General features: G+C 74.2%; 48 protein-coding genes and 1 pseudogene (1 of these 49 running past the window's edge). 16 read left to right on the forward strand and 33 right to left on the reverse strand.

From position 1 onward, the window contains the following. Window positions 1-151, forward strand: a pseudogene (locus IG63_RS22460) (IS481 family transposase); the annotation flags it as partial. Here the strand turns inward: IG63_RS22460 and metF are convergent. After that, window positions 148-1,077 carry a methylenetetrahydrofolate reductase [NAD(P)H] gene (gene metF, locus IG63_RS0100010; protein WP_030482324.1) on the reverse strand — a complete coding sequence of 310 codons (930 nt, stop codon included), beginning with the start codon at window positions 1,075-1,077 and terminating at the stop codon, window positions 148-150. The pseudogene IG63_RS22460 and the gene metF overlap by 4 nt on opposite strands. A gap of 31 nt (window positions 1,078-1,108) precedes the next feature. Between metF and IG63_RS0100015 the strand changes: the two genes are divergently transcribed. Beyond that, window positions 1,109-2,188 (forward strand): polyprenyl synthetase family protein, encoded by a 1,080-nt coding sequence (locus IG63_RS0100015; RefSeq protein ID WP_169741734.1) that lies wholly within the window; start codon window positions 1,109-1,111, stop codon window positions 2,186-2,188. Window positions 2,189-2,213: 25 nt separating this feature from the next. Here the strand turns inward: IG63_RS0100015 and IG63_RS0100020 are convergent, their stop codons facing one another. Then, a complete protein-coding gene (locus tag IG63_RS0100020) occupies window positions 2,214-2,558 on the reverse strand; it encodes an Rv2175c family DNA-binding protein (protein ID WP_030482326.1) in 345 nt (114 codons plus the stop codon). Window positions 2,559-2,710: 152 nt separating this feature from the next. Here IG63_RS0100020 and pknB point away from each other — a divergent pair, with 152 nt between their 5' ends. Together pknB and aroF are read left to right on the forward strand one after the other, a co-directional pair. Beyond that, the gene (gene pknB, locus IG63_RS0100025; RefSeq protein WP_030482327.1) at window positions 2,711-4,765 is read left to right on the forward strand and encodes a Stk1 family PASTA domain-containing Ser/Thr kinase; all 2,055 of its coding nucleotides are present in this window, start codon (window positions 2,711-2,713) and stop codon (window positions 4,763-4,765) included. 101 nt (window positions 4,766-4,866) lie between these two features. Next, complete coding sequence (gene aroF, locus IG63_RS0100030) at window positions 4,867-5,889, forward strand: 3-deoxy-7-phosphoheptulonate synthase (protein ID WP_030482328.1); 1,023 nt, start codon at window positions 4,867-4,869, stop codon at window positions 5,887-5,889. 159 nt (window positions 5,890-6,048) lie between these two features. Here aroF and IG63_RS0100035 read toward each other — a convergent pair whose 3' ends face one another. Beyond that, window positions 6,049-7,050 carry a threonine aldolase family protein gene (locus tag IG63_RS0100035; protein ID WP_030482329.1) on the reverse strand — a complete coding sequence of 334 codons (1,002 nt, stop codon included), beginning with the start codon at window positions 7,048-7,050 and terminating at the stop codon, window positions 6,049-6,051. A 49-nt stretch (window positions 7,051-7,099) separates the two neighbouring features. Next, on the reverse strand, window positions 7,100-8,509 hold the full coding sequence (locus IG63_RS0100040) for an FAD-binding oxidoreductase (RefSeq protein WP_051705981.1): 1,410 nt from the start codon (window positions 8,507-8,509) through the stop codon (window positions 7,100-7,102). 164 nt (window positions 8,510-8,673) lie between these two features. Between IG63_RS0100040 and IG63_RS0100045 the strand changes: the two genes are divergently transcribed. Next, window positions 8,674-11,982: an ATP-binding protein gene (locus tag IG63_RS0100045; RefSeq protein WP_169741735.1), complete on the forward strand. Its 3,309-nt coding sequence runs from the start codon at window positions 8,674-8,676 to the stop codon at window positions 11,980-11,982. 18 nt (window positions 11,983-12,000) lie between these two features. Here IG63_RS0100045 and IG63_RS0100050 read toward each other — a convergent pair whose 3' ends face one another. From IG63_RS0100050 to IG63_RS0100060, 3 genes are all read right to left on the reverse strand, one after another. After that, window positions 12,001-14,055, reverse strand: coding sequence for a S9 family peptidase (locus IG63_RS0100050; protein WP_030482332.1), 2,055 nt, complete (start codon window positions 14,053-14,055; stop codon window positions 12,001-12,003). A 68-nt stretch (window positions 14,056-14,123) separates the two neighbouring features. Further along, on the reverse strand, window positions 14,124-16,487 hold the full coding sequence (gene lon, locus IG63_RS0100055) for an endopeptidase La (RefSeq protein ID WP_051705982.1): 2,364 nt from the start codon (window positions 16,485-16,487) through the stop codon (window positions 14,124-14,126). A gap of 118 nt (window positions 16,488-16,605) precedes the next feature. Then, window positions 16,606-16,959 (reverse strand): MmcQ/YjbR family DNA-binding protein, encoded by a 354-nt coding sequence (locus IG63_RS0100060; protein WP_030482334.1) that lies wholly within the window; start codon window positions 16,957-16,959, stop codon window positions 16,606-16,608. A 158-nt stretch (window positions 16,960-17,117) separates the two neighbouring features. Between IG63_RS0100060 and IG63_RS0100065 the strand changes: the two genes are divergently transcribed. Continuing rightward, on the forward strand, window positions 17,118-17,939 hold the full coding sequence (locus IG63_RS0100065; RefSeq protein ID WP_030482335.1) for an Ig-like domain-containing protein: 822 nt from the start codon (window positions 17,118-17,120) through the stop codon (window positions 17,937-17,939). 6 nt (window positions 17,940-17,945) lie between these two features. Here IG63_RS0100065 and IG63_RS0100070 read toward each other — a convergent pair whose 3' ends face one another. The 9 genes from IG63_RS0100070 to IG63_RS0100110 form a co-directional block, all read right to left on the reverse strand. After that, complete coding sequence (locus IG63_RS0100070) at window positions 17,946-18,332, reverse strand: pyridoxamine 5'-phosphate oxidase family protein (RefSeq protein WP_030482336.1); 387 nt, start codon at window positions 18,330-18,332, stop codon at window positions 17,946-17,948. Next, window positions 18,329-18,991, reverse strand: coding sequence for an SDR family oxidoreductase (locus tag IG63_RS0100075; protein WP_030482337.1), 663 nt, complete (start codon window positions 18,989-18,991; stop codon window positions 18,329-18,331). Before IG63_RS0100075 ends, IG63_RS0100070 begins: the two co-directional genes overlap by 4 nt. 7 nt (window positions 18,992-18,998) lie before the next feature. After that, the gene (locus IG63_RS0100080; protein WP_030482338.1) at window positions 18,999-20,339 is read right to left on the reverse strand and encodes a class II 3-deoxy-7-phosphoheptulonate synthase; all 1,341 of its coding nucleotides are present in this window, start codon (window positions 20,337-20,339) and stop codon (window positions 18,999-19,001) included. Between the two features lie 75 nt (window positions 20,340-20,414). Continuing rightward, window positions 20,415-21,839 (reverse strand): APC family permease, encoded by a 1,425-nt coding sequence (locus IG63_RS0100085; protein WP_030482339.1) that lies wholly within the window; start codon window positions 21,837-21,839, stop codon window positions 20,415-20,417. Between the two features lie 115 nt (window positions 21,840-21,954). Next, window positions 21,955-22,992 carry a 6-phosphofructokinase gene (locus IG63_RS0100090; RefSeq protein WP_030482340.1) on the reverse strand — a complete coding sequence of 346 codons (1,038 nt, stop codon included), beginning with the start codon at window positions 22,990-22,992 and terminating at the stop codon, window positions 21,955-21,957. Window positions 22,993-23,084: 92 nt separating this feature from the next. After that, window positions 23,085-23,696: a DinB family protein gene (locus IG63_RS0100095; protein ID WP_051705983.1), complete on the reverse strand. Its 612-nt coding sequence runs from the start codon at window positions 23,694-23,696 to the stop codon at window positions 23,085-23,087. A 32-nt stretch (window positions 23,697-23,728) separates the two neighbouring features. Continuing rightward, entirely contained in the window at window positions 23,729-24,661 is a 933-nt protein-coding gene (locus IG63_RS0100100; protein WP_051705984.1) for a hypothetical protein, read from the reverse strand. Beyond that, a complete protein-coding gene (locus tag IG63_RS0100105; RefSeq protein ID WP_245604200.1) occupies window positions 24,658-25,074 on the reverse strand; it encodes a CinA family protein in 417 nt (138 codons plus the stop codon). Before IG63_RS0100105 ends, IG63_RS0100100 begins: the two co-directional genes overlap by 4 nt. Beyond that, window positions 25,043-26,119, reverse strand: coding sequence for an EamA family transporter (locus tag IG63_RS0100110; protein WP_084596417.1), 1,077 nt, complete (start codon window positions 26,117-26,119; stop codon window positions 25,043-25,045). Before IG63_RS0100110 ends, IG63_RS0100105 begins: the two co-directional genes overlap by 32 nt. A 78-nt stretch (window positions 26,120-26,197) precedes the next feature. On the opposite strand from IG63_RS0100110, the gene IG63_RS0100115 reads away from it, so the two are divergent. Beyond that, window positions 26,198-26,752 (forward strand): CGNR zinc finger domain-containing protein, encoded by a 555-nt coding sequence (locus tag IG63_RS0100115; RefSeq protein ID WP_030482345.1) that lies wholly within the window; start codon window positions 26,198-26,200, stop codon window positions 26,750-26,752. A gap of 16 nt (window positions 26,753-26,768) precedes the next feature. Here IG63_RS0100115 and pgsA read toward each other — a convergent pair whose 3' ends face one another. The 4 genes from pgsA to IG63_RS0100135 are packed head-to-tail and all read right to left on the reverse strand — an operon-like array spanning window position 26,769 to window position 33,245. Then, complete coding sequence (gene pgsA / locus IG63_RS0100120; protein WP_030482346.1) at window positions 26,769-27,392, reverse strand: CDP-diacylglycerol--glycerol-3-phosphate 3-phosphatidyltransferase; 624 nt, start codon at window positions 27,390-27,392, stop codon at window positions 26,769-26,771. Continuing rightward, a complete protein-coding gene (gene rimO, locus IG63_RS0100125) occupies window positions 27,389-28,828 on the reverse strand; it encodes a 30S ribosomal protein S12 methylthiotransferase RimO (RefSeq protein WP_051705985.1) in 1,440 nt (479 codons plus the stop codon). Before rimO ends, pgsA begins: the two co-directional genes overlap by 4 nt. A gap of 29 nt (window positions 28,829-28,857) precedes the next feature. Then, complete coding sequence (locus tag IG63_RS21170) at window positions 28,858-30,714, reverse strand: helix-turn-helix domain-containing protein (protein ID WP_051705986.1); 1,857 nt, start codon at window positions 30,712-30,714, stop codon at window positions 28,858-28,860. Beyond that, a complete protein-coding gene (locus IG63_RS0100135; RefSeq protein WP_030482349.1) occupies window positions 30,711-33,245 on the reverse strand; it encodes an FtsK/SpoIIIE family DNA translocase in 2,535 nt (844 codons plus the stop codon). The genes IG63_RS21170 and IG63_RS0100135 overlap by 4 nt, the downstream gene beginning before the upstream one ends. Window positions 33,246-33,312: 67 nt before the next feature. Here IG63_RS0100135 and IG63_RS21175 point away from each other — a divergent pair, with 67 nt between their 5' ends. After that, complete coding sequence (locus tag IG63_RS21175) at window positions 33,313-33,777, forward strand: DUF2177 family protein (protein ID WP_169741736.1); 465 nt, start codon at window positions 33,313-33,315, stop codon at window positions 33,775-33,777. Here IG63_RS21175 and IG63_RS0100145 read toward each other — a convergent pair. The 3 genes from IG63_RS0100145 to dapA form a co-directional block, all read right to left on the reverse strand. Further along, window positions 33,774-35,630: an ATP-binding protein gene (locus IG63_RS0100145; RefSeq protein ID WP_084596422.1), complete on the reverse strand. Its 1,857-nt coding sequence runs from the start codon at window positions 35,628-35,630 to the stop codon at window positions 33,774-33,776. The two genes, IG63_RS21175 and IG63_RS0100145, sit on opposite strands and share 4 nt — an antisense overlap. Before the next feature lie 186 nt (window positions 35,631-35,816). Further along, window positions 35,817-37,508 (reverse strand): ribonuclease J, encoded by a 1,692-nt coding sequence (locus tag IG63_RS0100150; RefSeq protein WP_030482352.1) that lies wholly within the window; start codon window positions 37,506-37,508, stop codon window positions 35,817-35,819. Continuing rightward, window positions 37,505-38,398, reverse strand: a complete 894-nt coding sequence (dapA, locus tag IG63_RS0100155) for a 4-hydroxy-tetrahydrodipicolinate synthase (RefSeq protein ID WP_030482353.1) — start codon at window positions 38,396-38,398, stop codon at window positions 37,505-37,507. Before dapA ends, IG63_RS0100150 begins: the two co-directional genes overlap by 4 nt. A 73-nt stretch (window positions 38,399-38,471) precedes the next feature. On the opposite strand from dapA, the gene IG63_RS21925 reads away from it, so the two are divergent. Further along, complete coding sequence (locus IG63_RS21925; RefSeq protein WP_030482354.1) at window positions 38,472-38,876, forward strand: TM2 domain-containing protein; 405 nt, start codon at window positions 38,472-38,474, stop codon at window positions 38,874-38,876. An 18-nt stretch (window positions 38,877-38,894) separates the two neighbouring features. On the opposite strand, the gene IG63_RS0100165 is transcribed toward IG63_RS21925, so the two are convergent. Beyond that, on the reverse strand, window positions 38,895-39,380 hold the full coding sequence (locus IG63_RS0100165; protein WP_245604201.1) for a dihydrofolate reductase: 486 nt from the start codon (window positions 39,378-39,380) through the stop codon (window positions 38,895-38,897). 57 nt (window positions 39,381-39,437) lie between these two features. After that, entirely contained in the window at window positions 39,438-40,253 is an 816-nt protein-coding gene (locus tag IG63_RS0100170) for a thymidylate synthase (protein WP_030482356.1), read from the reverse strand. Window positions 40,254-40,276: 23 nt separating this feature from the next. On the opposite strand from IG63_RS0100170, the gene IG63_RS0100175 reads away from it, so the two are divergent. Continuing rightward, window positions 40,277-40,822, forward strand: coding sequence for a GNAT family N-acetyltransferase (locus IG63_RS0100175; RefSeq protein WP_030482357.1), 546 nt, complete (start codon window positions 40,277-40,279; stop codon window positions 40,820-40,822). Between the two features lie 441 nt (window positions 40,823-41,263). Here IG63_RS0100175 and dapB read toward each other — a convergent pair whose 3' ends face one another. Continuing rightward, a complete protein-coding gene (gene dapB, locus IG63_RS0100180; RefSeq protein ID WP_030482358.1) occupies window positions 41,264-42,004 on the reverse strand; it encodes a 4-hydroxy-tetrahydrodipicolinate reductase in 741 nt (246 codons plus the stop codon). A 165-nt stretch (window positions 42,005-42,169) separates the two neighbouring features. Between dapB and IG63_RS0100185 the strand changes: the two genes are divergently transcribed. The 4 genes from IG63_RS0100185 to IG63_RS0100200 are packed head-to-tail and all read left to right on the forward strand — an operon-like array spanning window position 42,170 to window position 45,628. Continuing rightward, window positions 42,170-43,108 carry an ABC transporter ATP-binding protein gene (locus IG63_RS0100185; protein WP_030482359.1) on the forward strand — a complete coding sequence of 313 codons (939 nt, stop codon included), beginning with the start codon at window positions 42,170-42,172 and terminating at the stop codon, window positions 43,106-43,108. Then, a complete protein-coding gene (locus IG63_RS0100190; RefSeq protein ID WP_157209957.1) occupies window positions 43,105-43,935 on the forward strand; it encodes an ABC transporter permease in 831 nt (276 codons plus the stop codon). The genes IG63_RS0100185 and IG63_RS0100190 overlap by 4 nt, the downstream gene beginning before the upstream one ends. Then, window positions 43,932-45,026, forward strand: a complete 1,095-nt coding sequence (locus IG63_RS0100195; protein WP_051705988.1) for a sensor histidine kinase — start codon at window positions 43,932-43,934, stop codon at window positions 45,024-45,026. Before IG63_RS0100190 ends, IG63_RS0100195 begins: the two co-directional genes overlap by 4 nt. After that, window positions 45,020-45,628 carry a response regulator transcription factor gene (locus tag IG63_RS0100200; protein WP_030482362.1) on the forward strand — a complete coding sequence of 203 codons (609 nt, stop codon included), beginning with the start codon at window positions 45,020-45,022 and terminating at the stop codon, window positions 45,626-45,628. The genes IG63_RS0100195 and IG63_RS0100200 overlap by 7 nt, the downstream gene beginning before the upstream one ends. Window positions 45,629-45,952: 324 nt before the next feature. Here the strand turns inward: IG63_RS0100200 and IG63_RS0100205 are convergent, their stop codons facing one another. The 6 genes from IG63_RS0100205 to IG63_RS0100230 form a co-directional block, all read right to left on the reverse strand. After that, window positions 45,953-47,161: a M16 family metallopeptidase gene (locus IG63_RS0100205; RefSeq protein ID WP_245604203.1), complete on the reverse strand. Its 1,209-nt coding sequence runs from the start codon at window positions 47,159-47,161 to the stop codon at window positions 45,953-45,955. A gap of 62 nt (window positions 47,162-47,223) precedes the next feature. Then, window positions 47,224-49,422: a polyribonucleotide nucleotidyltransferase gene (locus IG63_RS0100210; RefSeq protein ID WP_425411764.1), complete on the reverse strand. Its 2,199-nt coding sequence runs from the start codon at window positions 49,420-49,422 to the stop codon at window positions 47,224-47,226. A gap of 247 nt (window positions 49,423-49,669) precedes the next feature. Beyond that, complete coding sequence (gene rpsO, locus IG63_RS0100215; RefSeq protein WP_036194106.1) at window positions 49,670-49,945, reverse strand: 30S ribosomal protein S15; 276 nt, start codon at window positions 49,943-49,945, stop codon at window positions 49,670-49,672. A gap of 160 nt (window positions 49,946-50,105) precedes the next feature. Then, on the reverse strand, window positions 50,106-50,972 hold the full coding sequence (locus tag IG63_RS0100220; RefSeq protein WP_051705989.1) for a serine/threonine-protein kinase: 867 nt from the start codon (window positions 50,970-50,972) through the stop codon (window positions 50,106-50,108). Continuing rightward, on the reverse strand, window positions 50,969-52,756 hold the full coding sequence (locus IG63_RS0100225) for an ABC transporter ATP-binding protein/permease (RefSeq protein ID WP_051705990.1): 1,788 nt from the start codon (window positions 52,754-52,756) through the stop codon (window positions 50,969-50,971). Before IG63_RS0100225 ends, IG63_RS0100220 begins: the two co-directional genes overlap by 4 nt. Before the next feature lie 74 nt (window positions 52,757-52,830). After that, window positions 52,831-53,001 (reverse strand): hypothetical protein, encoded by a 171-nt coding sequence (locus tag IG63_RS0100230; RefSeq protein ID WP_157209958.1) that lies wholly within the window; start codon window positions 52,999-53,001, stop codon window positions 52,831-52,833. Between the two features lie 134 nt (window positions 53,002-53,135). Between IG63_RS0100230 and IG63_RS0100235 the strand changes: the two genes are divergently transcribed. Together IG63_RS0100235 and IG63_RS0100240 are read left to right on the forward strand one after the other, a co-directional pair. Beyond that, complete coding sequence (locus tag IG63_RS0100235; protein WP_030482369.1) at window positions 53,136-55,316, forward strand: molybdopterin-dependent oxidoreductase; 2,181 nt, start codon at window positions 53,136-53,138, stop codon at window positions 55,314-55,316. Next, window positions 55,313-57,175, forward strand: coding sequence for an alpha-amylase family protein (locus IG63_RS0100240; RefSeq protein WP_051705991.1), 1,863 nt, complete (start codon window positions 55,313-55,315; stop codon window positions 57,173-57,175). The genes IG63_RS0100235 and IG63_RS0100240 overlap by 4 nt, the downstream gene beginning before the upstream one ends. A 105-nt stretch (window positions 57,176-57,280) precedes the next feature. Here IG63_RS0100240 and IG63_RS0100245 read toward each other — a convergent pair whose 3' ends face one another. After that, window positions 57,281-57,671, reverse strand: partial view of a hypothetical protein gene (locus IG63_RS0100245; RefSeq protein ID WP_030482371.1) — the 3' end only. It continues 629 nt past the right edge of the window; 391 of the gene's 1,020 nt are visible here — the last part of the coding sequence; its start codon lies beyond the right edge, outside the window — the gene reads right to left on this strand; the stop codon is at window positions 57,281-57,283.

The following is a 57,671-nucleotide window of genomic DNA, read 5'->3' on the forward strand; positions in this document are numbered from 1 at the left end:
GGCCTACGCCGCGATCTACCTCTCAGACGCCGCACGCGCCGCGACCTACGCCGACTGGCTCCACTTCTACAATCACCACAGACCCCACACCGGCATCGAGGGTCTCGTCCCTGCCGACCGCATTCACAACGTCACGGGGAACTACACCTAGCCGACGGGCAGTGCCAGCGCCGACCAGATCTCGCGCGTGGCCCGGGACCGGTTGAGGGTGTAGAAGTGCAGGCCGGGGCTCCCCTGCTGCAGCAGCTCCTCGCACAGCTCCGTGGCGATCGCGACGCCCTCGGCGCGCACCGCCGCGGGGTCGTCGGCCCGCGACTCCAGCCGGGCCCGGACCTCCTCGGGGATGTCGCGACCCGACAGCTCGACCATGCGCTCCATGGAGCTCAGCCGCAGGATCGGCATGATGCCGGGCACGATCGGGATGGTGACGCCGGCGGCAGCGGCACGCTCCACCAGCCCGAGGTAGTCGGAGGCCCGCAGCACCATCTCGGTCACCGCGAACTCCGCCCCCGCGTCCTGCTTGGCACGCAGCACCGCCACGTCGTCGTCGAGCGTCGCGGCGTCGCGGTGGCCCTCGGGGAAGGCCGCGACGCCGACGCACAGGTCGGGCTGGGCACGGCGTACGAGCGCGACCAGGTCGGAGGCGTGGTCGACGCCCCCGGGGGTCGAGGTGAAGGGGGCGCCGGGACCCTCGGGCGGGTCACCGCGCAGCGCGAGCACGTTGGCGACGCCGGCGGCCCGCAGGTCGGTGACGATCCGCTCGAGCTCGGCGGTGGTGTGGCCGACGCAGGTGAGGTGGGCCATCGGCAGCAGCGAGGTCTCCCGCGCGATCCGCCCCGTGATCGCGAGGGTGCGGTCGCGGGTGGTGCCTCCCGCGCCGTAGGTCACGGAGACGAAGGTGGGCTGGAGCGGCTCCAGCTCGCTGATCGAGCGCCACAGCACCTCCTCGCCCTCGGCGTCCTTGGGCGGGAAGAACTCGAAGGAGAAGGCCTTCTCCCCGTGGTCGCCGGCGCGTCCGAGCAGGTCGCCGATGCGGGTCGGCGGCGCCGCCGGGGCGGACGACTGGGTGCCGGACATGGCCTCGATCGTACGGGGCTAGGCTCGCCCGGTGACGCGTGAGCACACTGGGTGGGACGGCTCCGGGAGCGACCTCGCGGCCGAGCTGCAGGCGGTGCTCACCGACGTGGTCGAGACCCGGCGCACGCTGCTTGCCCCCCTCGGGCCCGACGCCGACCGGCTGCTCGACGCCGCCCAGCAGGCGGTCACCGGCGGCAAGCGCCTGCGGGCGTCCTTCTGCTGGTGGGGGTACGCCGCCCTGGCCCCGGTCGACGACCCGGCCGCGCTGCTGCGGGCCTGCGCCTCGCTGGAGCTGCTGCACGCGAGCGCCCTGGCGCACGACGACCTCATGGACGCCTCCGACACCCGTCGCGGGCAGCCCTCGGCCCACCGCGCCTTCGCCGCGCAGCACCGCGAGCTGGGCTGGGGCGGCGGCGCGGAGGAGTACGGCGCCGCCGGCGCCATCCTGCTCGGCGACCTGCTGCTCAGCTGGTCCGACGAGGTGCTGCGCACCTGCGGCCTGCCGGCGGAGCGCGTCCTGGCCGGGCTGCGGATGCTCGACCTCACCCGCACCGAGGTGGTGGCGGGCCAGTTCCTCGACGTCTCGGTGCAGGCGCGGGGGGCGGCCGACGTCGACGCCGCCATGACGGTGCTGCGCTACAAGTCGGCCAAGTACTCCGTGGAGCGGCCGCTCCACGTGGGCGCGGCGCTCGCCGGTGCCGACGGCGCGGCGCTGGCCGCCCTCTCCCGCTTCGGCCTGCCGCTCGGGGAGGCCTTCCAGCTGCGCGACGACGTGCTGGGCGTCTTCGGCGACCCCGCCCTCACCGGCAAGCCCGCCGGCGACGACCTGGTCGAGGGCAAGCGCACCGTGCTGGTGGCGCTGGCGCTCGACGCGCTGCCGGCGTCCGACGCCGCGCGCCTCGACGCCGCCCTCGGCACCGCCCTGGCCGAGCCCGAGGTCGACGAGCTGCGCGAGCTGATCCGGGCCAGCGGTGCGCTCGCCCAGCTGGAGGCCGTGATCGAGCAGCTCAGCGACACCGCGCTCGAGGCCCTCGCGACCGCCCCCGTGCGCGAGCCCGCCCGCGCCGCCCTCGGCGACCTCGCCGCACGTGCGGTGCGGCGTACGGTCTAGCGCCTGCTGCTGGCGACCGCCGAAGTTACAGCGCGATCGCCTGGGCGCGCCGCTTGACCTCGGAGCCGCGGTCCTCGCGCAGGGCGTCGATGGGTCGGCCGGGCAGGGTGTCGTCGGCGGTGAAGAGCCAGGTGAGGATCTCGGCGTCGCTCCAGCCGCCGTCGCTGAGCACCGTCAGCAGCCCGGGGACGCCCTTGACGACCTCCCCGCCCATCAGCAGCTCGGCCGGGACCCGGGGTCCGACGGCCGCGAGCTGGTGCTCGCGGATCATCGTGCGCACCTTGCCGACGCTGACGCCGAGCTCGCCGGCGACGCCCTTCCAGTCCAGCCACTCGTCGATCAGGTCCTGCAGGTCGTGCTGTGCCTCCATGACCCCATCGTCCCACCGCCACGTCGAGCGCGGCCGGGTGACCCGGGCCACCTCCCCCCCGCGTCCTCGGCCCGCCTCCACCGCTGACCGCCGCGCGGCCCTTAAGGTGCTGGTCAGGCCGGGTCTCCTTCCCCACCGGCGCTGGAGGCACCGTGGAACGCACCGCTCAGTCCCTCACCGGACGCGTGCTCGACGGCCGCTACCGCCTGGAGGAGCAGATCGCCCGGGGCGGCATGGCCACGGTCCACCGCGCCACCGACCTGCGGCTCGACCGCACCGTCGCGGTCAAGGTGATGCACGACGGCCTGGCCCACGACGACGACTTCGTACGCCGCTTCCAGCGCGAGGCGCGGGCCGCCGCCCGGCTCTCGCACCCCGGCGTGGTCGCGGTCTTCGACACCGGCGACGACGACGGCACGCTCTACCTGGTGATGGAGCTGGTGGGCGGGCGCACGCTGCGCCAGCTGATCCGCGAGGAGGCGCCGCTGCGCCCGGTGCGCGCCCTGCGGCTGGTCGAGTCGGTGCTCGAGGCGCTGGCCGCCGCCCACGCGGCCGGCATCGTGCACCGCGACGTCAAGCCGGAGAACGTGCTGGTCACCGAGGAGGGCCGGGTCAAGGTCGCCGACTTCGGGCTCTCCCGGGCGGTCAGCGCCGACACCCAGCACACCGCCACCGGCGAGGTCCTCATCGGCACGGTCTCCTACCTCTCCCCCGAGCTCGTGGTCGACGGCCGCGCCGACGCCCGGGCCGACGTCTACGCGACGGGCGTCGTGCTCTTCGAGCTGCTCACCGCGAGCAAGCCCCACCAGGCCGACAGCCCGATCCAGGTCGCCTACAAGCACGTGCACGAGGACGTGCCGGCCCCGTCGTCGCGGGTCGACGGCGTGCCCGACTACGTCGACGCGCTCGTGGCGAGGGCCACCGCACGCACCACCGAGCTGCGACCCGCCGACGCCCGCGTGCTGCTCCACCAGGTGCGGCAGGTGCGCCTGGCCCTCGAGCAGGGCGTCACCCACGACTCCGAGCTGACCGCCGACCTCACCCCGCTGCTCCTCTCCGCGCGCACGGGCTCCGACCGGGAGCCGACCCCCGACCCCGCGCCCGACGTCACCACCGACGAGCTCCCGGAGATCCTCGAGGCCCGCGAGGTGGTGCAGCAGCACGAGCTCGTGGGGGCCGGCGTCGGCACCGCGTCCGGCCGGTCGCACGAGCCCACGGGCGAGGTCTACGACCAGGAGCGCGACCGCGGGGCCACCGTCGTCGCCGCTCCCCCGGTCCCTCCCCCGGCGACGCGCCCCGGTACGCCCGGACCTGCCCGCCCCCGCCGCTCGCGCCGCGGCCCGGTCGCGCTGCTCCTGGTGCTGCTGCTCGCCGCGGGCGCCGGGGTCGCGGGCTGGTGGTTCGGCGTGGCCCGCTACACCGACACCCCGGCCGTCCTGGGCATGACGCAGGCCGCGGCCGAGCAGCGCCTCGACGCCGCCGGTCTCTCGCTCGACGTGGGCGACCCGGCGTACTCCGAGACCGTCGAGCGGGGGCTGGTGATCTCCTCCGACCCCGCGCCGGGCGACCGCGTGCTCGACGCGGGCACCGTCGACGTGGTGCTCTCGCTCGGGCCCGAGCGCTACGACGTGCCCGACCTCGCCGGCAGCAGCGTCGACGACGCGCAGCAGGCACTGCTCGACACCAACCTCACCTACGGCGGCTCCACCGAGCGCTTCCACGAGGAGGTGCCCGAGGGCGAGGTCATCACCACCGACCCCCGGCCCGGCACCGAGCTCAAGCGCGACGCCGCGGTCGACCTGGTGGTCAGCAGGGGGCCCGAGCCGATCGAGATCCCCGACCTCACCGGCCGCGACGCCGACCGCGCCGCCCAGGCGCTCGGCGAGCGCGGCTTCGAGGTCGACACCTCCGAGGAGCACTCCGACTCGGTGGCCGAGGGGCGCGTGATCAGCCAGAGCCCCGACTCCGGCACCGGCGTCCGCGGCGACACCGTCGAGCTGGTGGTCTCGCTCGGTCCGGTGATGGTCGACGTGCCGCGGGTGATCGGCATGGGCGTCGACGCGGCCGTGGCCGAGCTGGAAGCCGCCGGCTTCCAGGTCGAGCGGCAGCGCTCCAACGTCTACATCGGGGTGCAGTACGTCGTCTCCCAGTCGCCCTCGGGCGGCAGCGCGCGCAAGGGCAGCACCGTCACCATCGGCATCGTCTGAGGCCCGGGAGGGTCCCCGGGCGAGGTCACGATCCGGCCACAGGTAGACGCATCGTGAGACGGTCGTCCGGGATGCGGACGTCACGGTCCTAGCCTCGCTCCATGGTCGTGGTCATGGCCCCGGGCGCCACCGAGGAGCAGATCGCGAGGGTCACCGCCCGCGTCGAGGAGGCGGGCGGGCAGGCCTTCGTGAGCCGTGGCGTCGTCCGCACCATCATCGGGCTGGTCGGCGACCTCGACCGCTTCCAGGGGCTCAACCTGCGCAGCCTCCCCGGGGTGCAGGACGTGCACCGGATCTCCGACCCCTACAAGCTGGTCAGCCGGCAGCACCACCCCGAGCGCAGCACCGTGCACGTCGGGTCCGGGGAGGCCCGGGTGGCGATCGGCCCGGGGAGCTTCACCTTCGTGGCCGGGCCGTGCGCGGTCGAGTCGGCCCAGCAGACCCTCGAGGCCGCCGAGATGGCCAAGGCCGCCGGCGCCGGGCTGCTCCGCGGCGGCGCCTTCAAGCCGCGCACCTCGCCGTACGCCTTCCAGGGACTCGGCCGCCAGGGCCTCGAGATCCTCGCCGACGTGCGCGAGGTCACCGGCCTGCCGGTGGTGACCGAGGTCGTCGACGCCCGCGACGTGGAGGTGGTCTGCGAGCACGCCGACATGCTCCAGGTCGGCGGCCGCGACATGTCCAACTTCGCGCTGCTCCAGACCCTCGGCGAGTGCGGCAAGCCGGTGCTGCTGGAACGGGGCATGACGGCGACGGTCGAGGAGTGGCTGATGGCCGCCGAGTACGTCGCGCAGCGCGGCAACCTCGACATCGTGCTGTGCGAGCGCGGCATCCGGACCTTCGAGACCGCCACCCGCCACACCCTCGACATCTCCGCGGTGCCCGTCGTGCAGGCCGCCAGCCACCTGCCGGTGCTGGTCGACCCCTCGCACGCCGGCGGCCGCCGCGACCTGGTGGTGCCGCTCTCGCGCGCCGCGCTCGGCGTGGGTGCCGACGGCATCGTGGTCGACGTGCACCCCGACCCCGAGCGGGCGCTGTGCGACGGACCGCAGTCGGTCAACGGCACCGAGCTGCGCGACCTCGCCTCCGCCGTACGCCGCCTGGGTGCGGCGCTGGGTCGGCGCTAGCCAGCGACGGCTTTCCGCGGGGAAAGCACCTCGACGCCGGTTTCCGCGCGATCGGTACGTCGCACACCGGCGTGTCGCGTGCCGTTCACGCGGAAAGCTCGTGGGTCGGCGCCGACGAGTGCTTTCCGCGGGGAAAGACCCGGCCGGGAGGCCGCACGCTCAGCGGGAGAGCACGCCGGAGAGCACCTTGGCGGCCTGGTCGACGTCGGAGCGGGAGGCGTCGAGGTGGGTGAGCATGCGGACGCGGGTCGGGCCGACCGCGCCGACCAGCACGCCCTCGGCGCGCGCCGCCTCGACGACCGCGGGGGCGTCGGGGACCTCGACGACCACGATGTTGGTGTCGACGCCGTCGGGGTCGACGCCGCAGGCCTCGGCCAGCAGCCGGGCGTGGGCGTGGTCGTCGGCCATCCGCTCCAGGTGGTGGTCGAGCGCGTACGACGCCGCGGCCGCGAGGACGCCCACCTGGCGCATGCCGCCGCCCATCCGCTTGCGCCGGACCCGTGCCTCGGTGATCAGCTCGGCGCTGCCCAGCACCATGGAGCCGATCGGCGCCCCCAGGCCCTTGGAGAAGCACACCGCCATCGCGTCGGCCACGGCGCCGTAGTCGCGCAGCGGCGTGCCGGTGGCGACGTGCGCGTTCCAGATGCGGGCGCCGTCGACGTGCACGGCGCTGCCGACCTCGTCGGCGAAGCCGCGCAGCTCTTGCAGCGCGGCGAGCGGGACCACGGTGCCGCCGGCGAAGTTGTGGGTGTTCTCCACCGACAGGCAGGCCGTGCGCACGAAGAAGGGCCCCATGTCGGGGGCGTACATCGCGCGGACGACGTCGACGTCGACCTGCCCGCGCTCGTCGGACCAGGTGCGGCTCGTGATCCCGCCGTAGGCGCCGTGCGCGCCGAGCTCGGCGCGCAGGATGTGGGCGCGCGCCTCGCAGAGCACCTCCTGCCCCGGCTCGACGAGCAGCGTCACCGCGAGCACGTTGGCCATCGAGCCGGTCGGGGTGAAGAGCCCGGCCTCGAAGCCGAAGAGGTCGGCCACCCGCTCCTGCAGCCGGGTGACCTCCGGGTCCTCGCCGTAGACGTCGTCGCCGACCTCCGCCTCGGCCATCGCGCGTCGCATGGCGGGGGTCGGGGCCGTGACGGTGTCGCTGCGCAGGTCGATCATGCTCCGACCCTAGGCACCGACCACGCGAGCACCGTCACGACCCCGGGCCTCAGCGCCGCAGCGGCGCCGCGGCCGCGATGACGCCGCGCGGGTCGTAGGCGCGCGAGACGCGGCGCAGCCGGTCGCGGGTGGGGGCGCTCCACGCGCGCTCGGCGGCCTCCCGGGTGCTGGGCGGGGCGAAGTTGGGCAGCCGGCCGCCGGTGTCCCACGACCGCAGCCCCTGGAGCAGTGCCGCGGCGGCACGGTCGACGGCGTCGACCACGGGCGGCACGGCCGGCCCGACCACGAAGAGGGAGTAGGCCGCGTCGCGGTGGTCGACCGCGCTGGGCTCGCGGACCCGCGACACCGCCCCACCGAGCTGGCGGACCTCCACGGCGACCAGCGGGCAGTCCGGCACCTGCGGGCCGGCCAGGCGCAGCAGCTGCTCGACGGCGGCCTCCGGGAAGGCGCGCAGCAGGGCGTGCGCCTCCCGGGAGGGCATCGGGTCCACGGGGTCGGCGTGGATCGCGCCCAGCGCGGCGTACGGCATGACGGCGACGGTGTCGACCAGCGGCGTCGCGGCCGCACGCAACGGGGCGAGCACCTCCGCGCCGCGCGCCGGGTCGCCCACCCAGGCGAAGCGGACCGACACGGTGAGGCGGCCGGCAAGCGGCGGCGGCACCCCGGGGAGGTCGGGCAACCGCATCATTGCCACGGAGGTGGTGGCGCCGGAGGGCAACGACACGCTCCAGCGCGCCCAGGCGCGCAGGACCTCGGGGGCATCGGCGCCGTCGAACCACACCGACCCGGCGTACAGGTCGCGGATCGGGAGCAGGTCGAGCTCGATCGCGGTGACGATGCCGAGCGCGCCCTTGCCGCCGCGCAGGCCCCAGTAGAGGTCCGGGTGCTCGCGCTTCGTCACGCGCCGCAGCTGCCCGTCACCCGTCACGACCTCGAAGGCGCGGACCGTGTCGCTGGCCAGGCCGTGGCTGCGCGCGAGCGGGCCGTGCCCGCCGCCGGTCGTGTAGCCGACGACGCCGACGCCGGGCGCGGAGCCGCTGAGACCGGCCAGACCGTGGGGGGCGCCGGCCTGCAGCACCTCGTCCCAGGTGACGCCGGCCTGGGCGCGCACCCACCGGTCGTCGGCGTGCAGCTGGAGGCTCCGCATCAGCCGCGTCGAGACCAGGATGGTGCCGTCGAGGGCGTGCGTGACGCCGTGGCCCGTGGCCTGCACCGTGACGGCGAGTCGGTGGCGGCGGGCGAAGCGCACGGCGGCCACGACGTCCTCGGCCCGCTCGGCGGCGACGACCGCGAGCGGGCGGGGGGCCACCGCGAGGTTCCAGGGCGCGACGGCGGCGGCGTACTCCTCGCTGCCGGGCAGGTGCACGGTGGGCGTGCTGCGGGCCAGGACGGCGAGCAGCTGCTCGACCTGGGCTCCCGAGGCGGGGCGGGCGGGACGCAGGGCGTGGAACAGGGACATGGCTTCCTCCGTGAGGTGTGGGTCGAGGGGTGGCCCTGGCGGGCCGGTGGGGAGAGACTGTGCGCGGCCGCTTGGCGATCGCCTGGGCGAGCCGGCGGGCAGCTCCCACGACGGACCAAGGACCCGCCAAGGAGTCGCCAAGGCCGGCGCGAGGAGGTGGGGTCGTGGCTCCGACCGTCGCCCCGCTCGCCTTCGGCCTGCTCGGCCCGCTGCAGGTGCGGCGCGCCGGCACCGCGCTCGACCTCGGGGCACCGAAGCAGCGCCTGGTGCTCGCCCGGCTGCTGCTCTCCCACGGCCGGGTCGTGCACGCCGACGCCCTGCTCGACGCCGTGTGGGGCGACGACCCGCCGGCCAGCGCGCTGCCGAGCCTGCAGGTGTACGTCTCCAACCTGCGCCGGGTGCTGCGCGACGGCTCGACCGCCCCGTCGCCGCTGGTCCGCCAGGCGCCGGGCTACCTGCTCGACACGACCGGGCACGAGGTCGACGCCGACCTCTTCCTCGCCGACGTCGCCGCCGCCCAGGCCGCCCAGCGCGACGAGCGCTGGTCGGAGGCGGCGGGCGCGGCCACCGACGCCCTCGCCCGGTGGCGGGGCCCGGTGGTGGCCGACCTCGGCGAGCCGCTGTGGGCCGCGCCCGAGGCGCACGCGTGGGAGGAGCGACGCGCGCTCGCCCACCGCGTCCAGGTCACGGGCCTGCTGGGGGCCGGCGACGTCGAGGACGCCGTGGCGTCCGCGCTCGAGCTGAGGCAGACCCGCCCGCACGACGACGAGGCGGCCCGCCTGCTGGCGCTGGCGCTGCACCGCGCCGGCCGCACCGCCGACGCCCTCGAGCAGCTGCGCCGCCACCTCGACCGGCTCGACGCCGACCTCGGCCTCGAGCCCTCCGCCCAGCTGCGCGACCTGCAGACCTCGCTGCTCCGCGCCGACCCCGGTCCTCCCCCGCAGGGCGGAGTCGTGCCCGCAGGCCCCGGTCCCGCCCCGGAGGCCACGACCCCGGCCACCCTCGGCGACGACACCTTCGTCGGGCGCGAGAGCCAGCTCGGCGTCGCCCGCGAGGCGCTCACCCGGGTCGCCGGCGGCGCGCCCGCCTGGCTGGTGCTCACCGGCCCCGCCGGCATCGGCAAGACCCGGCTGGCCGAGCGGGTGCTGGCGCTCGCCTCCGCCACGGGGGCCGACGTCGTGCGCGCCGGCTGCCCGGAGGACTCGGGCGCGCCCGCCGGGTGGCCGCTGCGGCAGGTCGTCGCGGGGCTGGGGGCCGATCCCGACGAGGTGCTCCGGGTCCCCGAGGGGGCCGACGCCGACACCGCCCGCTACGACGTCCTCGACCGCGTGGGCGCGCTGCTGGCGGCGCACGCGAGACGCCGCGGCCCGCTCGTGCTGCTGGTCGACGACGTGCAGTGGGCCGACGACGGCACGCTGCAGTGCCTGACCCACCTCGCCGCGACGCTCGCCGACGGCGTCCTCGTGGTGCTCACCGTGCGGGACGTCGACGACGCCTCGGAACCGGTCACCCGTGCGGTCGCCGAGGTGCTGCGTCGCGGCCACGCCCGCCACCTCGTGGTGCCTCCGCTGAGCGAGCGCGACGTCGATCGGCTCTGCACCGTCGTGAGCGGGGAGGCGCTGCCGAGCGAGGAGGTGCGCGACCTCGCCGAGCGCACCGGAGGCAACGCCCTCTTCGTCACGGAGTACGCCCGGCTCTCCCCCGCCGAGCGCCTGGAGGGAGGTACGCCGCTGCTGGTGCGCTCGGTGCTCGGGCGTCGCCTGGCGGTGCTCGACGCGGGTGTGCTCCAGGTGCTCCGCGCGGCCGCCGTGGTCGGCGACGACCTCGACCTCGACCTGCTGGCCCGCGTGACGCGGGTCGACCCCGAGGAGCTCGTCGACCTGCTCGACGACGCGGTCGACGAGCGCATCGTGGTGCTGCGGCCCGACGGCACGGGCTACCGCTTCGCCCACGCGCTGCTGCGCGACGAGCTGCTGGCCGGCCTCTCGCCGCTACGTCGTCAGCGACTGCACCTCCGGGTGGCCGAGACCGTCCGCGAGGGGTCCGGGGCCGCTGGCTCCGCCCTCGAGGAGAGCGCGCTGCGCGCCCACCACCTCGCCGCGGCCCGGCCGCTCGGCGACCCCCGCGACCTGCTGGCAGCCGCCCGGGTGGCCGCGACCGGAGCCGAGGGCCAGTGGGCCTGGGAGTCGGCGGCGCACTGGTGGGACCTGGCGCGACAGGCCCACGACACGCTGCCGACCGCCGAGCGGGACCCCGACGAGCGCGACGAGCTGCTCGTCGCCCGGATGCAGGCACTGGTGCGCGCCGGCCAGCAGCAGACGATGCTCCGCACCGTCGAGCAGGAGCTGCTCGACGCCGTGCGGGCGGGCCGGTCGAGCACCGTCGGGCGGCTCGCGGGGTCGCTGGTGCGCTCGGCCGGCACCTGGCCCTGGGTGGCCTACGACCTCGTGGGCGGCCTGCCCGACCGCCTCGCCGCTCTGGAGCCGGCGGTGGTCGGCGACCACGCCGCCCACGCCCGGCTGCTGGGGGCGCTCGCGGCGGGGCGCTGCTACGACCTCGACCCGGAGGTGCCCCGTGACCTCGCCCGGCGCGCGCTCGCCCTGGCCGAGCGCGTCGACGACCCGCAGGTCCTCGCCGACGTCGTCGTCGGCTGCGCCAGCGCGATCGTGGGGGTCGCGGGCCGGGCCGAGGAGTGCGAGGCGCTGCTCGACCGCTTGGACGGCCTCGAGCACGACTCCGCCGACGTCGACCGTGTCATCGCCGCCGGGTCGCGGCAGATGACGAGGTTCCTGCTCGGCGACGTCGCCGGCACCGAGGAGCAGCTGCACCAGGGCGTGCTGGCCTGCGACCTGCTCCGCCTGCCCCTCCTGCGGGTGCAGATGCGCTGGTGCGCGGCCGGGCTGGCCATGTGGAGCGAGGGCCCCCACGGACGGGTCGAGCAGCTGGTCGCGGAGGCGGGTGAGGCCCACCGTCGCCCCGAGCTCTACGTCCCGGGCTTCGCCGAGCTGGCCCGCACCATCCTGCTGTGGCAGCAGGGACGGCTGCTCGAGCAGCCGCTGCTGACCCACCTCGAGCCGACGACCTGGCGGGCCGTGCGGGCCGCCGCCGCCGGCGACGTCGCCGAGGCCGACCGGCTCGTCGCCGCCCGCCTGGCCGAGCCCCGCCGGCTGGTGTGGATCACCCTCGGCCACCTCGTGGCCCTGGCCCACGCGGTCGCCGACGCGGGGCTGACCCACCACGTCCCCGAGCTGCTGGAGCGGCTCGCGCCCTTCTCCGGCACGCTCAGCATCATCGGTCAGGGGGGCGTCACGGGCCCCGTCGACCTGCCGCTGGCGCGGCTCCACCGCCTGCTCGGCGACTCCGCGGCGGCCGAGCGCCTCGCCGACGCGGCACGCGAGCTGTGCCTGCGCAACGGCGGCACCACGTGGGCGGTGCTGTGCGAGCAGCTGCGCGGGCCGAGCACGCCGGGCTGACGACGGGTCGGCGGCTCGTCAGGCGAGCAGCTCCGGGGTCTCCCACTCCTCGCCGAGCACGTGCTGGGCGAGGAAGGCGAGCACGGTCTGGTACCAGACCTTCGCGTGCCCGGGCGTGAGCACCCAGTGGTTCTCGTCGGGGAAGTAGAGCAGCCGGTGGGGCATCGAGCCGTCGGCGGTCTCCGCGCGCTCCGCGAGCTCCGACCACAGCCGGAGCGCCTCGCCGATCGGCACCCGGTAGTCCTTGTCGCCGTGGATCACCAGCATCGGGCTGACGATCTCGTCGACCCACCGGTGCGGGGAGTTGTCGAGCGCCATCTGCTCGGTCATCTCGCGCTTCCAGTACCAGGGAGCGTCGGTCGTCGGACCGAACTGGTCGAGCGCCCAGAGGCTCGCGTGGGTGACCACCGCGTCGAAGCGGTCGGTGTGGCCCGCGACCCAGTTGGCCATGTAGCCCCCGAAGGAGCCGCCCATCGCCGCGGTGCGGGTCTCGTCGACGTCGTCGCGCGCCTCGGCCGCGTCGGTGGCCGCCATCAGGTCGGTGTACGGCGCCGCGCCCCACGCCCCCCAGCCGCGGGCGACGAAGTCCTGGCCGTAGCCGGTCGACAGCGCGGGGTCGGGCAGCAGCACGGCGTAGCCCTGCGCCACGGCCAGCCAGGGGTTCCAGCGCCACGACCACGCGTTCCACGAGCCGAGCGGACCGCCGTGGATCCACAGCAGCAGCGGGGCGGGCGACGTCGCGCTCGCGCCCTCCGGCAGGCAGAGCCAGCTGCGCACGCGGGTGCCGTCGGTGGCGGTCGCCTCGACGTCGACCAGCGTGCCCGGCAGGGCCGGGGGCTCGGCCGGGCCGCGCAGCGGCGTGCTGGCCTGGTCGGGCGTGGTGGCGTCGAGCCGCACCGGCCGCGCCGGCTCGGCGTACGACGTGCGCATCGCGTAGACCGTGCGGCCGTCGGGGCTGACCTGCACGTCGGAGTAGGCGAAGTCGTCGGAGGTCAGCCGGGTGAAGGCACCGGTCGCGACCTCGCACCGGAAGACCGGCGCGCGGCCGTCCTCGTCGGCGGTCACGACGAGGGCGCTGCTGTCGGGCGTCCAGGCGAGGCCGGTGGGCCAGTGGTCCCAGTCGCCGTTGAGGTCGCGCACCCGCTCGGTCTCCAGGTCGAGCACCGCCAGCCGGGTCTCGGGCGCGGTGTCGGGCGTGGAGCGGCTCTCGGTCACCAGCGCGATCGACCGGCCGTCGGGGCTGAAGACCGGCTGGAAGATCTCGTGCTCCTCGTCGTCGACCACGAGCCGCAGCTCGGCGGTCTCGACGTCGACGAGCGCCAGCGCCCACCGCAGCCCGCCCGGCTCCCCGAGGCCCCAGGTGGTCGCCACGGTGCGACCGTCGGGGCTCACCGACTGGGCGCCCTCGAGCAGCGCCTTGCCCGGTCGCGGCGTGAGGTCGCGCAGGGAGAGGCGGTCCCCGGAGGCGCCGTCGTCGCCGAGCACGCCGGCGTACAGGCGCGGCAGGTCGGGGCCGAGGTCGGCGTCCCAGAAGCGCACCGGCGAGGAGTCGTGCAGGATCGCGCTGACCTTGGCCTCCTTGCGGGCCTTGCGCTTGGCCGCCTCGCTCTCCTCGTCGGTGGAGGACGGGAAGGTGTCGGAGGTGACCAGCACGGTGGGGGTCTCGCGGGCCACCTGCACCCCGCCCACGCCACCGGGGCGGCTGCCCACGACGTACGCCTCCCCTCCCGACGCGGGCAGCCGCCACAGCAGCGCCTTCTCGTCGTCGTCGTCCTCGGCGCTCGGGTCGGGCCGCGCGGAGGTGAAGAGCAGGTCGCCGTCGGGCAGGAAGGCGGCGCCCGTCTCGCCCTTGGCGCTGCGAGTCAGTCGCCGCGCCGGTCGCTCCCCCGTCGGGTCGACCTCCCAGAGGGCGGTGACCCAGCGCTGCCGCTTGGGGTCGAGCGTCTGCTGCGCGGTCACCAGCCGGCTCCCGTCGGGCGAGAGCACCAGGCCCGACCCGCGGGGCAGGTCGACGTAGGCGTCGAGGTCGTGGAAGGGCGTGGGCTGGACGGGCGCGGTCTCCGAGTCGGTCACGCCCCTCTGCCTATCACGCGTCGTCCAGCCCTCCTGCGACCCCGGCTCCTGCGCTGGGCCCACCCGTCCTACGCCACCGCCGTGGCGTCGACCGCGGCCGGCTCCAGCGCGAGCGCGAGGATCTCGGCGACGTCGGCGACCGGACGCACGTCGAGCGCCTCCAGCACCTCGGCCGGCACGTCGTCGAGGTCCGGCTCGTTGCGCTGGGGGATGAAGACGGTGGTCATGCCGGCCCGCTGCGCCGCGAGCAGCTTCTGCTTCACCCCGCCGATCGGGAGCACCCGGCCGTTGAGGGTGACCTCGCCGGTCATCGCCACGTCGGAGCGGACGGGCCGCCCGGTCGCGAGCGACGACAGCGCGGTCACCATCGTGACGCCGGCCGACGGTCCGTCCTTGGGCACGGCGCCGGCCGGGACGTGGAGGTGCAGCGCCCGGTCGAGCCGGTCGGCGTCGACGCCGTGCTCCGCGCCGTGGGAGCGCAGGTAGGACAGCGCGATCTGAGCCGACTCCTTCATGACCTCGCCGAGCTGGCCGGTCAGGTGCAGCCCGCGGTCGCCCGCCATGGCCGTGGCCTCGATGAAGAGCACGTCGCCCCCGGTGCCGGTGACGGCGAGCCCGGTGGCCACGCCCGGCACCGCGGTGCGCTCCGGCGACTCCGGGGTGAAGCGCGGCCGGCCCAGCAGGTCGCGCAGACCCGCCGCCGTCACGGCGACCGTCTCGGTGCCGGTGGCCAGGCGCGTCGCGACCTTGCGCAGCACCTTGGCCAGCGCCCGCTCCAGCTGCCGTACGCCGGCCTCGCGGGTGTACTGCGTCGCGACCAGGCGCAGCGCCTCGTCGTCGACGGTCACCTCCTCCGGCGTCAGCGCGGCCCGCTCGAGCTGCCGCGGCAGCAGGTGGGTGCGCGCGATGGCGACCTTGTCGTCCTCGGTGTAGCCGTCGAGGGTGACGACCTCCATCCGGTCCAGCAGCGCGTCGGGGATCGTCTCCGCGACGTTGGCCGTGGCCAGGAAGACCACGTCGGAGAGGTCGAGGTCGACCTCGAGGTAGTGGTCGCGGAAGGTGTGGTTCTGCGCCGGGTCGAGCACCTCGAGCAGCGCCGCCGCCGGGTCGCCCCGGTAGTCGCTGCCGACCTTGTCGACCTCGTCGAGCAGCACGACGGGGTTCATCGAGCCGGCCTCGGAGATGGCGCGCACGATGCGTCCGGGCAGCGCCCCGACGTAGGTCCGCCGGTGGCCGCGGATCTCGGCCTCGTCGCGCACGCCGCCCAGGGCCACGCGGACGAACGTGCGGCCCAGCGCGTGCGCCACCGACTCGCCCAGCGAGGTCTTGCCGACGCCGGGCGGGCCGACCAGCGCGAGCACGGCGCCGGAGCCGCGACCGCCGACGACCTGGAGGCCGCGCTCGGCACGGCGGGCGCGCACGGCGAGGTACTCCACGATCCGGTCCTTCACGTCGTCCAGCCCGTGGTGGTCGGCGTCGAGGATCTCGCGGGCGCCGGCGACATCGGTGCTGTCCTCGGTGCGCACGGACCACGGCAGCTCCAGCACGGTGTCGAGCCAGGTGCGGATCCACCCGGACTCCGGGCTTTGGTCACTGGCCCGCTCGAGCTTGCCGACCTCGCGCAGGGCTGCCTCGCGGACGTGGTCGGGCAGGTCGGCGGACTCCACGCGGGCGCGGTAGTCCTCCGTGCCCTCCGGCTCGTCCTCGCCGAGCTCCTTGCGGATCGCGGCGAGCTGCTCGCGCAGCAGGAACTCGCGCTGCCGCTTGTCCATGCCCTCGCGCACGTCGTTGCTGATCTTCTCGCTGACCTCGAGCTCGGCCAGGTGCTCGCGCGACCATGCGACGACCAGCGCCAGGCGGGCGTCGACGTCGGCGGTCTCCAGCAGCTCGCGCTTCTGCTCGTCGGTGAGGTACGACGCGTAGCCGGCGAGGTCCGCGAGGGCGCCGGGGTCGGTCACCTGCTGGACCTGGTCGACGACCTGCCAGGCGTTGCGGCGCTGCAGGATCGCGACGGTGGTGCGCTTGAACTCCTCGGCCTGCTCGCGCGTGGCGTCGGTGACGGTGCCGAGGCCGACCGGCTCCGCCTCGACCCAGAGGGCGGCGCCGGGGCCGGGCACGCCGTGCCCGATCCGGACGCGCTCGCCGGCGCGGAGCACCGCGGCGCGGGCGCCGCCGGGGAAGCGCCCCACCTGCTCGATGGTCGCGACCACGCCGTGCGTGGCCCAGCGGTCGGGCAGGCGTGGGGCGAGCAGCAGCCGGTCGCCGGCGGAGGCCTGGGCCGCCTCGACGACGGGACGCACGTCGCCGTCCATCTCCAGCGGCACGACCATGCCGGGCAGCACGACGGTGTCGGGCACCGACAGCAGCGGCAGGTGGAGGGGCTCGTGGTGGGCCTCGTGGTGGGCCTGGTCGTGGTGCTCGTGCTCGGTCATGATGTCCTCGATCCTTGAGTCTGATCGGCTCAACTCCGGATCACCGACGGCTGTTCCACGGCGGCGTCCGCCGAGGGCGAACGCGGCCCCGACGCGGTCGCGCGGGCCGGCCGCGAGGTCAGGTCGGCAGCCGGTCGGCGCGGGCCGCCACCAGCTCCTCGGGCGCGCTCAGCCGCCAGGCCTCGAAGACCAGCTCGGCCAGCTCGTCGCGCTCGACGCCCTCCAGGTGCACCACCACCCAGCCGAAGCGGCCGGCGGTGAACTGCACCTCGAAGACCTCGGGCCGCTCCGCGACCAGCGCCAGCTGCTCGGCCCGCAGCTGCTTGAGGCCCACCGTGGCGGTCGCGGGCCACAGAAAGCCGAAGCCGCGCCCCGCGACCGCGAAGCCCGACCAGGCCTCGTGCCTGTCGTCCTGGGTCACCTGCTCGAGCTGGTGCACCAGGTCGAGGCAGTCGGAGAGGGAGCACGGCACGCGCGCGAGCGTAGCCAGCCACGCCGACGACCGACACGCCGTACGACCGCTTCGGCGATCCGCCGGACACCGGGCCGGGCCGCGCCGCATACTTCCCCCGTGCCCGGGCCCCGGGTCCCCGGTCTCTCGGTCACCACGTCTCCTCGGGATGTCACTCCATGCGCCAGCACCTGCGTCGCCTCGTCCCCCTCACCGCCGGCCTCGTCGCCGCCTCGCTGCTCGCCGCCTCGCCGGCGGTCGCCGCGCCGTACGACCCGGAGGCGGAGTGCGTGACGCCCACCGTGCCGACCCGTGCGCCCGAGGGCAACCAGCCGCCCGCGCTGGGCGCCGACACCGTGACGGTCCGCGGCGGCACGATCGTCGACCTGCCGGTGCTCGCCAACGACACCGACCCGGACGACGACCCGCTCGCGGTGCTGAGCACGGGCGGCGCCTCCCGGGGCTTCACCTGCGTGCTCGACACGGGCTCGGTCCGCTACGTCGCGGACCCCACCCGCTTCGACCGCCGGGCCACCATCGACTACAGCGCCACCGACGGCGAGCGACTGCGCTCCGGGCAGGTCGCCGTGCGGGTCCTGGGCACCAAGGCCGTCAAGCCGGTCCTGCGGCTGAAGCTGCGCACCGACAAGGCCGGCAAGGTGACCCGACGGGCCGCGCTGCGCTTCACCAACCCCAACGACGTGCGGGTCACCGTCTGGGGCCTCAACGCCGAGGGCGACACCATCCGGATGCGGCGCACCATGAACCCCGGCGGCTCCTTCGTGTGGCGCACGGGCGCCCCCCGCGTGCAGTACCTCGCGCTCATCAAGCCGCGGTCCGAGGACCCCTACTTCGTCAACTACGGGATCCTGAACAACCGGACCGGTCGCCACCCCGCGACCTACATCGGCACGTCCTTCAGCGTGTTCGGCACGAGCTTCGACGAGAGCGAGCGTCGCGCGCCGGCCTCGCTGCTCGACGTCGTCCGCGCGCAGCGCTGAGGGGCGCTAGACGTTGCCGATGACCTCGGCGAGCGTGATCCGCAGGGCCACGCGCGCGGGGTTCTCGCGCGGCTGCCGGTAGCGGGCGGCGTAGCGGCGCTCAGCCTCCGCGACGGACGCGAGATCCTCCAGCACCTCGGCCGTGCCGTGCAGTGTCGACCAGCGGCGCCCGTCGACCTGGCTCACGGCGATGCGCGGGTCGCGGCGCAGGTTGGCGACCTTCTGCGAGGTCCCGGAGGTGATGGCCCAGGCCTGCCCGCGCTCGGGGTCGACCGCCACGCCCATCGGCACCACGTGGGGCGTGCCGTCGGCGCCGAGCGTCACCACGCTGCAGAGATGGCGCTCGCGCCAGAAGTCGAGGTGCTCGCCGGCGAGCTCGCGGTGGCGGCTCATCCGGAGTAGGGCACCTCGCTGCGCCATGACGCGTCGTCCTGGTCGAGCGCGGCGCGGATCGCCCGCGCCACCGCGCCGTGGGAGAAGGGGCCCTCCTCGGCCAGCGTGCCGCGCACCGTGACCGACACGGCCCGGATCCCGGAGGGCTGCAGCGTGGCGTCGAGGCTGTGCACCAGGTTGCGCACCGCGGCCTTCTGGACGCCGAGCGAGGCCGCCTCGTGCCACGGCCGGTCGGCCGCCATGCTGCCGGTTACCGAGACCCGGGCGCCGCTCGCCATCGCCGGCCGGGCGGCCTGGACGACGCTCAGCAGGGCGCCGACCCCGAGCGCGACGTCCTCGGCGAGTCCGGCCGGGGTGAGCGTCAGCGGGTCCGCCTGCCGCCAGGCGCTGGGGTTGAAGTGCACCAGGGCGACCTCGCCGACCCGACCCACCAGCTCGGCCACGACCGCGCGCACCGCGGGGTCGTCGGTCAGGTCGACGACCGCCGACTCGCAGGCGACGCCCGCCGCCCCGGCGTACGCCGCCAGCTCGTCGAGCACGTCCTGGTCGATGCCGAGCAGCACGAGCGGGTGGCCCTCGTCGGCGAGCAGCCGCGCGAGGTGGCCGCTGACGCCGGGCCCGGCCCCCGCGACCAGCGCGGCACCTGCCACCAGCGTCATCGGGGGCTCACGCCTTGCGGAGCATCTCGGCGACGAGGAACGCCAGCTCGAGGCTCTGCACGCGGTTGAGCCGCGGGTCGCAGACCGACTCGTAGCGCCCGGCCAGGTCGGCCTCGCTGAGCTCCTCGCCGCCACCCACGCACTCGGTGACGTCGTCGCCGGTGAGCTCGACGTGCAGCCCGCCGGGCCAGGTGCCGACGGCGCGGTGGACGTCGAAGAAGCCCTGCACCTCCTCGATGACGTCGTCGAAGCGACGCGTCTTGTAGCCCGAGGACGCCTCGAAGGTGTTGCCGTGCATCGGGTCGCAGACCCACGCGGCCTCGATGCCGGCGGCGTGCACCTTCTCCAGCAGCGGCGGCAGGTGGTCGCGGATCTTGCCCGCGCCCATCCGGGTGATGAAGGTCAGCCGGCCCTGCTCGTTGGTCGGGTTGAGCTTGGCGGCCAGCGCGATCGCGTCGTCGGAGGTCGTGGTGGGGCCGAGCTTGACGCCGATGGGGTTGGCGATCCGGCTCATCAGCTCCACGTGGGCGCCGGCGAGCTGGCGGGTGCGCTCCCCGATCCACACGAAGTGGCTGGAGACGTCGTAGGGCAGCTGGGTGCGGCTGTCGGTGCGGGTCAGCGCGTGCTCGTACTCCAGCACCAGCGCCTCGTGGCTGGAGTGGAAGTCGACCCGGCGCAGCTCGTCGACGTCGACGCCGATGGCCTCCATGAAGGACATCGCCTTGTCGATCTCGGCGGCCAGCTGCTCGTAGCGGCGACCGACCTCGGAGCCGAGCACGAAGTCGGTGTTCCAGGTGTGGACCTGACGCAGGTCGGCGTAGCCGCCGGTCACGAACGCGCGGACCAGGTTGAGGGTCGCCGCGGAGGCGTTGTAGACGTCGACGAGCCGCTGCGGGTCGGGCACGCGCGACTCGGGCGTGAAGTCGAAGCCGTTGACGGCGTCGCCACGGTAGGCCGGGAGGGTCACGCCGTCGCGGGTCTCGAAGTCGCTCGAGCGCGGCTTGGCGTACTGGCCGGCGAGCCGGCCGAGCTTGACCACCGGGACCGAGGCGGCGTAGGTCAGCACGACGGCCATCTGGAGCAGCACCCGCAGCTTGTTGCGGGTGTTGTCGGCCGTCACGCCGGCGAAGGTCTCGGCGCAGTCGCCGCCCTGCAGCAGGAAGGCCTCGCCCCGGGCGACGGCGGCGAGCTTGGTCTTCAGCTCGTCGCACTCACCGGCGAAGACCAGCGGCGGCATCTGGCGCAGCCGGGCCACGGCGGCGTCGACGGCGGCGCGGTCGGGGTAGGCGGGCTGCTGGGCCGGCCCCAGGGCGTGGAGCTCGGACAGGGAGGGGACTGCTGCGGACACCCACCCATGGTAGGTGCGCCGGTGGACGCCGCCCGAATCGAGCACCGCCGGTGGACGGCGTACGCCGGGGGTGGGCTACTCCGCGAGGTTCTCCGGGTCGCGGAAGCGCCCGCCCTCGGGCTTGTGGATCACCATCGTGATGCCCCAGAGCACGATCCCGATCAGCATCAGCACCGCGGCGATCTGGTAGACGATCGCGCCGCGGTCGACCCAGGGGCCGAGCAGGAAGGCGCAGAGCACCGCCGCGACGGCCGGGGTGTAGCCCGGCGAGCGGAAGCCGCCGCGGCCCGGGTCGCGGCGCAGCACCAGGCAGGCGACGTTGACGATGAGGAAGACGGTCAGCAGCAGCAGCGACGTGACGCTGGCCAGGTTGAGCACGACCTCGCTCTCGGCGCGCGAGGCGACGTAGATGATCAGGCCCAGGGCCAGGGCGGTGGAGAAGGCGATGCCGACGTACGGCGCCCGCGTGGTGCGCGAGACCTTGCCCAGCGCCCGCGGCAGCACGTCCTGGTTGGCCAGGCCGTAGAGCAGCCGGCTGGCCATCAGCATGTTGATCAGCGCGGTGTTGGCGACGGCGAAGACGGCCAGGAAGGGGAACACGCGGTCGATCGGGAAGTCGGGCGCCCCGACCTTGACGACCTCGAGCAGCGCGCGGCCCTCGGAAGCGTTGGCGATCTGGTCGTCGGTGAGCACGGCAACGACCGAGACCGCCACGAGCATGTAGATGATCACCGCGATGCCGAGGCCGGTCAGCAGCGTGCGCGGGAAGATCCGCTCGGGGTCCTGGGTCTCCTCGACCATGTTGACCGAGTCCTCGAAGCCGACCATGGCGAAGAAGGCGATCGAGGTCGCGGCGGTCACGGCCAGGAAGAGGCCCTTGTCGCCGGAGTCGACGAAGGTCGTCACACGGCCGAAGTCGGCGTTGCCCTGCGACATGGCGAAGAAGCCGACGCCGATGACGATCGCCAGGGCCGTCACCTCGACGAGGGTCAGGATGACGTTGAACTTCACCGACTCGCCCACGCCCCGCAGGTTGATCAGCGCGAGCAGCACCATGAAGCCCAGCGCGATCGCGGTGATGGTGCCGGTGCTCGGCTCGGCGTCGAGCCAGCCGTTGGCGGTGAGGCCGCCCGCGAGGTTCTGCGCCAGCACGTTGGACGACGTCGCGGCGCTCGTGATGCCCGAGCAGATGACGCCGAAGGCGACCAGGAAGGTCACGAAGTGGATGCCGAAGGCCTTGTGCGTGTAGAGCGCGGCGCCCGCGGCCCGGGGGTACTTGCAGACCAGCTCCAGGTAGGACAGCGCCGTCAGCGTGGCCACCACGAAGGCCACCAGGAAGGGCAGCCAGGCGATGCCGCCGACGATGCCGGTGAGCTGGCCCGTGACGGCGTAGACGCCCGCGCCGAGGATGTCGCCGACGATGAAGAGCAGCAGGAGCTTGGGCCCCATGACCCTCTTGAGCTCGATCTGCTCGGTGCTGGTGTCGGTCGAGCTGGACATGGCGGCCTCCCGGGATCACCGAACCCTGAGGGTTCCCTGAGCACATCGTGGACCCTGCCCCGCCCACCCGCCAGCATTTCGCGCCGATCGCGGACGGCGCGGCGCACGGGACGCCCTAGCCGAAGAAGACCTCGGCCTCGGCGTACTGGGCGGGATTGACGAGCTTGAGCTCGCCGGTGCCCTCGATCAGCGGCACCCGCACGATGTCGGTGCCGCGCAGCGCCATCATCGTGCCGAAGTCGCCGTCGTGCACCGCGTCGATCGCGTGGAGCCCGAAGCGGGTGGCCAGCCAGCGGTCGAACGCCGTGGGGGTGCCGCCGCGCTGCACGTGCCCGAGCACCACCGCGCGCGCCTCCTTGCCGGTGCGGTCCTCGATCTCGCGGGCCAGCCGGTCGCCGATGCCGCCGAGACGCACGTGGCCGAAGGCGTCCTTCTCGCCCGAGACGAGCGTCATGCCGTCCTCGCCCTCGGTCTCGCGGGGCACCGCACCCTCGGAGACCACGATGATCGGGGCGTACTGCTTCTCGAAGCGCGCCTCGACGTGGGCGCAGACCTGCTCGATGTCGAAGGGCTGCTCGGGGATGAGCACGACGTTGGCGCCGCCGGCCATGCCGGCGTGGAGCGCGATCCAGCCGGCGTGGCGGCCCATCACCTCGACCACCAGCACCCGGTGGTGCGACTCGGCCGTGGTGTGGAGCCGGTCGATGGCCTCCATCGCGATGTTGACCGCGGTGTCGAAGCCGAAGGTGAAGTCGGTGGCGTTGAGGTCGTTGTCGATCGTCTTCGGCACCCCGACCACGTTGACGCCCAGGTCACCGAGCTTGGTCGCGACCCCGAGGGTGTCCTCGCCCCCGATCGCCACGAGCGCGTCGACGCCGAGGTCGGCGAGGTTGGCCTTGATCCGCTCCACGCCCCCCTCGACCTTGAAGGGGTTGGTGCGCGAGGAGCCGAGCACCGTGCCGCCGCGCGGGAGGATGCCGCGGACCTGCGGGACGCCGAGCTCGGTGGTCACGCCCTCGAGCGGACCCTTCCAGCCGTCGCGGAAGCCGACGAAGTCGTAGCCGTACTCCCCCACGCCCTTGCGGACCACGGCCCGGATCACGGCGTTGAGGCCGGGGCAGTCCCCGCCTCCGGTCAGCACTCCGACGCGCATCTGGGCTCCCTCGTCTCGACGGCTCAAACGGCTTGGATCGTTCCACATCGGCGGGGGCGGGTCGAGGGCACCCGCCGGGCGGCTCCGGCTGCTCAGCCGTCGCGGAAGCGGTCGGCCTCCTGCTGCACCCTGGCGACGTACGCCGCCCAGCCCGCGGCGTCGCGCTGGTCGTGGTCGCGACCGCCGCGTCCGTCGATCGTCTCGCGCACGACGTCGGCGTGACCGGCGTGGTGGGCGGTCTCGTCGAGGTGGTGCACCAGGAGCCACCCCAGCGTGGTCTCGCGGCGCTCCTCCGGCCACCACGGCACCTGCGCGGGTGCGTCGAGCCCCAGCTCGCGCACGCTCGCGTCAGAGTGCGCCCACACCCGGCGGTAGAGGTCGACCAGCTCCTCGCGCGACTCCTCCGCCGTGGCCCACATGTCGTCGCCGGCCTCGTAGACCGCGTCGTCGTCCCAGGCGGGCGGGTCGGGGAAGGGCCGGCCGACGCACGCCCCCAGGTAGCCCATCTCCACCCCGGCGGTGTGCTTGAGCAGGCCGAGCAGGCTGGTGCCCGTGGGCGTCAGCGGCCGGCGGACGTCGTGCTCCGAGAGCCCGTCGAGGGTGCTGAGCAGGTGCTCGCGCTCGCGCTGGAGGTAGCGCAGCAGCAGCTCGGCGAGGTCGGGGGCGCGCGGGTCGAGGGCCGGACGGGCGTCGGACTCGGTCATGCCGGCGAACCTACGACGACCCACCGACGGTGTCAGCCCTGCAGCCGGGCCACCTCGGCCGCGGCGCGCTCGCGCTCGGCGCGGGCCTCGGCCACCACCTCGTCGGCGTCGGCCAGCGCGGCCTCGGTCTCCTCGCGCTCGTCGTCGACCTCGTCGACGCTCGTCTCGATCTCGGCCAGCCGGCGTCGCAGCTCCTCGGCGTCGCCCTGCAGCTGCAGCCGGCGGGCGTCGAGGTCCTGCAGTGCCGCGCGCACCTCCTCGCGCTCGCGCTCGGCCTGGTCGAGCTGCTCCTGGGCCTGCTCGAGCACCTCCTCGGCCTCGGCCAGCCGCACGCCGTCGTCGCTGACCAGGTGCAGCTCCGGGCGCCCGGCCTCCGCGTCGTCGGACGCCTCCGGGTCGCCGACCGGCGTGGCGTGACGGTCGAGCGCGTCGGACAGCGCCACGACCGACCCCACGTCGAGCTCCGACATGCCGGTGGAGGTGAAGGCCGTGACCACCCGCCCGGTGCGCACCACCTGGGCCGCGACGGGGTCGAGCATCGCCGCCGTCAGGACGCCCTCGACCTGGTCGACGACCGGCTCCGAGAGCCGGGTGCCGGCCTCGCCCGCCCGCCGCCGGGCCGTCGTGGCCAGCGCGGTGGTGAGCTGCCGGCGCTGCCGGGTGAGCGCGCGCAGCTCCTCGCCGTCGAGCGCCTCGGCCGCGGCGCGCAGCGACTCCGCCAGACCCAGCACCTGGTCGATCTGCTCCGCCTCGCGGCGCACGAGCAGGTTGACCGCCCAGGCGGCGACCGACGGCTTGCGCAGCTTGGCGACCACCTGCCCCGCCGGCTTGCCGTGCTCCGCCGCGACCGCGCGGGAGAGCGCCGTACGCCGGGCGACGAAGTCGTCGACCCCGCCGGCGTAGAGCTCGTCGGCGGCCGCAGCAAGGGCCGCGTCGACGTCGGCGCCGTCCTCGTCGTCGCTCACCGCTCACCACCCTCCTGCCGCAGCGCCTGGGCGAGCAGGTGCACGGCGGCGCGGCAGGTGGCGGCGCGCACCTGCGCCCGGTCGCCGTCGAGGTGGAGCAGGTGTGCGCTCGCGCCGTCCGGTCCGGCCACGCCCACGAAGACGGTGCCGACGGGTCGCCCCTCCTGCTCGGTGGGACCGGCCACCCCCGTCGTGGCGAGCGACCAGTCGGAGCCGAGCAGGTCACGCACGCCCGAGGCCAGCTGCTCGGCACAGGCCGCGGAGACGACCTGCTCGGCGGTCACCCCGAGCACCTGGCGCTTGACCTCGGTGGCGTAGGCGACCACGCCGCCCAGGAAGACCTCCGAGCTGCCGGGCGGGCCGCTCAGCTGCGCGGCGAGCTCACCGCCCGTCAGCGACTCCGCACAGCTCACCGTCAGACGGCGTGCCCGGAGCACCTCCCCCAGGTCCGCGGTGGGATACGTCGGCGGCTGCATGGGTCTCACCGTAGGACGTGCGGTCGCGGCGCACCTGCTCCAGGCGCACCACCACCACGCCGGCGAGGACCAGCACCCCGCCCGCGAGCTGCACCACGGTGGGCAGCTCCGCGAGCAGCACCCAGGCGAAGAGCACCGCGAAGAGCACCTCGCCGAGGCCGAGGAACGACGCGACCGTCGGGCCGAGCAGGCGCGCGGCCACGATGCCCGCGACGTACGCCGTGGCGGCCGCCACGACCGCCAGCTCGAGCACCGCGACCCACCACGGCAGCGTCGTGCCGCCCAGCTGCACGGGCGTGGTGGTGAAGGTCATCGGCAGCACCCCGACCAGCCCGAGCACCGCGAAGAGCACCGAGGCCACCACCAGGCCGAGACCGGCCAGCGCGAGCGGCGGCAGCGACTCCTCGTGGTCGGGGCTGGAGAGCAGGAAGAAGGAGGCCAGACCGACCGCGGCCAGGAGTCCCCAGGCCACGCCGACCAGGCTCAGCTCGGCGCCGCGGCCGAGGACGGCGGGCAGGTCGAGCACCAGCGCGAGCCCGCCCAGCGCGAGCACCACCCCGACCAGGATGGCCCGGCTGGGGAGCCGGCGCTGCACCACGCTCAGCCACACCACGACGAGCACGAGGCCGAGGTACTCCAGCAGCAGCGCGACGCCGACCGGGAGGGTCTGCACGGCCAGGAAGAAGGCGAGCTGCGGGAGCGCGACGGCCATGGCGCCGTAGACCACGACCTGGCGCCAGCCGGTGCGCAGCAGGCTCCAGCGCCCGCGCATCGCCAGCACGGTGGGCGCGAGGAGCAGCAGCGCGGCCCCGAGGATGCGCACGAAGACCGCGCTCCCCGGCGTCCAGCCCGCGTCGAGCAGGACCTTGGCGAAGGCGCCGGAGGAGCCGAAGGCCGCAGCGGCGACCAGCGCGGCGACCAGGCCACCGGTGGCGCCGCGGGCGCGACGAGCGGGAACCTGGGAGGACAGCGTGGTGGACATCGGGCACCGCCCTTCGCGGTCAGGATCGTCTTGCGCGGACACCGGTTACGATAGAAGAGAGCGACGACAGGAGTCAACGTGACTTTCGGTCATGACACGCAGCTGGCGCTGCGCAGCGCCGCCGGCCTGGTCAACACCCTCGACGACGACGGCGTGGAGGGCGGCGACTCGCTGCGCACCCGCGCCGACCTGGCGCGCTTCCTCGACGACTTCGGCTGGTACGGCGTCCGCCTGGGCGACGACGCCGAGCTCGAGGCGGTGCGGGCGCTGCGGCCGCGGCTGCGGCGCTGGTGGGACCTCGAGGAGGGGCCGCTGGTCGAGGCCCTCAACGCCACGCTCGCCGAGTCCGGCGCCCTCCCCCAGCTCGTCGACCACGACGGCCTCGGCTGGCACATCCACGCCGTGCCCCAGGACGCGCCGCTGGACGCGCGGATGCTGGTGGAGGCGGCGATGGCCTTCACCGACGTGCTGCGGGCGGGCGAGCTCGAGCGACTCAAGGCCTGCGCGGCCGACGACTGCGACAACGTCGTCGTCGACCTCTCCCGCAACCGCTCCCGCCGCTTCTGCGAGGGCGGCTGCGGCAACCGGGAGAACGTGCGCGCCTACCGCGACCGGCAGCGCGAGTCCGACTGACCTCGGCGTGGCGCCGTCAGCCGCCGACGGCGGAGGAGCGGCTGCGGCGGTGCTGCACGACGTCGCGGGCGAACTCCAGCCCCGAGGTGAGCGTGAGGACCACGGCGCCGGCCAGGGCGATCGCCGAGGCCCACCAGAGCACCACCAGCCACGACCACGAGGTGTCGGCGTACAGGCCGAACGGCGCCACGAAGCCGCCGAGCGCGAGCGCCTGCAGGGTCGTCTTGACCTTGCCGCTCTGCTTGGCCGGCATCACGACGTCCTTGGCGATGGAGAGCCGGGCGAAGGTCACCGACCACTCGCGGGTCAGCACCACGACCGCGATCGTCCACCACAGCCAAGCGGGCAGGAAGTCGGCCACGATGGCGAGCGCGATGAAGGCCATGCCCGTGATCGCCTTGTCGGCGATGGGGTCGGCGATCTTGCCGAAGTCGGTGACCAGGCCGTGCTTGCGGGCCAGGTCGCCGTCGATCTTGTCGGTGATCATCGCCCCGGCGAAGAGCGCGAAGGCGATCCAGCGCCAGGTCGTGTCGCCGCCGCCGTCGTGGAGCATCGCCCAGGCGAAGATCGGCACCATCACGATGCGCAGGGTGGTCAGGGCGTTGGGCACGTTCCAGTTGCTGACCTGTCGCTCGCTCACGCTGCCCCACCTCCCGTCGCGCCGGCCGCGGTGAGGGCCTGCGCCACCAGGTCGACGCCGTCGGTGTCGACGACCCTCGCCCGGATCATGTCACCGACCGCCGTGCCCGGCGCGGCGCCGCGCAGCGCCGTGGTGCCGTCGACCTCCGGTCCCTGGTGCTCGGCGCGACCCTCGACCTCGCCGTCGTCGACCCGCTCGACCAGCACCAGGACCTCCTCGCCGACCCGCTCCCGGGCCCGCTGGTCGGTCAGCTGCTCGACCAGGTCGTTGACGTGCGCGACGCGCGCGGCGACCTCGTCGTCGTCGTGCTTGTCCTCGAAGCGCTCGGCCTCGGTGCCGTCCTCGTCGGAGTAGCCGAAGATCCCGATCGCGTCGAGGCGGGCCTGGCTCAGGAAGTCGCAGAGCACCTCCAGGTCGGCCTCGGTCTCCCCGGGGAAGCCGACGATGAAGTTGGAGCGCGCCCCGGCCAGGGGGGCGATCGCGCGCGCCTGCTCGAGCAGGCCCAGGAACTGCTCGGCGTCGCCGAAGCGGCGCATCCGTCGCAGCACCGGCCCCGAGGCGTGCTGGAAGGAGAGGTCGAAGTACGCCGCCACCCCCGGCGTGGCCGCGATCGTGCGCACCAGGCCCGGGCGCATCTCGGCGGGCTGGAGGTACGACGCGCGCACGCGCTCGATGCCGGGCACCGCCGCCAGCTCGGGCAGCAGCGACTCCAGCAGCCGCAGGTCGCCGAGGTCCTTGCCGTACGACGTGGAGTTCTCGCTGACGCAGAAGAGCTCGCTGACGCCCTGCTCGGCCAGCCACCGCGCCTCGGCCAGCACGTCGGTGGGCCGGCGGGAGACGAAGGACCCGCGGAAGCTCGGGATGGCGCAGAAGGTGCACCGGCGGTCGCACCCGGAGGCCAGCTTCAGCGAGGCCCACGGGGCGTCGTCGAGCCGGCGCCGCACGGCGCCGTCCTGCCCGGGCTGGTAGGCCTCGGCCGAGGACCGCTCGACCGGGCTGATGGGGAGCAGCCGGCGCCGGTCGGACGGCGTGTGGGCCACGTGGGCCTCGCCGTCGAGGATGCCGCGCAGCTTGGTGGAGATGTCGGTGTAGTCGTCGAAGCCGAGCACCGCGTCGGCCTCGGGCAGCGAGTCGGCCAGCTCGGTGCCGTAGCGCTCGGCCAGGCAGCCGACCGCGACCACGGCCCGGGTGGTGCCGTCGTCCTTGAGGTCGGCGGCGGCGAGCAGCGTGTCGACGGAGTCCTTCTTGGCCTGCTCGACGAAGCCGCAGGTGTTGACGACGACCGCCTCGGCCGCCGACGGGTCCTCGACGAGGGTGAAGCCCCCGGCCTCGAGCCGGCCGGCGAGCTCCTCGGCGTCGACGTCGTTCCGCGCGCAGCCCAGCCGGACCAGCGCGACGGTCGTGGGGGCAGGGGAAGGTGCAGGAGGAGTCGTCATAGCCGTGGTCGAGTATGACCGACCGGGCGCTACTCCCCGAAACGGCGGTTGTCGGCCTCGCTCGTCTCGCCCACGGTGCCCCGGTCCTTGCCGAGGTAGCCGACCCGGACGGCGCTGCCGTTGCTCGCGGTCACGTCGAAGGGCGCGGTGCCGATGATCTGCTGCGACTGGCCGTCGGCCAGCCGCCCAACCCACAGGATCCGGCCGGTGCCGTCGCGCACCACGACCTGGGAGCCGGCGCCCTCGGCGGTGAAGCGGATGGCGGCCAGCGCGCTCTCGACCTGCTCCGGCTCCTCGCCCGCCAGTCCGGCGGTGTCGACCACGTCGGGAGCGGGGCTCACCAGCTCCTGCGGGTCGTCGGAGAAGACCCGGGCGGTGCCCCAGATCGCGACGAGCACCAGCACGGCGGCCGCGAGCGCGCTCCAGCGCGGACCGCTGGTGGCCGTGCGGACGCCACCGCCGATGCCGCTGGCCAGCTCGGCCTCGAAGACCTGGCGGGCCTCGATCTCGGTGCCGGCGTAGTGCTCGTCGTAGAGCCGCACCAGCTCCTCGGCGTCGAGGCCGAAGACCCTCGCCAGGGTGCGGAGGTGGCCGCGGGCGTAGAAGTCGCCGCCACAGGCGGCGAAGTCGTCGACCTCGAGGCACTCCAACACGTGCGGCCGGATCCGGGTGCGCTCACTGAGGGTGTCGATCGAGAGCCGGGCGCGCTGCCGGGCGGCCGCCACCAGGGGTCCGATCACGGGGTCGAGCACCGGCGAGGGCGCCGGCCCGGTGAGGTCGTAGGACGCCGCGGCCGGGAGCGGCTCGACGGGCTGGTCGAGGCGCGCGGTGACCACACCCGCCTCGCTGCGCTGCGCGGGGATCGCCGGGGCGTCGGGCAGGCGGCGCACGGACTCGCGCACCACCTCGGCACGGGCCGCGCCACGCACCTCGCGCTCCGGCTCCAGGCCCGGCTCGTCGGCGGTGTGGTCGGCGATGTCATCGGCGATGTCATCGGCGGTGTCATCGGCGGCCGGGGGGGTGACCTGGTCGGCCTGGTCGGGTGAGCGCTGCTCGGGCAGCTCCTCGGGCGCCGTGACGACGATCTCGCCCGGCAGCGCGACGGTGATCATCTGCTCCCCGGCGTCGTCGTGCGAACTAGTCGCCGCCGCCGGCCCCGGACCTGGCGCCGGCTCCTCCACCGGCACCCGGGCGGTCTCCTCGTCCCGCTCGGCGACCACGTCCTGCTCCGACCGCGCCGACTCCTCCGAGGGCTCGAGCGGAACCTCGCGGGTCAGCACCACGACGGCGGCCTGGCCGGCGGCCAGGGAGTCGAGGTCCTCGACCAGGTTGCCGCTCAGCCCGTCGACCTCGACGCGGGTGCCGAGCCCGAGGGGCACCTCGAAGGTCGTGGCCCGGGCGGGAGCGGCCGGACCTGCGTGGTCGGAGGGGTCGACCACCTCGTCCGTCGTCTCCGTCGGGTCCGGGACGTCCGTGGCCGCGACGTGCACCACCAGGGCGCCGTCGCGCAGCGCGCCACCGCGGCCGCGGACCTCGACGCGGTCGACGTCGGACCAGCGCACACCGGTCCAGGTGAGGCCGCGCCGCACCCGCACCGCGTGGTCGTCGGCGACCAGCAGGGGGGCACGCGAGTCGCGCAGGGCGAGCAGCATGGCCAGGCCCACGCTGGCCGGGACGACGACCCACAGCCAGTCGAGCCACGAGCCGGAGTCGAGGGCGCGGGAGAACCACAGCACCGTGAGCACCGCGGACCCCAGGGCCACCACCGCCGGCACCCGGACGTCGTGACGCACCGCGATGCCCACCGGTCCGGCGACACCGGTGGGCTGGTCGTCCGTCACGTGGTCGACCTGCTCGTGCAGGTCCGCCGACTCGCCGATGCTCATGCTTCTCCCTGGATGGTGGCGATGACCTCGTCGAGGTCGTCGGGCTTGATCAGCACGTCGCGCGCCTTCGAGCCCTCGCTCGGCCCCACGACGCCGCGGCTCTCGAGGATGTCCATCAGGCGACCCGCCTTGGCGAAGCCGACCCGGAGCTTGCGCTGCAGCATCGAGGTGGAGCCGAACTGGGTGGAGACGACGAGCTCGATCGCCTGCACCACCAGCTCCATGTCGTCGCCGATGTCGTCGTCGAGGTCGCGCTTGGACGCCGCGGGGGCGGTCACGTCGTCGCGGTAGGCGGGCTCGAGCTGGGTCTTGCAGGAGGCCACCACCTGGGCGATCTCGGCCTCGGTGACCCACGAGCCCTGCACGCGGACGGGCTTGCTGGCACCCATCGGGAGGAAGAGGCCGTCGCCCTGGCCGACGAGCTTCTCCGCGCCCGGCTGGTCGAGGATGACGCGGCTGTCGGCCAGCGAGCTGGTGGCGAAGGCCAGCCGCGAGGGCACGTTGGCCTTGATCAGGCCGGTCACGACGTCGACCGAGGGCCGCTGCGTGGCCAGGATGAGGTGGATGCCCGCCGCGCGTGCCAGCTGGGTGATGCGCACGATGGCGTCCTCGACGTCGCGGGGCGCGACCATCATCAGGTCGGCGAGCTCGTCGACCACCACGCACAGGTAGGGGTACGGCGCGAGCACCCGCTCGCTGCCGGCCGGCACCTGCACCTTGCCGGCCCGCACCGCCTTGTTGAAGTCGTCGACGTGGCGGAAGCCGAAGTTGGCCAGGTCGTCGTAGCGCAGGTCCATCTCGCGCACGACCCACTGCAGCGCCTCGGCCGCCTTCTTGGGGTTGGTGATGATCGGCGTGATCAGGTGCGGGATGCCCTCGTAGGCGTTGAGCTCGACCCGCTTGGGGTCGACCATGATCATCCGCACCTCGTCGGGCGTGCTGCGCATCAGCAGCGAGGTAATCATCGAGTTGATGAAGCTCGACTTGCCGGATCCGGTGGCCCCCGCGACCAGCAGGTGCGGCATCTTGGCGAGGTTGGCGACCACGAAGCCGCCCTCGACGTCCTTGCCCAGGCCCGCGACCATCGGGTGGTGGTCGTTGCGGGCGACCGCGCTGCGCAGCACGTCGCCGAGGGAGACGATCTCCTTGTCGAGGTTGGGGATCTCGACGCCCACCGCCGACTTGCCCGGGATCGGGCTCAGGATCCGCACGTCGGCCGACGCCACGGCGTAGGCGATGTTCTTCTGGATGTTGGTGATCTTCTCGACCTTCACCCCGGGGCCGAGCTCGACCTCGTAGCGGGTCACCGTGGGGCCGCGGGTGTAGCCCGTGACCTGGGCGTCGATCGTGAACTCCTCGAGCACCTGGGTCAGCCGGTCGACCACCGCGTCGGAGGCCTTCGACCGCGCCTTGTGCACCGACCCGGGCTTGAGCACCTCGCTGTCGGGCAGCGAGTAGGCGACGTCGCCGGAGAGGGAGAGCTGCTCGACGCGTGCCGGCAGCGGGGTGTGCGGCGGCGGCTGCAGCTCCTCTTTCGCCTCCGGGGCCTCTCGCTCCGGCTCGTCGTCGGTGAGGGCGAGGTCGACCTCCGGGTCCGGCTCCGGCATGGGCTTGCGGCGGCGCTTCTTGACCTCGCGGTCCTCCAGCACCGGGGAGTCGTACGGCGGGTCGCCCATGTCGGGGTCGACGTCGAGGTCGAGCCGGCGACCGCGGGCGCCGGTGCGCCCGTCACCCTCCTCGTGCGGCGGGACGCCGGTGAGCCGCTCGCCCAGCTCGCGCAGCCGCACCGGCACCTGGTGCACCGGGGTGGCGGTGATGACGAGCAGGCCGAAGGCCGCGAGCAGCACGAGCAGCGGGGCCACGACGTAGACCGACTGCAGCAGGTCGGTGAGCAGCTTGGCGACCACGAAGCCGATCGCGCCGCCCGCCTGCTGGAGCGGCTCGCTGTCGCCCGCGCGCGGGGCGGGTGAGCCGTTGGCCAGGTGGACCAGTCCGAGCACGCCGAAGAGCAGCGCCAGCCAGCCGATCACCTGGCGCCCCGCCGGGCCGTTGCGCTCGGGGTCGCGCAGGTTGCGCCACGCCACGACGCACAGCAGCACAGGTACGAGCCAGGCGATCAGCCCGACCGATCCGGCGACGACCGCACGGGTCACCTCGCCGATCGCGCCGGGCAGCTGCCACCAGACCGCGGCGGCGACGACGACCGCGAGGCCGATCAGGAGCAGCCCGGCGCCGTCGCGCCGCTGCTCGGGCTCGAGCTCCGAGGCGGTGTGGCCCACGCGGCGCACGGCACCGCCGACGCTGTGGGCGAGGGCCAGCCAGCCCGCCAGCAGCGCGCGGCCGAGGGCCAGGAAGAGCCGCGCGACCGGACCGGTGCCGTTGCGCACGGCACGCGGCGGTGGCCGCCTCGCGGTGGTCTTCTTCTTCGCTCCCGTCGGTTGGCGTCGCGTGCTCGTGCTCTTCTTCGCGCCGGAGCGCGAGGTCGAGCTCTTGCTGCGCGACGCCGCCGGGGAAGACGTACGGGTCGCCATGCTCGCGAATCTACCGGCGCGCCACTCCCGTCACAGGAACCACACGCCGTCGGGGTACTCCCCGGTCATGACGCCGCCGGACGCCGCCCCCTCCCCCTGGCCGAGCTCGTACGCCGTGACGCTCGCCGTGTTCGTGCTGGTCGACGGGCTGTGGATCGCCCTGGTGGCCACCCGCCTCTACGAGGCCGAGATGCCGCAGCTGGTGCGGGACCAGCCGCAGTGGGTGCCCGCGGTCGTCTTCTACCTGCTCTTCGTCGCCGCGCTGGTGCACCTGGCCGTGCGCCCGGGGGTGGCCCGGCGGTCGGTGCGGCACGGCGCCACGCAGGGTGCGGTGCTCGGCCTGACGGCGTACGCCACCTACGCGCTGACCAACCTGGCGGTGATCGACGGCTTCGCCACCGCGGCGGCGCTCGCCGACCTCGCGTGGGGCGGCGTGCTGGGCGCGAGCGTGGCGGCCCTGGCCACGGCGGTGCTCAGCGCGCGTGCCCGGCGGCAGGTCGGGCCCCGGAGGCACCGCGACGCGCGGAACTAGCTGCCGGCGCCCTGCACCACGTGCTCGCCGGCGTCACCGGTGTGGGCGACCTCGCTGTCCTCACCCAGGCGCGGGAGGCGCAGCCGGAAGACGCTGCCCCGGCCCAGCTCGGAGGAGACCAGGATCTCGCCGCGGTGCATCTGCGCGATGCGCCGCGAGATCGCCAGGCCGAGCCCGGTGCCAGGGATCGAGAGCGCCTCGGGGTTGCTGGAGCGGTGGAAGGCGGAGAAGAGCTGCACCTGGTCGGCCGCGGAGATGCCCAGGCCGGTGTCGGAGACCTCGACGGTGGCCCGGTGCTCGTCCTGCAGCACCCGGACCTTCACCCAGCCGCCGCGCGGCGTGTACTTCACGGCGTTGCCCACGAGGTTGTCCACGACCTTGCCGAGCTCGTCGGGGTCGGCCGTGACCATCACGGGGGCGTCGTCGTCGCCGAGCTCGAGGCTGACGGCGACGTCGCCCTGCTCGGCCGACATCGCAATCAGGTCGATGCTCTGCTCGGCGAGCATCCGCAGGTCGACGGGGATCCGCACGGACTCGCGACGGTCCTGCAGCTGCGAGTAGTTGAGCAGGTTCTGCACCAGGCGGTTGAGCCGGTCGGCGTTGCGGCTGATCGCGTCGACGGAGGCGATGCCGGTGTCGAGGTCCTCGAGCAGCTCGATGTGGCCGATGATCGAGGTCAGCGGCGTCTTCAGCTCGTGCGAGATGGTGGCGATCAGCTCGCCCTTGTAGCGGTCGAGCTCCTGCAGCTCGCCCACCAGCTGGCGCTCGCGGTCGTAGAGCCGGGCGTTGAGCACGACGCGGCCGAGCGTGCGGCCGACCTCCATCACGGCTGTCTGCTCGTCCTGGGTCCACGGCTGCTCGACGTCGCGGGCGAGCAGCACGTAGCCGAGCACCTCGCGGCCCACGCCGATGGGGGTGAGCAGGAGCGCCGCGTCGCGGTGCGACTCGACGAGCTCGCGCAGGTCGGCGGACTGCTCGGGGGTGAGTCCGGTGTCGAGGTCGAGCACGGTCGGGGTCGCGACGACCACCGGGCGGCCCAGCCGGGCGGCGCGGACGGCGAGCAGGCCGAGCACCTGGATGATGTGGGTGACCTGCTCGGTGTCGTCGACGGGCCAGGCCGCGGTGCCGTCGACCTGCGCCATGTCACCGCTGGGGAAGCAGCGCACCCAGACGTGCTCGGTGCGCAGGCCCCTGCCCACCGCCTGGGCGGCCTCGCGCAGGGAGACGTCGAGCGAGGAGAGCTGACCGGCGGAGGAGACCGAGCGCAGCATCTCGCCCATCCGCACCTGGTCGCCGAGCCGCTCGCGCTGCTGGGCGTTGTACATCGCCAGGCCCGCCTGGACGACGAACATCTCGAGCAGCTCGCGCTCCTCGCGGTTGGGGATCCGGTTGCCGGGGGGCAGGTCGACCGACATGTTGCCGAGCAGCTGGCCGGTGGCGGAGTAGAGCGGTGCGTAGAGCGCGTCGAGGGGGTGCCAGGCGTCAGGCCCCTGGTCGGGCTCGAACTCGGGCACCCAGGCCGACTCCTCGAGCGCGTCGGGCATCCGGTCGTGGGGCACGAAGCGCAGCACGCCCCACTCGTCGGCCTGGGCGAACTCGTTGAAGATCGAGGCGACCGGTGTGCGGCGCCCGATGATCTGCTCGCGGACCTCCTCCGACCCGGCGACGGTCGTCATCACGAAGACCTCGCCCTCGAGCCGGGCGATCGCCGCGATGCCGTAGCCGAGCACCTCCACCACGCCGCGCGCGATCTCGTCGAGGACCTCGGAGAGGTCGGTCGAGGAGTTGACCCGCAGCATCAGCTCGTACAGCCGTCGGATCCCCTCGGCACGAGGAGACTCGGTCAGTTGCATGGGCACGGCTTCCGGCTGGTCTGGGGAGGTCGGCCGCACGCGTCACCGGACGACGCGGACACCCGGCGCGCCCGCATGCCGAGTGTAGGTCGAGATGTCTGATTCGTACCGAGGTTTGGTGCGTTCCGGCCCCGGCGCGTCACCAGGTCTAGGCCAGCACGCGGACGGGTCATCGCTCGGTGGTTCCTAGGCCTCGAGGACGACGGGGATGATCATCGGGCGGCGGCGGTGGGTGCCGCTGACCCACCGGCCGATGATGCGTCGGATCGTCTGCTGCAGCTGGTAGCTGTCGTCGACGCCCTCGCGCACGGCCTTGTCGATGGCGTCGACGATCGGCTGCCGGATGGCGTCGAAGGTGGTGTCGTCCTCGGCGAAGCCGCGGGCGTGGATCTCGGGGCCGCTGACGACCTTGCCGGTCTGGGAGTCGACCACCACGATCACCGAGATGAAGCCCTCCTCGCCGAGGATGCGGCGGTCCTTCAGCGAGCTCTCGGTCAGGTCGCCGACGGAGCTCCCGTCGACGAAGACGTAGCCGCAGTCGACCTTGCCGGTGATCCGGGCGCGCCCGTCGACCAGGTCGACGACCACGCCGTCCTCCGCGACGACGACGCGGTCGGCCGGGACGCCGGTCTCCCGGGCGAGCGCGGCGTTGGCCAGCATGTGCCGGATCTCGCCGTGCACCGGCATCACGTTGCGCGGACGCACGATGTTGTAGCAGTAGAGCAGCTCGCCGGCGCTGGCGTGGCCGCTGACGTGCACCAGGGCGTTGCCCTTGTGGACGACCCGGGCGCCGAGGCGCGAGAGCCCGTTGATCACCCGGTAGACGGCGTTCTCGTTGCCGGGGATCAGCGAGGAGGCCAGCACCACGGTGTCCTCGGGCTCGATGTGCACGAAGCTGTGGTTGCGCTGGGCGATGCGCGACAGCGCCGAGAGCGGCTCGCCCTGCGAGCCCGTGGAGATCAGCACCACCCGGTCGGGGGGCATGTCGGCGAGCGCCTTGGCGTCGACCAGCAGGTCCCGCGGGACGTCGAGGTAGCCGAGCTCGCGCGCGATCGTCATGTTGCGGACCATCGAGCGGCCGACGTAGGCGACCTTGCGGCCGTGGGCCGCGGCGGCGTCCATGACCTGCTGCACGCGGTGCACGTGGGAGGCGAAGCAGGCCACGATGATGCGGCCCTCGCTGGAGCGGAAGACGCCCTCGAGGACGGGGGTGATCTCCTTCTCCGAGGTCGTGAAGCCGGGCACCTCGGCGTTGGTGGAGTCGGTGAGGAAGAGGTCGACCCCCTCCTCGCCCAGCCGCGCGAAGGCGCGCAGGTCGGTGATCCGCCCGTCGAGGGGCAGCTGGTCCATCTTGAAGTCGCCCGTGTGCAGCACGTTGCCCGCGGGGGTGCGGATCATGACCGCGAGCGCGTCGGGGATGGAGTGGTTGACCGCCACGAACTCCAGGTCGAAGGGGCCGAAGGAGACCCGGTCGCCCTCGGCCACGACCGCCTTCACGGTGTTCTTGAGCCGGTGCTCGCGCAGCTTGGAGCCGACCAGCGCGAGGGTCAGGTTGGAGCCCACCAGCGGGATGTCCTGGCGCTCGCGGAGCAGGTAGGGCACCGCGCCGACGTGGTCCTCGTGTCCGTGGGTGAGCACGAGCGCGTCGATGTCGTCGAGCCGGTCACGGATGGAGTCGAAGTCGGGCAGGATCAGGTCGACGCCGGGGTGGTTCTCCTCGGGGAAGAGGACGCCGCAGTCGACGACCAGCAGCCGCCCGGCGTGCTCGAAGACCGTCATGTTGCGGCCGACCTCGCCCAGGCCGCCCAGCGCGGTCACGCGCAGGCCGCCCTTCGGCAGGGCCGGGGGCGGGGACAGCTCGGGGTGGGGGTGGCTCACAGCAGGCCTGCCTTCTCGAGCGCGGCACGCAGGGCCGCCAGCTCGGTGTCGTCGAGGGGCACGAGCGGGCCGCGCACCGTGCGGTGGGTCAGCACGCCCAGCAGCTCCATCGCGGCCTTGGCGGTGGTGGCGCCGTAGTTGGGCACCCCCATCACGGCCTCGACCACCGGCAGCAGCCCGGTGAAGGTCTCCAGCGCGCCCGCGTGGTCGCCGGCGTCGAACTGCTCGACCACCCGGCGGATGCGCTCACCGGCGGCGTGGGCCGCGACCGAGACGATGCCGCAGCCGCCGTGGGCGAGGTAGCCGAGCAGCAGCCCGTCGTCGCCGGAGTAGACGGAGTAGCCCAGCTGCCGCAGCGCGACGGTGGCGAGCGGGTCGCCGGTGGCGTGCTTGACCGACGTGACGGTCTCCAGGCGCGCGGCGGCCTCGTAGGTCTCGGCCGGGATCGCCTGGCCGGTGCGTCCCGGCACGTCGTAGAGCATCACCGGGAGGTCGGTGGCGCGCGCGACCTCGGTGAAGTGGTGCAGCAGCCCCGCCGCGCCCGGCTTGCTGTAGTACGGCGCCACCAGGAGCACGGCGTCGACGCCGATCTTCTCGGCCTGCACGGCGAGCTCGACGGAGTGCGAGGTGGAGTTGGTGCCGACGCCGGCGACCACGGTGCCCCGGTCGCCCACCGCGTCCTTGACCGCGCGCAGGATCTCGCCGTCCTCGGCCACGGTGGTGGTCGGGGACTCCCCCGTGGTGCCGCTGACCACCACGCCGTCGTTGCCGTGGTCGAGCAGGTACGACGCGACCCGGCCGACGCCGTCGGGGTCGACGCGGCCGTCGGGGTCGAACGGCGTGACCATCGCGGTCAGCACCCGGCCGTGGGGGGCGGCTGGCAGGCTCATGGGAGCCAGGCTAGTACGCCGCGTGCCGCGGGCCGCGACCCCGAGTGGGTGACGGCGTACTACGGTCGGCGCCATGACCCAGAGCCCCAGCCCCGCCGGATGGCGCAGCCCGGCCGACGGCAGCTACATGCTGGCCCACGTGGGGCAGGAGTACGGGCCGTACGGCTACGTGCAGCTGCAGCAGATGGCGCTCGCGGGCCAGCTCCGCGGCGACGCCCAGCTGCGCGACATCGCCGGCGGCGGCTGGTTCGCCGCCAAGCAGCTGCCCGGCCTCTTCTCCGACCGCGACTGGCTCGTCGCCGTGCTGCTCTCGGCCTTCCTCGGCCAGCTCGGGGTCGACCGCTTCTACCTCGGCCAGATCGGTCTCGGCGTGCTGAAGCTGATCACGCTCGGGGGCTGCGGCATCTGGTGGCTCATCGACCTGGTGCTCATCGCCCTGCGCAAGGTGCCCGACGTGGATGGCCGGCAGCTGGCGTAGCCGCCCGGGCCGGCGGGCTCAGCGCCGGCTGAGCCAGCGCACCGTCCAGGTGGGGTCGTCGTCGGGGTGGACCTCGCGGCGTAGCTCCACCCAGTCGGCCTCGTCGAAGTCGGGGTAGAAGGTGTCGCCCTCGGGCTCCAGGTCGACCTCGCTGAGCACCTGCTCGGTGGCCAGGTCGAGCGCCTCGGCGTACAGCCTGGCGCCGCCGCCGATGTTGACCAGCTCGGCGTCGAGCTCGGACCCCAGCCGGACCGCCTCGGGCACCGAGCGGGCGACGAGCACCCCCTCGTGCGACCAGTCGGGGTCGCTGGTGACCACGATGCTCTGGCGGTCGGGCAGCGGCCGGCCGATGCTCTCGAAGGTGCTGCGGCCCATCACCAGCGGGTGGCCCACCGTGACGCGCTTGAAGTGCGCCCAGTCGGCGGGGAGGCTCCAGGGGATGCTGCCGTCGCGGCCGATGACGCCGTTGCGGGCGCGGGCGGCCACCATGACGATGCGGGACACGGGAGGGCTCCTCGAGGGACGGCGGGGTCGGACGGGTCTGCCGGGGGTCGGCCGGGATCAGACGGCGATCGGGGCCTTGATGCCCGGATGGGGGTCGTACCCCTCCACGCGCACGTCATCGAGGTCGAAGCCGTCGATCTCGCGCACCGAGGGATCGAGCCACAGCCGCGGCAGCGGCCGCGGCTCCCGCGTGAGCTGCAGCTCGGCCTGCTCGAGGTGGTTGAGGTAGAGGTGCGCGTCGCCCAGCGTGTGCACGAAGTCGCCGACCCCGAGGTCGGTCACCTGCGCGACCATGTGCGTCAGCAGGGCGTACGACGCGATGTTGAAGGGCACGCCGAGGAAGACGTCGGCCGAGCGCTGGTAGAGCTGGCAGGAGAGTCGGCCGCGCTCCTCCCCCGCCGCGGGCGGGGCGACGTAGAACTGGAACATCGTGTGGCACGGCGCCAGGGCCATGTCGGGGACGTCGGCGACGTTCCACGCCGAGACGACGTGGCGCCGGGAGTCGGGGTCGCGGCGGATCTGCTCGACCACCTGCGCCACCTGGTCGACGTGGCGGCCGTCGGGGGTGGGCCAGGAGCGCCACTGGTAGCCGTAGACCGGCCCGAGGTCGCCCTGCTCGTCGGCCCACTCGTCCCAGATCGTGATGCCGCGGTCCTGGAGCCACGTGACGTTGGTGTCGCCGCGCAGGAACCACAGCAGCTCGCCGAAGACCGAGCGCGTGTGCACCTTCTTGGTCGTCACCAGCGGGAAGCCCTCGCGCAGGTCGAAGCGCATCTGGTGGCCGAAGACGCTCCGGGTGCCGGTGCCGGTGCGGTCGGACTTCTCGGACCCCTCGTCGAGGACACGGCGGAGGAGGTCGAGGTAGGCCTGCATGGTCCTCAACCTACAATTTGGGCGTGCCTGCTGCCGACGTGTCCGCGCGCGTCGCCTGGGACGCCGACGCCCCCGCCATCGCCGAGGTGCAGGTGCGCGCCTGGCGGGCGTCGTACGCCGGCCTGCTCCCCGCCGAGGTGCTCGACGGGCTCGATGCCGCGCAGCTCGCCGAGGGCTGGGAGGCGTCGATGCGGCGTCCGAAGGACGCCCGGCAGCGGGTGCTGGTCGGCCTGGAGCGCGCGACGGTCACCGGCTTCGTCGTGACCGCGCCCGCCACCGACCCCGACTGCGACCCGATCGCGACCGGCGAGCTCAGCGACCTCACCGTCGACCCGGAGCGGCGCGGCGACGGCCACGGCTCGCGGCTGCTGCAGGCTGCCGTCGACACGCTCGTCGCCGACCGCTTCACCCGGGCCGTCACGTGGCTGCCGGCCGCGGGCGACGACCTGCGCGCCTTCCTGGAGTCGACCGGCTGGGCGCCCGACGGCGCCCACCGCACGCTGGACCTGACCGGCGACGGCACCACCACGGTCAAGCAGGTGCGCCTGCACACCGCGCTCGTCGACTGACCACCGCCGACGGGAGGCCGCCGGCGACGCCGGGGTCCGGGGCCACCCGAGAGGGGCACCGGACCTCCGGCGTGCGCAGGCTCACCTCGTGACGCCGGGCGTGGACCGACCGCCGTCGACGCACCCCCGAGTGCTTGCCCGACCCGTGGCAGGAGGACGGACCGAGGGGTCCGTGTGCCCAGCACGGACCCCTCGGCCCTGGGAACCTGATCGACCTGGGGGAAGGCGATCAGGACACGACGACCGACGTGGGAACTGCCGGGCCGTCGTGGGGTACGAAGGATCGGGAAGACCGGGGTAGCGGTGGAGATGAACCGTTCGTCCCACTTGTGGGGGGACGTCATCATCATGCCCCGCTCAAAGCCGCGGAACCACATGTTTACGGATGCACGATCCTGCGCTGCACGATCGTGCAGACCTGGCACTGCTGCAAGCGCTCCCTCAGGAGTCGAGGAACGCCTCGAGCCCGACGGTCAGTCCCGGGTGCCCGCCGATCGCGCGGAGCCCCAGCAGCACCCCTGGGGTGAAGGAGACCCGGTCGAGGGAGTCGTGCCGGATGGTGAGCGTCTCCCCCACGCCGCCGAGCACGACCTCCTGGTGGGCGACCAGGCCGCGGACCCGCAGGGCGTGCACGCGGACGCCGTCGACGTCGGCGCCCCGGGCGCCCTCGAGCGCGGTGCTCGTGGCGTCGGGCTGCGGCGGCAGGCCGGCCTCACGGCGCGCGGCCGCGACGAGCTGCGCCGTACGCCGCGCGGTCCCAGAGGGCGCGTCGGCCTTGTCGGGGTGGTGCAGCTCGACCACCTCGACCGACTCGTAGTAGCGCGCGGCCTCGGCGGCGAAGCGCATCATCAGCACCGCGCCCACGGAGAAGTTGGGGGCGACGAGCACGCCGGTGCCCGGGGCGTCGGCCAGCCAGCCGCGCAGCGTCTCCAGCCGCTCGTCGTCGAAGCCGGTGGTGCCGACGACCGCGTCGACGCCGTGCTCGACGCACCAGCGCAGGTTGTCCATCACCACGTCGGGGTGGGTGAAGTCGACGACGGCCTCGGCGGTCTCCAGCAGGGCGAGGTCGTCACCGGCGTCGACCTCCGCCACGAGCTCCATGTCGTCGGCCTCGCGCATGGCGGCACACACCTCGCGCCCGACCTTGCCCCTGGCTCCCAGCACTCCCACCCGCAGCGTCATGCCGGTCAGGCTAGTGCGGCTCCTCGACGGCGCCGACCCGCCCCGCGGACCCGCCGATCCGCCCGGGATGCGGCAGCGGCGACGGGCCGGGGATGACAGCTGTCACGGGCAGGTCGTGACAGGGGCCGCATCCGTCGCACGCCGTGCCACGGCAGCGTGGGGACCATGCACCGGACCGACGCCCCCGCCATCCGCCTGCGCGACGTCACGCGCACCTTCCCCTCCGCCGACGGCACCGTCCGTGCCGTCGACGGCATCGACCTGACCGTCGGCGGGGGCGAGGTCGTCGCCCTGCTCGGCCCCAACGGCGCCGGCAAGACCACGACGCTCGACATGGTGCTCGGGCTGGTCGCGCCGTCCAGCGGCTCGGTCATGGTGTACGGCGCCCCACCCCGCGAGGCCGTCGCCGCCGGACGGGTCTCGGCGGTGCTCCAGACCGGCGGCCTGCTGCGCGACCTGCGCGTCGGGGAGACGGTGGAGCTGATCGCGTCGATGTACGCCGCGCCCGCTCCCGTCGCGCAGGTGATGGCACGGGCCGGGCTCGAGGGCATCGCCGGGCGGCTGGTCTCGCGCTGCAGCGGCGGCGAGCAGCAGCGGCTCCGCTTCGCCCTGGCCCTGCTGCCCGACCCCGACCTGCTGGTGCTGGACGAGCCGACCGCGGGCATGGACGTGACCGCCCGCCGCGACTTCTGGGCGACCATGCACGCCGAGGCCGAGGCCGGGCGCACCGTCGTCTTCGCCACGCACTACCTCGAGGAGGCCGACGCCTTCGCCGACCGCATCGTCCTGGTGGCCGGCGGCCGCGTCGTCGCCGACGGCCCCACGGCGCAGATCCGGGCGCACGCCACCGGCCGCGTCGTCCACGCCGACCTCGACCCCGCCACCGCCGCGGCGACCGCCGCGAGGCTGCGGGCGCTGCCCGGCGTCACGCAGGTCGACCTCGACGGCTCCCGCGTCAGCGTGCGTGCCGCGGACTCCGACGCCGTCGCCCTGGCCCTGCTGACCGGGCTCGGCGGCCGTGGCCTCGAGGTCGTCACGGGCTCCCTCGAGGACGCCTTCGTCCACCTCACCGAGCAGCAGCCCGTCCTGGAGGAGACCCGATGAGCACCGCCCCGACCACGAGCACCGCCACCACCGCCCCGACCACGGTGGGAGCCCGCACCGGCGGGCTGGTCAACACCACGCTGCTGCGGCTGGAGCTGCGCCGCGTGCTGCGCGACCGCGCCACGATCTTCTTCACCACGGCGCTGCCGGGCTTCTTCTACCTGATCTTCGGCGCCAGCCAGGACTACTCCGACGAGCCGCTGGGCAACGGCAACGTCGCGATGATGATCATGGTCTCGATGGCGGCGTACGGCGCGGTCACGGCGACCGTCTCCATCGGCGGCGCCGCCGCGCTGGAGCGGATGCAGGGCTGGGGGCGACAGCTGGGACTGACGCCGCTACGCGACGCGACGTACGTCGTGACCAAGGCGCTGGTCGCCGTGATCGTCGCCGCGATGCCGATCGCCCTGGTCTTCGCCCTCGGAGCCGTCTCCGGCGCGCGTGCCGACGCGCTGGCCTGGGTGCTCTCGGCGCTGGTGGTCCTCGTCGGGGCCGCGGTCTTCGCGCTCTACGGCCTGTGCTTCGGGCTGGCGTTCCGCTCCGAGGCGGCGCTCAGCGCGGCGAGCGGGAGCATCGTGGTGCTCGGCTTCCTGGGCAACATCTTCGTGCCGCTCTCGGGACTGCTGCTCGACGTCGCGCGCTTCACGCCGCTCTACGGCTACGTCACGCTGGCCCGCCACCCGGTCACCGAGGGCCTCGTGGTCACCGGCAGCGACGGGACGCGCACGGAGTCGATCTGGATCGCCGTCGCTAACGTGGGCGGGTGGACGCTGCTGCTGGCCGTGCTGGCGACGCTGCTGGTGCGCCGCGGCCGCTCGCGCCAGTGACCACCGACGGCCCCGCGGACCCGCTCGCCCCGCGCGACCCCTGGGAGCGCTTCGGCTGGTTGATGTGGTCGGGCTGGCTGGTCTTCCTCGCCTTCCCGCTGGTGGCGTCGCTCGCCTCCGACGAGACCACCACCCGGCTGCTCGGCCCGGTCGTGGTGGTGGCCTTCGCCGCCGTGTACGTCGTCGAGGTGCTGCGGCTCACCCGCGGGCGCCAGGCCGACCTGCCGGTGCCCGAGCCGGTGCTGGCCCTGGTGCTCCTGGTGGCGCTGGCCCTGGCGGCGGTGCCGCTGATCGGGGCGGGCGCGCTGTCCTTCACCCCCTTCGTGCAGTCCTTCGCCGTCTTCGGGCTGCCGCGGCCCGCCTGGTGGCTCTTCGCCGTCGGCGGCCTGGTCGCGGTGTCGACGGGCACGTGGCTGCTGCTCGGGCCCGACGAGCTGACGCTGGTCTTCATCCTGGTCGGCGTCACGGCGGCCGCGGCGGCGGGGCGCCTGCTCGGCGAGCACAGCGAGGCCTACGGCACCGCGGTGCGTGGACGCGACGTCGCCGAGGAGCGCGAGCGGGTCGCCCGCGACGTGCACGACGTGCTCGGCCACAGCCTCACGGTCCTCTCCATCAAGGCCGAGCTGGCGCAGCGGCTCCTCGACGCCGACCCCGAGCGTGCGCGGGCCGAGCTGGCCGACATCGCCCGACTCTCCCGCGAGGCGCTGGGCGAGGTCCGCGCCACGGTCGGCGGCCTGCGCGCCGCCCGGCTCGCCGACGAGCTCACCGGCGCCGGCCGGGCGCTGGCCGACCGCGGCATCGACGCCGACCTGCCCGACGACGTCCGCGTCGCCGACCCGCGCTACCGACCCGTGATGGGGTGGGTGCTGCGCGAGGCGGTGACCAACGTGGTGCGCCACAGCGGCGCGCGGCGCTGCGTCGTACGGCTGGAGGAGCGGTCGCTGGTGGTGGAGGACGACGGGCGCGGTCTCGCCGGGTCCCGCGAGGGACACGGGCTGCGCGGGCTGCGCGAGCGGGTGGAGCAGAGCGGCGGCCGCTTCGCGGTCGGCGGCGGCGAGCGCGGCGGCGTACGGCTGGAGGTGCGGTGGTGATCCGGCTGCTGCTGGCCGACGACCAGGTGCTGGTGCGCGACGCGCTGGCCGCGCTGCTCGACCTCGAGAGCGACCTCAGCGTGGTCGCGACGGTGGGCCGCGGCGACGAGGTGGTCGGCGCCGCCCGCGCGCACGCGCCCGACGTCTGCCTGCTCGACCTCGAGATGCCCGGCCTCGACGGCGTCGAGGCGACCAGCGCCGTCCGCGCCGCGCTGCCCGGCACACGCGTGCTGATCGTGACGACCTTCGGCCGCCCCGGCTACCTGCGGCGGGCCCTCGACGCCGGCGCCGCGGGCTTCGTGGTCAAGGACATCCCGGCGGCCGAGCTCGTGGAGGCGGTACGCCGCGTGCACGCCGGCCTGCGCGTCGTCGACCCGACCCTGGCGACGGAGTCGCTGCTCGGCGGCACCAGCCCGCTGACCGAGCGCGAGACCGAGGTGCTGCGCCGGGCGCTCGAGGGCGCCCCGGTCGCCCGCATCGCGGCGTCCCTCCACCTCTCCCCCGGCACCGTGCGCAACCACCTCTCCTCGGCCATCGGCAAGACCGGCACCACCACCCGGGTCGAGGCCGCCCGCACCGCCCAGGACCGCGGCTGGCTCTGACCCCCGCCGACCCGTCACTCCCCGACCGCCCACACGTGACTGGCTAACCGCCGACACGTCACTCCCTGACCGCCCACACGTCACTCCCGGACCGTCGTCGACGTCAAACCCGGCTGCCACGCCGCGGCTCGCACCCGGCCGTCAGGCAGTGACCTCTCGGCGGTCAGCCAGTGACCTCTCGGCGGTCAGCCAGTGACCTCTCGATGGTCAGCCAGTGACCTCTCGATGGTCAGCCAGTGACCTCTCGGCGGTCAGGCAGTGACCCCTCCGCGGTCAGGCAGTGACCCCTCCGCGGTCAGGCAGTGACCTCTCGGCGGAAGGGGGTCAGGGGGTGGCGGGGCCGACGAGGGCGAGGGTGGGGGTGCGGGTGTAGAGCTCGCGGGCCAGGTCGTGCACCTGGCCAGGGGTGACGGCGTCGATGCGGCCGAGCACCTCGTCGATGGAGAGCAGCCGCGGCTGGAAGAGCATCGCCTCGCCGAGGCGGGTCATCCGGGCACCGGTGTCCTCGAGGCTGAGCACGAGCCCGCCCCGCGACTGGCCCTTGCCGCGCGACACCTCCTCCTCCGCGAGACCGTCGGCGGCCACCAGCGCGAGCTGCTCACGCACGACGCGGAGCAGCTCGTCGGCCTTGCCGGGCAGGCAGCCGGCGGAGACGCCGACCATGCCGGCGTCGGAGTAGCCGAGGCCGAAGGAGTAGACGGAGTAGGCCAGGCCACGGCGCTCGCGCACCTCCTGGAAGAGGCGCGACGACGGTCCGCCACCGAGGGCGTTGTTGAGCACCGAGAGCAGGTGGCGCCGCGGGTCGGAGCGGGTCAGGCCTCGCATGCCGAGCACGACGCTGACCTGCTCGAAGGGACGGGCCACGCGCGCCTCGCCGCCCCGCACGGGGCGGGGACGCTCGGCCAGCCGCGGTCCGGCGGGCTCGACGTCGCGGTCGAGGAAGCCCCGGCCGGCGAAGGCCTTCGTCGCGCGCTCGACGACCTCGTCGTGGTCGACGGAGCCGGCGACGGCGAGCACCATGCGCTCGGCGGTGTAGCGGCCGCGGTAGTAGCGATTGATCTGGGTGCGGGTCAGCGCGGTGATCGACTCGGCGGTGCCGGCGATCGGGCGGGCCAGCGGGGTGCCGGCCCAGGCGGTCGCCGCGAAGAGGTTGTGCACGACGTCGTCGGGGTCGTCGTCGTGCATCGCGATCTCGTCGAGGATGACCTCGCGCTCGGCCTCGACGTCGTCGGCGGTGACCAGCGAGCTGGTCATCATGTCGCCGAGCACGTCGAGGGCCATCGGGAGGTCCTCGTCGAGGACCCGCGCGTGGTAGCAGGTGTACTCGCGCGCGGTGTAGGCGTTGAACTCCCCGCCGACCTCGTCGAAGGCCGCCGAGACGTCCATCGCCGAGCGGGTCGGCGTGCCCTTGAAGAGCAGGTGCTCCAGGAAGTGCGACGCCCCGCCGAGGCCGGGGGTCTCGTCGCGCGAGCCGACCTGGCAGAAGACCCCGACCGCCGCGGAGCGTACGCCGGGGACCTGCTCGGTGACCACGGTGAGGCCACCTCGCAGGACCGTACGGCGCACGCCCGCGGGCAGTGCGTCAGGTGCGGAGGTCACTCCGCGGGGGCCTCCGCGGCCTCGTCGGACTGCTCCGACTCCTCGACGACGGGGACCAGCGAGAGCTTGCCGCGGTCGTCGATCTCGCCGATCTGGACCTGCAGCTTCTGGCCGACCGAGACGACGTCCTCGACGTTCTCGACCCGGCGACCGCCGGCGAGGGAGCGCAGCTTGCTGATGTGCAGCAGGCCGTCCTTGCCGGGCATCAGCGAGACGAAGGCGCCGAAGTTGGTCGTCTTGACCACGGTGCCGAGGTAGCGCTCGCCGACCTCGGGCATCGTCGGGTTGGCGATCGCGTTGACCGCGGCGCGCGCGGCCTCGGCGGCCTCCCCGTTGGTCGCACCGATGTAGACGGTGCCGTCGTCCTCGATCGACAGCGAGGCGCCGGTGTCGTCCTGGATCTGGTTGATGACCTTGCCCTTGGGGCCGATGACCTCGCCGATCTTGTCGACGGGCACCTTGACGGTGATGATGCGCGGCGCGTGCACCGACATCTCCTCGGGGGCGTCGATGGCCTCGGCCATCACCTCGAGGATCGCCAGACGCGCGTCGCGGGCCTGGGTCAGGGCCGCGGCGAGCACCTCGGCGGGGATGCCGTCGAGCTTGGTGTCGAGCTGCAGCGCGGTGACGAACTCCTTGGTGCCGGCGACCTTGAAGTCCATGTCGCCGAAGGCGTCCTCGGCGCCGAGGATGTCGGTCAGCGCGACGTACTCGGTCTTGCCGTCGACCTCGCCGGAGATGAGGCCCATCGCGATGCCCGCGACGGAGGCCTTGAGCGGCACGCCGGCCTGGAGCAGCGAGAGCGTCGAGGCGCAGACCGAGCCCATCGAGGTGGAGCCGTTGGAGCCCATCGCCTCGGAGAGCTGGCGGATCGCGTAGGGGAACTCCTCGCGGCTGGGCAGCACCGGCAGGATCGCGCGGCGCGCGAGCGCGCCGTGGCCGACCTCGCGGCGCTTGGGCGAGCCCACGCGGCCGGTCTCGCCCGTGGAGAAGGGCGGGAAGACGTACTTGTGCATGTAGCGGCGGTGCTTCTCCGGCGACAGCGTGTCGAGCTGCTGCTCCAGCTTGAGCATGTTGAGGGTGGTGACGCCCAGGATCTGGGTCTCGCCACGCTCGAAGAGCGCCGAGCCGTGCACCCGCGGGATGACCTCGACCTCGGCGGAGAGGCTGCGGATGTCGGTCAGGCCGCGGCCGTCGATGCGGACCTTGTCGCGCAGCACGCGCTCGCGCACGAGCGACTTGTTGAGCGCACGGAACGCCGCGCCGATCTCCTTCTCGCGACCCTCGAAGTCACCGGCGATCTTCTCGAGCAGGCTCGCCTTGATGTCGTCGAGACGCTCCTCGCGTTCCTGCTTGCCACCGATGGTGAGGGCGGCCGCGGTGTCCTCGCGGACGGCGCTCTCGACGGCGGCGTACACGTCGTCCTCGAAGTCGAGGAAGATCGGGAACTCCTGGACCGGCTTCGCGGCCTGGGCGGCGAGCTCGGCCTGGGCCTCGCACAGCTGCTTGATGAAGGGCTTGGCGGCGTCGAGGCCGCCGGCGACGACCTCCTCGGTCGGGGCCTGCTTGCCCGAGCGCACCAGGTCGTAGGTGGTCTCGGTGGCCTCGGCCTCGACCATCATGATCGCGACGTCGCCGGTCTCGGTGACCCGGCCCGCGACGACCATGTCGAAGACGGCGTCCTCGAGCTGGCTGTGCGAGGGGAAGGCGACCCACTGGTCGTCGATCAGCGCCACGCGCACGCCACCGACCGGGCCGGAGAAGGGCAGGCCGGAGAGCTGGGTGGACGCCGAGGCGGCGTTGATGGCCAGCACGTCGTAGGGCTGGTCGGGGTCGAGCGCCAGCACGGTGATGACGACCTGGACCTCGTTGCGCAGGCCCTTCTTGAAGGTCGGGCGCAGCGGGCGGTCGATCAGGCGGCAGGTGAGGATGGCGTCCTCACCGGGGCGACCCTCGCTGCGGAAGAACGAGCCGGGGATCTGGCCCACGGCGTACATCCGCTCCTCCACGTCGATGGTGAGCGGGAAGAAGTCGAAGTGGTCCTTGGGCTGCTTGCCGGCGGTGGTCGCCGAGAGCAGCATCGTCTCGTCGTCGAGGTACGCCGTCACGGCGCCGGCAGCCTGCCGGGCCAGGAGGCCGGTCTCGAACTTCACGGTGCGCTGACCGAAGGAGCCGTTGTCGATCACGGTCTCCACGGCGAGCACGTCAGGGGTTTCGGACAAGGTGTCGTCTCTCTCTCGAGGCGAAACGAACCGCGAGCCTCACGCCACGTCCGGTCTTCGATCGAGGCACACCGGCGACGAGCCGCGAAGGGGCGTCGACGGGGGGCCACTACCGGAGACCGGGCCCGCGGGCCGCGGTTCGCTCCTGAGTGTTCGGATGTGTTCAGTTGTGGCTATTCAAGCGCAACGGCCCACCCGCGAGGCGGATGGGCCGTCGGTGTCAGCGTCGGAGGCCGAGTCGCGACACGATCGAGCGGTAGCGCTCGATCTCGGTCTTCTCCAGGTAGTTCAGGAGACGACGGCGCTGGCCGACCAGGAGCAGCAGGCCACGACGGCTGTGGTGGTCGTGCTTGTGCTGCTTGAGGTGCTCGGTGAGGTGGGAGATGCGGTGGCTGAGCAGCGCGACCTGCACCTCGGGGGAACCGGTGTCGCCCTCGGTGGTGGCGTACTCGGCGATGATCTTCTTCTTGGTCTCGGCGTCGGTACCGATGGACACGCTGGACTGCCTCTCTGTGTCGTTGCGCGGCGCGCCGGGGCCTGTTCACCCGGGCACTCTGGATCCGCGGCCGTTCGTACGGCGGTGCTGTGGCGCGCCCGCGGCAGTGGACAGCCGGCACGACAGCCTCGTCAGGTTAGCAGCGCGGCGCGACGGCCCCCTAATCGTGCGCGTACGGCGCCAGCCCGGCGCGCACGTCGACCAGCCGCGGGCGCTCGGCGGGGTCGGGCGCCAGGCACGCGAGCAGCAGCCCGGCGACGTCGGCGGGGACGACGTCGGGCAGCCGGGGCGGCCGCGGGGCGCGGCGGTGCAGCACCGGGATGCGGGGCCGGGAGTCCCAGGTGGCCTCGTCGCCGAAGGGCAGCTCCCCGGTCAGCGCGTCGAAGAGCGTGACGCCGAGACCCCAGACGTCGGTGGCGGTGCCGAGCCCGGCGCCCCGGGCCTGCTCGGGCGCCAGGTAGCCCCGGGTGCCGGCGCCGCGGCGCCCCGCCCCCGGTCGGCCGACCAGGCTCAGGTCGATGAGCGTGACCCGGCCGTGGTCGACGACCACGTTGGCGGGCTTGAGGTCCAGGTGCAGCCAGTCGTGGCGGTGCAGGTAGCCGAGCACCGAGCACAGCTGCAGCGCCAGCCCCGCCGCGTCGGGCAGGGCGAGCGGCTCGTCCTCGACGAGGGCGGCCAGGGTGGCTCCCGGCAGCACCTCGAGGACCACGGCGGGCGGGTCGTCGTACGCCTCGTAGGCCCGGACCAGGTGGGGGTGGGCGAGCGTGGTGAGCACGTGGCCCTCGCGCAGGGTCGCCTCGACGACGCGCTGCTCGTGACGGCGGTCGGGCCGCAGCACCTTGACCACGCAGCGGCAGTCGCGCTCGTGGGAGTAGACGTCGTAGGTGTCCATGCGGCGTCCGTGGGCCAGCAGCCCGACCACCTCGTAGCCCGGGAGCACCTCCTGGCCCGGCTGCACCACGTCGGCGAGCAGGGCCGGGTCGGTCTCGCCGCTGTCGGGTCGGGGGCCGCGCACGAGGCCGATCATGCGGGCACCCCGGTGGAGACCGCCAGCCGCGCCGTCGGCGGTGGCTCGGCGTCCGCCGCGACGAGGGTGGAGAGGTCGACCACGCGGTCGACGTACGGCAGCACGCGCGGGTCGTGGGTGAGCACCAGCAGCGTGCGGGCGCGGTCGCCGGTCAGCGGCTCGAGCAGCGCCGCGGCCGCGGCGTCGTCGAGCCCGGTGGTGGGCTCGTCGAGCACCAGCAGCGGGGTGTCGCGCAGCAGCGCGCGGGCCACGCACAGCCGCTGCCGCTGCCCTCCGGAGAGCAGCCGGCCGCGCTGGCCGATCCGGGAGTCCAGGCCCTGGGGCAGGGCCTCGACGAAGTCCGTCGCCCCCGCGCGCCGCAGGGCGTCGTGCAGCTGGCCCTCGTCGGCGTCGGGCCGGGCGAGCAGCAGGTTGTCGCGCACCGAGGCGTCCAGCAGCAGCGCCTCCTGCAGCACGATCGAGACCGTGCTCCGCACCGACTCCAGCGTGTGGTCGGCGAGGTCGTGGCCCGCCAGGCGCACCGTGCCGGTGCTGGGCTCGAGGTGCCGGGTCAGCAGGTAGGCGAGCGTCGACTTCCCGATGCCCGAGGGCCCCACCACCGCGACCCGCTCCCCCGCGGCGACGTCGAGGTCGAGGTCGCGCAGGACGGCGGGCCCGTCGGGGTACGCCGCCGTGACCCCGCGCAGCGAGACCGCCGCCGGGCCGGCGGGCGCCGGCAGCGCCGTGGCTCCCGGGCGGTCCCGGGGCGGCTGCTCGTCGAGGAGCTCGACGACGCGCTCGATGCCGGCGGTGGCCGAGAAGAGGTCGGGCAGCAGCTCGCCCACCTCGCGGGCGGGCCGGTAGCACTGCACCAGCAGGGTCATGAAGGCCAGCAGGCCACCGAGGGTCAGCCGGTCGGTGGCGATCGTCCAGACGCCCAGGCTGACCACGAGCAGCACGCCGACCAGCTCGACGAGGTCGATGATCGGCACGAAGACCGCGCGCACGCGGCTGGAGGCCAGCGAGGCGTCCATCATCGCCCGGTTCTGGTCGTGGTAGCGCCGGTGGGCCTGCCGCTCGGCGCCGGCCGTCTGCACGAGGGCGGCGCTGCCGAGGGTCTCCTCGCTCACCGAGCCGAGCGCGCCACGGCGGCGGCTGCTCTCGCGCGAGAGGTCGCGGACGAAGCGCGCGAAGGCCGCGGACACCCACCAGAAGCCGGGCACCACCACGAGCGCGGCGAGCGCGAGCTCCCAGGAGAGGTAGAAGAGGGCGCCGACGTAGAAGACCAGCCGCACCACGGCCGAGAAGCCGTCGGTGAGCTGGGCGACCATGAAGCGCTCGACCTGCGAGATGTCGCTGGAGAGGCGCTGCAGCACGTCGCCGAGGCGGCGCTGGGCGAGCACGGGCAGGGGCAGCGAGAGCGCGTGCCGGAAGGCCTTGCCGCGCAGGCGCAGCAGGAAGGACTGGGTGATCCAGGTGCCGAGGTAGTCGTCGGCGCCGGAGACGACGGCCGAGAGCAGGTTGAGGCCGACGTACAGCGCGACGATGCCGAGCAGCGGACCGTAGTCGGCGGGCACCAGCACCTCGTCGACCAGCCGCTGGAAGAGCAGGATCTCCACCACGGAGATCGCGGGGAGCGCGGCCAGCAGGACCATGCTCAGCAGGATCCAGCCGCGGAAGGGGCGCAGGTCGGGCCAGAAGCGGCGTACCACCTCGTGCAGCCGCAGTGGGGGCGCCTCGTCGACCACGGGCGCCTCGTCGGCACGGGGCCGCAGCAGGGCGACGGCACGCTGCCACATCTTCATCGGGTCTCCTTCGACGTGCCACGGCGGACGGGTGGCCCCAGGGGGCCGGGCCGCCCGTCCGCCGTGTCGGTGCCTCAGCTCGAGCGGCTGCTGCGGCTGCTGCGGCGGTTGCGGCGACGACGACGGCGGGCCCGGAGGCGACGCCGACGCCGGCGCCGGCGGCGGCGGTCGTCGGAGCTGTCGGTGCCGGCTCGCCGGGCCACCCGGGCCGGGGCGAGGGAGGCGAGGATCGTGGAGCGTGCCATGACGTCCACTCCTTTCCTGGGGGGTGAGGTGGTGCTTCCTGACACCGAGGACTCTGGGGCCGCAGCGTGAGGTGGGCGTGAGGTCCGTGTGAGAGGGCTCTCACGCTTCCGTCACGTCGTGGAAGGATCGGCGCGTGGCGACCGCAGCTCCCTCCGAACCGCTCACCGTCCTCGGCGTCTGCAACCTCTGCGAGGCGATCTGCGGGCTCCGGCTCACGGTGACCCCCGGCCCGGACGGCCCGCAGGTGACGGGCGTGCGCGGCAACCCCGACGACCCGCTCTCGCGCGGTCACGTCTGCCCCAAGGGCGTCGCCCTGCCCGACGTGCAGGCCGACCCCGAGCGGCTGCGTCGTCCGGTGCGCCGCGTCGGCCGCGGCGCCGACGCACGGTGGGAGGAGATCACCTGGGACGAGGCGCTCGACCTCGCGGCCGAGGCACTGGCGGGCACCATCCGCGAGCACGGGCGCGACGCCGTCGGCGTCTACCTCGGCAACCCCAACGTCCACTCGCTGGGCTCGATGACCCACGGCCTGCGCCTGGTGCGCACGCTGCGCACCGTCAACACCTACAGCGCCACCTCCGTCGACCAGCTGCCCGCCCAGCTCGTCGCCTGGCAGCTCTACGGCCACCAGCTGCTGATCCCGGTGCCCGACCTCGACCGCACCCGGCTCCTGCTCGTCGTCGGGGCCAACCCGATGGCCTCCAACGGCTCGCTGATGACCGCCCCCGACTTCCCCGGGCGGCTGCGCGAGCTGCAGGCGCGCGGCGGACGCATGGTGGTGCTCGATCCCCGGCGCACCGAGACCGCGCGGGTCGCCGACGAGCACCACTTCGTGCGTCCGGGCACCGACGCCGTGGTGCTCCTCGCCATGGTCCGCACCCTGCTCGACGAGGGCCTCGCGCGCCCGGCAGCGTACGTCGACGGGGTCGAGGAGGTGCGCGCGGCCGTCGCGGCGTACACCCCGGAGCTGGCGGAGCGGCACTCCGGCGTGCCGGCCGACGTCGTACGGCGCCTCGCGCGCGAGCTGGCCGCCACCGACGGGGCCGCGGTCTACGGCCGGATCGGCGTCTCGACCCAGGGCTTCGGCACGGTGTGCCAGTGGGCCATCCAGTGCCTCAACGCACTCACCGGCAACCTCGACCGCGAGGGCGGGACGATGCTGCCGGAGCCGGCGGCCGACATCGTGGGCCAGGGCTTCGTGGGGCGCGGTCACCTGGGGGCGTGGCGCAGCCGGGTGCGCGGGCTGCCGGAGTTCGGTGGCGAGCTGCCCGTCAGCGCGCTGCGGGAGGAGATCGAGACCCCCGGCGAGGGGCGGGTGCGCACGCTGCTGACGGTGGCCGGGAACCCGGTGCTCTCCACCCCGGACGGCGCCGGCCTGGCGCGGGCACTGGAGGACCTCGACTTCATGGTGGCCGTCGACCCCTACCTCAACGAGACCACCCGGCACGCCGACGTGGTGCTGCCCCCGACCACCGCGCTCGAGCGCGACCACTACGACCTGGTCTTCCACGGCCTGGCGGTGCGCAACACCGCCCGCTTCACGCCGGCGGTGCTGCCCAAGCCCGAGGGTGCCCGGCACGACTGGGAGATCTTCCGCGACCTCACGCTGCGCACCGTCGACCGGCTCCCCCGGGTCGGGCGCGGGCTCAAGGGGCGCCTCGGCTGGCTGGTCGACGTGGCCGCGCTCTCGACCGAGCCCCGCCACCTCGTCGCGCTGCTGCTACGGCGCACCGGTCGCACCACGATGCGGGCGCTGCTCCGCTCCCCCGAGGGCGTCGACCTCGGCCCGCTGCGGCCGACGCTGCCGAGTCGGCTGCAGACCCGCGACAAGCGGGTGCACCTCGCCTCGCCCGTCGCGATCGGCGACCTGGGTCGGCTGCAGGACCACCTCGCCGCGGCGGCCCCGGCCGACGGCGAGCTGCTGCTGATCGGACGCCGCCACCGCTCCGACAACAACTCCTGGATGCACGGCTCCGCGCGGCTCACCCGCGGCCGGCCACGCCACCACCTGCTGGTCCACCCCGACGACCTCGCCGCGCGCGGGCTCGCCGACGGTGACCGCGCCTCGGTCACCTCCCGGGTCGGCAGCGTCACCACCGAGGTGCGCGCGACCGACGAGGTGATGCCGGGCGTGGTCTCGCTCCCCCACGGCTACGGCCACCGCCACCACGGCAGCCCGCAGGCCCGCGCCTCGGCGGTCGAGGGGGTCTCGGTCAACGACCTCACCGACCCCGAGCTGCTCGACGTCTCCGGCAACGCCGCCCTCTCCGGCGTGCCCGTGCTGGTCGGGCCTGCCTCCCCGGAGGCCTCGTGAGCGACCACCTCCAGCACCTGCCCCCGGGCCTGCCCGAGCACCGTCGGCGCCTCTTCGCCGCGCGCCTCGAGCGCTGGCTGCCCGACCTCGACACCGCCCTGGCCGCCGTCTACGACGACCCCGCCACCGTGCGCGACCGGCTGGTGGCCCTGGCGGCCCGTGCCTTCGCCGCGCGTCCCGAGGAGCTGCACGACCTCGACCTGCGGCGCTCGCTGGCGCCCGACTGGTTCCAGCGGCCCGAGGCCGTGGGGTACGCCGCGTACGCCGAGCGCTTCGGCGGCGACCTGCGCGGGGTCGGCGAGCGGGCGGCGTACCTGGAGTCGCTGGGGGTCACCTACCTGCACCTGATGCCGCTGCTGACGCCGCGGCCCGCGCCCAACGACGGCGGGTACGCCGTGCAGGACTACCGCAGCGTGCGCGAGGACCTCGGCACGCTCGACGACCTCGTCGCGCTGACCGCCTCGCTGCGCGAGCGCGGCATCAGCCTCTGCCTCGACCTGGTGCTCAACCACGTGGCCCGCGAGCACGAGTGGGCGGTGCGCGCCCGGGCGGGCGACCCGACGTACCGCGCCTACTTCCACGTGCTCGAGGACCGGGCCGAGGTCGACACGTGGGAGGCGACGCTGCCGGAGGTCTTCCCCGACTTCGCGCCGGGCAACTTCACCTTCGACCCGGACCTCGACGCCTACGTCTGGACGACCTTCAACGACTACCAGTGGGACGTCGACTGGTCCAACCCCGACGTGCTGTGCGAGTACGCCGACCTGGTGCTGCTGCACGCCAACCACGGCGTCGAGGTCTTCCGGCTCGACGCGATCGCCTTCATCCACAAGCGCCTCGGCACCAGCTGCCAGAACCAGCCGGAGGTGCACGACCTGACCCAGGCGCTGCGCACGGTCGCCAGGATCGCCTGCCCCGCGGTGGCCTTCAAGGCCGAGGCCATCGTCGGGCCGCAGGACCTGATGCCCTACCTCGGCACCGGCCGCCACCACGGCAAGGTCAGCGACCTGGCCTACCACAACAGCCTGATGGTGCAGGTCTGGTCGATGCTCGCCAGCCGCGAGGTGGGGCTGGCCAGCCACGCGCTGCGGCGGCTGCCGCCCCCGCCGTCGACCACCGCGTGGATCACCTACGCCCGCTGCCACGACGACATCGGGTGGGCGATCGACGACGGCGACGCCGCGGCGATCGGGGTGAGCGGGCACGGGCACCGCTCCTTCCTCTCCGACTTCTACTCCGGCGACTTCCCGGGCTCGTGGGCGCGCGGCCTGGTCTTCCAGGAGAACGCCGCGACCGGCGATCGCCGCATCTCCGGGTCGCTGGCCTCGCTCGCCGGGCTCGAGGCGGGCGACCCGCTGGCCCGAGCGCGGATCCGGCTGGTGCACGCGCTGGTCGCGGGCTTCGGCGGGCTCCCGGTGATCTGGATGGGCGACGAGCTCGGGCTGCTCAACGACCCCTGCTGGGCCGACGACCCCGCCCACGCCGACGACAACCGCTGGGTGCACCGCCCCGTGATGCCCGCGGAGGTCACCGACGAGCACGGCGTCCTGGCCGACACCCGGGCGTTGCTGGCCGCCCGTGCCGCGACGCCCCACCTGCACGCCGCCACGCCGGCCGAGGTGCTCGAGCCGCGCGACCCCGGGGTGCTGCTCGTGCTGCGCCGCCACCCGCTCGGCCCGATGCTGGGCTGCTACAACGTCACCGACGGCCCGCGCCACGTGCCCGTGGAGGTGCTCCACGAGGTCGGACTCGACCCGGCGCGGCTGCACGACCGGCTCACCGGCCACGCGCCGCTGGTCCGCGGCGGCGCCGTCGCCCTCCCGGCGTACGGCGCGGCCTGGCTCACCACCCCAGACTGACGCCCATCCGCCCCAGATGCACGCCCATCCGCCCCGTATGCACGCCCATCCGCCCCGTATGCCGGCATCTCAGGCGGGTCGGCGTGCATCTCAGGCGGATCGGCGTCAGTCGGGGGGCGGGGCGGCAGCGGCGGAGCGGGCGTCGCGGACGGTGAGGTAGACGGCGCGGACGCCGACGGCGCTCTCGAGGTGCTGCTGGACGCGGCCGAAGAACTGCTCGCGGTAGCTCTCATCGGTCATCGTCGAGACGGTGAGGTAGAGCGCGGAGAAGGCGGCGAGGAAGATCGAGACCTGCACCAGCTCGACGCTGAGGTTGGGCAGGTAGCTCCAGGCCCGGGGGCTGCGTCCGGTCCACGACTCCACCACGCCGTCGGTCATCGTCAGGCCGCCGAAGAGCAGGAAGAAGCCGAAGACCGAGACCGCCATCAGCGTCACCTGCGCGACCTGCACGACGACGAGGGCGAGCACCAGGTTGCCGCGCTCGAAGCCGCTGACC

Origin of the sequence: Nocardioides aequoreus, assembly GCF_000720335.1 — a bacterium.
Lineage (GTDB): Bacteria > Actinomycetota > Actinomycetes > Propionibacteriales > Nocardioidaceae > Marmoricola > Marmoricola aequoreus.

Coding starts and splice junctions, on each gene's coding strand:
- IG63_RS0100135 (WP_030482349.1), bottom strand. CDS start 33,245: ATGGCGACCCGTACGTCTTCCCCGGCGGCGTCGCGCAGCAAGAGCTCG.
- rimO (WP_051705985.1), bottom strand. CDS start 28,828: ATGACGACTCCTCCTGCACCTTCCCCTGCCCCCACGACCGTCGCGCTG.
- lon (WP_051705982.1), bottom strand. CDS start 16,487: ATGACCGAGCACGAGCACCACGACCAGGCCCACCACGAGGCCCACCAC.
- metF (WP_030482324.1), bottom strand. CDS start 1,077: ATGTCCGGCACCCAGTCGTCCGCCCCGGCGGCGCCGCCGACCCGCATC.
- IG63_RS0100170 (WP_030482356.1), bottom strand. CDS start 40,253: ATGCAGGCCTACCTCGACCTCCTCCGCCGTGTCCTCGACGAGGGGTCC.
- IG63_RS0100035 (WP_030482329.1), bottom strand. CDS start 7,050: ATGATCGACCTGCGCAGCGACACCGTCACGGCCCCGACCCCCGCCATG.
- IG63_RS0100070 (WP_030482336.1), bottom strand. CDS start 18,332: ATGAGCCGCCACCGCGAGCTCGCCGGCGAGCACCTCGACTTCTGGCGC.
- IG63_RS0100085 (WP_030482339.1), bottom strand. CDS start 21,839: ATGTCCAGCTCGACCGACACCAGCACCGAGCAGATCGAGCTCAAGAGG.
- IG63_RS21170 (WP_051705986.1), bottom strand. CDS start 30,714: ATGAGCATCGGCGAGTCGGCGGACCTGCACGAGCAGGTCGACCACGTG.
- IG63_RS0100220 (WP_051705989.1), bottom strand. CDS start 50,972: ATGATCGGCCTCGTGCGCGGCCCCCGACCCGACAGCGGCGAGACCGAC.
- IG63_RS0100185 (WP_030482359.1), top strand. CDS start 42,170: ATGCACCGGACCGACGCCCCCGCCATCCGCCTGCGCGACGTCACGCGC.
- IG63_RS0100075 (WP_030482337.1), bottom strand. CDS start 18,991: ATGACGCTGGTGGCAGGTGCCGCGCTGGTCGCGGGGGCCGGGCCCGGC.
- IG63_RS0100230 (WP_157209958.1), bottom strand. CDS start 53,001: ATGGCACGCTCCACGATCCTCGCCTCCCTCGCCCCGGCCCGGGTGGCC.
- IG63_RS0100040 (WP_051705981.1), bottom strand. CDS start 8,509: ATGTCCCTGTTCCACGCCCTGCGTCCCGCCCGCCCCGCCTCGGGAGCC.
- IG63_RS0100190 (WP_157209957.1), top strand. CDS start 43,105: ATGAGCACCGCCCCGACCACGAGCACCGCCACCACCGCCCCGACCACG.
- IG63_RS0100065 (WP_030482335.1), top strand. CDS start 17,118: ATGCGCCAGCACCTGCGTCGCCTCGTCCCCCTCACCGCCGGCCTCGTC.
- aroF (WP_030482328.1), top strand. CDS start 4,867: ATGGTCGTGGTCATGGCCCCGGGCGCCACCGAGGAGCAGATCGCGAGG.
- dapB (WP_030482358.1), bottom strand. CDS start 42,004: ATGACGCTGCGGGTGGGAGTGCTGGGAGCCAGGGGCAAGGTCGGGCGC.
- IG63_RS0100225 (WP_051705990.1), bottom strand. CDS start 52,756: ATGAAGATGTGGCAGCGTGCCGTCGCCCTGCTGCGGCCCCGTGCCGAC.
- dapA (WP_030482353.1), bottom strand. CDS start 38,398: ATGAGCCTGCCAGCCGCCCCCCACGGCCGGGTGCTGACCGCGATGGTC.
- IG63_RS21925 (WP_030482354.1), top strand. CDS start 38,472: ATGACCCAGAGCCCCAGCCCCGCCGGATGGCGCAGCCCGGCCGACGGC.
- IG63_RS0100020 (WP_030482326.1), bottom strand. CDS start 2,558: ATGGAGGCACAGCACGACCTGCAGGACCTGATCGACGAGTGGCTGGAC.
- IG63_RS21175 (WP_169741736.1), top strand. CDS start 33,313: ATGACGCCGCCGGACGCCGCCCCCTCCCCCTGGCCGAGCTCGTACGCC.
- IG63_RS0100110 (WP_084596417.1), bottom strand. CDS start 26,119: ATGTCCACCACGCTGTCCTCCCAGGTTCCCGCTCGTCGCGCCCGCGGC.
- IG63_RS0100090 (WP_030482340.1), bottom strand. CDS start 22,992: ATGCGCGTCGGAGTGCTGACCGGAGGCGGGGACTGCCCCGGCCTCAAC.
- IG63_RS0100095 (WP_051705983.1), bottom strand. CDS start 23,696: ATGACCGAGTCCGACGCCCGTCCGGCCCTCGACCCGCGCGCCCCCGAC.
- IG63_RS0100145 (WP_084596422.1), bottom strand. CDS start 35,630: ATGCAACTGACCGAGTCTCCTCGTGCCGAGGGGATCCGACGGCTGTAC.